General features: G+C 64.7%; 52 protein-coding genes (2 of these 52 cut by a window edge). 34 read left to right on the top strand and 18 right to left on the bottom strand.

All coding sequences use genetic code 11. The features are described from left to right. The 5 genes from J2T47_RS05835 to J2T47_RS05815 form a co-directional block, all read right to left on the bottom strand. Positions 1-313: the 5' portion of a hypothetical protein gene (locus tag J2T47_RS05835; protein ID WP_253443332.1), read on the bottom strand. 59 nt of this gene lie to the left of the window's left edge; 313 of the gene's 372 nt are visible here — the first part of the coding sequence; its start codon is at positions 311-313; its stop codon lies off the left edge, out of view. 10 nt (positions 314-323) lie between these two features. Further along, the gene (locus J2T47_RS05830) at positions 324-1,133 is read right to left on the bottom strand and encodes a putative RNA methyltransferase (RefSeq protein WP_253443330.1); all 810 of its coding nucleotides are present in this window, start codon (positions 1,131-1,133) and stop codon (positions 324-326) included. Next, positions 1,127-1,318 (bottom strand): hypothetical protein, encoded by a 192-nt coding sequence (locus tag J2T47_RS05825; protein ID WP_045209989.1) that lies wholly within the window; start codon positions 1,316-1,318, stop codon positions 1,127-1,129. Before J2T47_RS05825 ends, J2T47_RS05830 begins: the two co-directional genes overlap by 7 nt. Beyond that, on the bottom strand, positions 1,315-2,472 hold the full coding sequence (gene dapE, locus J2T47_RS05820) for a succinyl-diaminopimelate desuccinylase (RefSeq protein ID WP_253443328.1): 1,158 nt from the start codon (positions 2,470-2,472) through the stop codon (positions 1,315-1,317). Before dapE ends, J2T47_RS05825 begins: the two co-directional genes overlap by 4 nt. A gap of 84 nt (positions 2,473-2,556) precedes the next feature. Then, positions 2,557-5,157, bottom strand: coding sequence for a glycosyltransferase (locus J2T47_RS05815; RefSeq protein WP_253443326.1), 2,601 nt, complete (start codon positions 5,155-5,157; stop codon positions 2,557-2,559). Between the two features lie 299 nt (positions 5,158-5,456). Here J2T47_RS05815 and tcdA point away from each other — a divergent pair, with 299 nt between their 5' ends. Continuing rightward, positions 5,457-6,263: a tRNA cyclic N6-threonylcarbamoyladenosine(37) synthase TcdA gene (tcdA, locus tag J2T47_RS05810; RefSeq protein ID WP_253443324.1), complete on the top strand. Its 807-nt coding sequence runs from the start codon at positions 5,457-5,459 to the stop codon at positions 6,261-6,263. 51 nt (positions 6,264-6,314) lie between these two features. Here tcdA and J2T47_RS05805 read toward each other — a convergent pair whose 3' ends face one another. From J2T47_RS05805 to J2T47_RS05785, 5 genes are all read right to left on the bottom strand, one after another. Further along, positions 6,315-6,725, bottom strand: coding sequence for a SufE family protein (locus tag J2T47_RS05805; protein ID WP_253443322.1), 411 nt, complete (start codon positions 6,723-6,725; stop codon positions 6,315-6,317). Beyond that, positions 6,722-7,927, bottom strand: coding sequence for an aminotransferase class V-fold PLP-dependent enzyme (locus J2T47_RS05800; protein ID WP_253443320.1), 1,206 nt, complete (start codon positions 7,925-7,927; stop codon positions 6,722-6,724). Before J2T47_RS05800 ends, J2T47_RS05805 begins: the two co-directional genes overlap by 4 nt. 94 nt (positions 7,928-8,021) lie before the next feature. Continuing rightward, the gene (dapD, locus tag J2T47_RS05795) at positions 8,022-9,056 is read right to left on the bottom strand and encodes a 2,3,4,5-tetrahydropyridine-2,6-dicarboxylate N-succinyltransferase (protein WP_253443318.1); all 1,035 of its coding nucleotides are present in this window, start codon (positions 9,054-9,056) and stop codon (positions 8,022-8,024) included. 43 nt (positions 9,057-9,099) lie between these two features. Then, the gene (locus tag J2T47_RS05790) at positions 9,100-9,726 is read right to left on the bottom strand and encodes a LysE family translocator (protein WP_081517881.1); all 627 of its coding nucleotides are present in this window, start codon (positions 9,724-9,726) and stop codon (positions 9,100-9,102) included. A gap of 11 nt (positions 9,727-9,737) precedes the next feature. Continuing rightward, on the bottom strand, positions 9,738-10,088 hold the full coding sequence (locus tag J2T47_RS05785) for an ArsC family reductase (protein WP_367399497.1): 351 nt from the start codon (positions 10,086-10,088) through the stop codon (positions 9,738-9,740). 171 nt (positions 10,089-10,259) lie between these two features. Between J2T47_RS05785 and J2T47_RS05780 the strand changes: the two genes are divergently transcribed. After that, on the top strand, positions 10,260-11,921 hold the full coding sequence (locus J2T47_RS05780) for a Na+/H+ antiporter (RefSeq protein WP_253443314.1): 1,662 nt from the start codon (positions 10,260-10,262) through the stop codon (positions 11,919-11,921). A gap of 164 nt (positions 11,922-12,085) precedes the next feature. On the opposite strand, the gene dapC is transcribed toward J2T47_RS05780, so the two are convergent. The 3 genes from dapC to map all read right to left on the bottom strand — a co-directional run bounded on the left by dapC (position 12,086) and on the right by map (position 17,090). Continuing rightward, positions 12,086-13,282, bottom strand: a complete 1,197-nt coding sequence (gene dapC, locus J2T47_RS05775; RefSeq protein ID WP_253443312.1) for a succinyldiaminopimelate transaminase — start codon at positions 13,280-13,282, stop codon at positions 12,086-12,088. A gap of 38 nt (positions 13,283-13,320) precedes the next feature. After that, positions 13,321-16,020 (bottom strand): [protein-PII] uridylyltransferase, encoded by a 2,700-nt coding sequence (locus J2T47_RS05770; protein WP_253443309.1) that lies wholly within the window; start codon positions 16,018-16,020, stop codon positions 13,321-13,323. Between the two features lie 272 nt (positions 16,021-16,292). Then, on the bottom strand, positions 16,293-17,090 hold the full coding sequence (gene map / locus J2T47_RS05765; protein ID WP_225594795.1) for a type I methionyl aminopeptidase: 798 nt from the start codon (positions 17,088-17,090) through the stop codon (positions 16,293-16,295). Between the two features lie 303 nt (positions 17,091-17,393). On the opposite strand from map, the gene rpsB reads away from it, so the two are divergent. The 23 genes from rpsB to ispD all read left to right on the top strand — a co-directional run bounded on the left by rpsB (position 17,394) and on the right by ispD (position 43,086). Further along, positions 17,394-18,134 (top strand): 30S ribosomal protein S2, encoded by a 741-nt coding sequence (gene rpsB, locus J2T47_RS05760; protein ID WP_045210003.1) that lies wholly within the window; start codon positions 17,394-17,396, stop codon positions 18,132-18,134. Positions 18,135-18,259: 125 nt separating this feature from the next. Further along, positions 18,260-19,129: a translation elongation factor Ts gene (gene tsf, locus J2T47_RS05755; RefSeq protein WP_017521180.1), complete on the top strand. Its 870-nt coding sequence runs from the start codon at positions 18,260-18,262 to the stop codon at positions 19,127-19,129. 206 nt (positions 19,130-19,335) lie between these two features. Beyond that, positions 19,336-20,073, top strand: a complete 738-nt coding sequence (gene pyrH, locus J2T47_RS05750) for a UMP kinase (RefSeq protein ID WP_017521181.1) — start codon at positions 19,336-19,338, stop codon at positions 20,071-20,073. A 1-nt stretch (position 20,074) separates the two neighbouring features. Then, positions 20,075-20,632 carry a ribosome recycling factor gene (gene frr, locus J2T47_RS05745; RefSeq protein ID WP_045210004.1) on the top strand — a complete coding sequence of 186 codons (558 nt, stop codon included), beginning with the start codon at positions 20,075-20,077 and terminating at the stop codon, positions 20,630-20,632. Between the two features lie 16 nt (positions 20,633-20,648). Then, positions 20,649-21,404, top strand: a complete 756-nt coding sequence (gene uppS / locus J2T47_RS05740) for a polyprenyl diphosphate synthase (RefSeq protein WP_253443307.1) — start codon at positions 20,649-20,651, stop codon at positions 21,402-21,404. Then, positions 21,398-22,213, top strand: a complete 816-nt coding sequence (locus tag J2T47_RS05735; protein ID WP_253443305.1) for a phosphatidate cytidylyltransferase — start codon at positions 21,398-21,400, stop codon at positions 22,211-22,213. Before uppS ends, J2T47_RS05735 begins: the two co-directional genes overlap by 7 nt. Then, the gene (gene ispC, locus J2T47_RS05730; RefSeq protein WP_253443296.1) at positions 22,210-23,400 is read left to right on the top strand and encodes a 1-deoxy-D-xylulose-5-phosphate reductoisomerase; all 1,191 of its coding nucleotides are present in this window, start codon (positions 22,210-22,212) and stop codon (positions 23,398-23,400) included. The genes J2T47_RS05735 and ispC overlap by 4 nt, the downstream gene beginning before the upstream one ends. Before the next feature lie 16 nt (positions 23,401-23,416). After that, complete coding sequence (gene rseP / locus J2T47_RS05725; protein WP_253443294.1) at positions 23,417-24,769, top strand: sigma E protease regulator RseP; 1,353 nt, start codon at positions 23,417-23,419, stop codon at positions 24,767-24,769. Between the two features lie 73 nt (positions 24,770-24,842). Continuing rightward, positions 24,843-27,218 carry an outer membrane protein assembly factor BamA gene (gene bamA, locus J2T47_RS05720; protein WP_253443292.1) on the top strand — a complete coding sequence of 792 codons (2,376 nt, stop codon included), beginning with the start codon at positions 24,843-24,845 and terminating at the stop codon, positions 27,216-27,218. A gap of 48 nt (positions 27,219-27,266) precedes the next feature. Next, positions 27,267-27,770 carry an OmpH family outer membrane protein gene (locus J2T47_RS05715; RefSeq protein WP_138212674.1) on the top strand — a complete coding sequence of 168 codons (504 nt, stop codon included), beginning with the start codon at positions 27,267-27,269 and terminating at the stop codon, positions 27,768-27,770. Then, positions 27,770-28,831, top strand: a complete 1,062-nt coding sequence (gene lpxD / locus J2T47_RS05710) for a UDP-3-O-(3-hydroxymyristoyl)glucosamine N-acyltransferase (RefSeq protein ID WP_253443290.1) — start codon at positions 27,770-27,772, stop codon at positions 28,829-28,831. The genes J2T47_RS05715 and lpxD overlap by 1 nt, the downstream gene beginning before the upstream one ends. 48 nt (positions 28,832-28,879) lie before the next feature. Beyond that, on the top strand, positions 28,880-29,320 hold the full coding sequence (gene fabZ / locus J2T47_RS05705; RefSeq protein ID WP_253443288.1) for a 3-hydroxyacyl-ACP dehydratase FabZ: 441 nt from the start codon (positions 28,880-28,882) through the stop codon (positions 29,318-29,320). Next, complete coding sequence (gene lpxA, locus J2T47_RS05700) at positions 29,317-30,093, top strand: acyl-ACP--UDP-N-acetylglucosamine O-acyltransferase (protein WP_253443286.1); 777 nt, start codon at positions 29,317-29,319, stop codon at positions 30,091-30,093. The genes fabZ and lpxA overlap by 4 nt, the downstream gene beginning before the upstream one ends. Positions 30,094-30,095: 2 nt before the next feature. Then, positions 30,096-31,238, top strand: a complete 1,143-nt coding sequence (lpxB, locus tag J2T47_RS05695; RefSeq protein ID WP_253443284.1) for a lipid-A-disaccharide synthase — start codon at positions 30,096-30,098, stop codon at positions 31,236-31,238. Continuing rightward, positions 31,238-31,849: a ribonuclease HII gene (gene rnhB / locus J2T47_RS05690; protein WP_081517898.1), complete on the top strand. Its 612-nt coding sequence runs from the start codon at positions 31,238-31,240 to the stop codon at positions 31,847-31,849. Before lpxB ends, rnhB begins: the two co-directional genes overlap by 1 nt. A 154-nt stretch (positions 31,850-32,003) precedes the next feature. Then, positions 32,004-35,534: a DNA polymerase III subunit alpha gene (gene dnaE / locus J2T47_RS05685; RefSeq protein WP_253443282.1), complete on the top strand. Its 3,531-nt coding sequence runs from the start codon at positions 32,004-32,006 to the stop codon at positions 35,532-35,534. Between the two features lie 114 nt (positions 35,535-35,648). After that, on the top strand, positions 35,649-36,599 hold the full coding sequence (gene accA, locus J2T47_RS05680; RefSeq protein ID WP_045210016.1) for an acetyl-CoA carboxylase carboxyl transferase subunit alpha: 951 nt from the start codon (positions 35,649-35,651) through the stop codon (positions 36,597-36,599). A 69-nt stretch (positions 36,600-36,668) separates the two neighbouring features. Then, complete coding sequence (gene tilS / locus J2T47_RS05675) at positions 36,669-37,988, top strand: tRNA lysidine(34) synthetase TilS (protein ID WP_253443280.1); 1,320 nt, start codon at positions 36,669-36,671, stop codon at positions 37,986-37,988. Positions 37,989-38,159: 171 nt separating this feature from the next. Then, positions 38,160-39,788, top strand: coding sequence for a CTP synthase (locus J2T47_RS05670; RefSeq protein ID WP_024766069.1), 1,629 nt, complete (start codon positions 38,160-38,162; stop codon positions 39,786-39,788). Between the two features lie 2 nt (positions 39,789-39,790). Next, the gene (gene kdsA, locus J2T47_RS05665) at positions 39,791-40,636 is read left to right on the top strand and encodes a 3-deoxy-8-phosphooctulonate synthase (protein ID WP_253443278.1); all 846 of its coding nucleotides are present in this window, start codon (positions 39,791-39,793) and stop codon (positions 40,634-40,636) included. A gap of 105 nt (positions 40,637-40,741) precedes the next feature. Then, the gene (gene eno / locus J2T47_RS05660; protein WP_192381943.1) at positions 40,742-42,031 is read left to right on the top strand and encodes a phosphopyruvate hydratase; all 1,290 of its coding nucleotides are present in this window, start codon (positions 40,742-40,744) and stop codon (positions 42,029-42,031) included. A 75-nt stretch (positions 42,032-42,106) separates the two neighbouring features. Beyond that, a complete protein-coding gene (gene ftsB, locus J2T47_RS05655) occupies positions 42,107-42,391 on the top strand; it encodes a cell division protein FtsB (protein ID WP_017521200.1) in 285 nt (94 codons plus the stop codon). Further along, complete coding sequence (gene ispD / locus J2T47_RS05650; protein WP_253443263.1) at positions 42,388-43,086, top strand: 2-C-methyl-D-erythritol 4-phosphate cytidylyltransferase; 699 nt, start codon at positions 42,388-42,390, stop codon at positions 43,084-43,086. Before ftsB ends, ispD begins: the two co-directional genes overlap by 4 nt. A 91-nt stretch (positions 43,087-43,177) precedes the next feature. Here ispD and yedF read toward each other — a convergent pair whose 3' ends face one another. The 3 genes from yedF to J2T47_RS05635 all read right to left on the bottom strand — a co-directional run bounded on the left by yedF (position 43,178) and on the right by J2T47_RS05635 (position 45,580). Further along, on the bottom strand, positions 43,178-43,426 hold the full coding sequence (gene yedF / locus J2T47_RS05645) for a sulfurtransferase-like selenium metabolism protein YedF (protein WP_015476281.1): 249 nt from the start codon (positions 43,424-43,426) through the stop codon (positions 43,178-43,180). After that, complete coding sequence (yedE, locus tag J2T47_RS05640) at positions 43,392-44,618, bottom strand: selenium metabolism membrane protein YedE/FdhT (protein WP_253443251.1); 1,227 nt, start codon at positions 44,616-44,618, stop codon at positions 43,392-43,394. Before yedE ends, yedF begins: the two co-directional genes overlap by 35 nt. Positions 44,619-44,686: 68 nt before the next feature. Then, positions 44,687-45,580: a LysR substrate-binding domain-containing protein gene (locus J2T47_RS05635; protein ID WP_253443249.1), complete on the bottom strand. Its 894-nt coding sequence runs from the start codon at positions 45,578-45,580 to the stop codon at positions 44,687-44,689. A 216-nt stretch (positions 45,581-45,796) separates the two neighbouring features. Between J2T47_RS05635 and J2T47_RS05630 the strand changes: the two genes are divergently transcribed. The 8 genes from J2T47_RS05630 to rpoS all read left to right on the top strand — a co-directional run bounded on the left by J2T47_RS05630 (position 45,797) and on the right by rpoS (position 52,823). Further along, on the top strand, positions 45,797-46,909 hold the full coding sequence (locus J2T47_RS05630) for an S-(hydroxymethyl)glutathione dehydrogenase/class III alcohol dehydrogenase (protein ID WP_253443247.1): 1,113 nt from the start codon (positions 45,797-45,799) through the stop codon (positions 46,907-46,909). Between the two features lie 45 nt (positions 46,910-46,954). Further along, entirely contained in the window at positions 46,955-47,806 is an 852-nt protein-coding gene (gene fghA / locus J2T47_RS05625; protein ID WP_253443245.1) for an S-formylglutathione hydrolase, read from the top strand. A 59-nt stretch (positions 47,807-47,865) separates the two neighbouring features. Then, entirely contained in the window at positions 47,866-48,339 is a 474-nt protein-coding gene (gene ispF, locus J2T47_RS05620) for a 2-C-methyl-D-erythritol 2,4-cyclodiphosphate synthase (protein WP_253443243.1), read from the top strand. Then, positions 48,336-49,394, top strand: a complete 1,059-nt coding sequence (gene truD, locus J2T47_RS05615) for a tRNA pseudouridine(13) synthase TruD (RefSeq protein ID WP_253443241.1) — start codon at positions 48,336-48,338, stop codon at positions 49,392-49,394. The genes ispF and truD overlap by 4 nt, the downstream gene beginning before the upstream one ends. Next, positions 49,382-50,140, top strand: a complete 759-nt coding sequence (gene surE / locus J2T47_RS05610; RefSeq protein WP_253443239.1) for a 5'/3'-nucleotidase SurE — start codon at positions 49,382-49,384, stop codon at positions 50,138-50,140. Before truD ends, surE begins: the two co-directional genes overlap by 13 nt. A gap of 25 nt (positions 50,141-50,165) precedes the next feature. Then, the gene (locus tag J2T47_RS05605; RefSeq protein WP_253443798.1) at positions 50,166-50,801 is read left to right on the top strand and encodes a protein-L-isoaspartate(D-aspartate) O-methyltransferase; all 636 of its coding nucleotides are present in this window, start codon (positions 50,166-50,168) and stop codon (positions 50,799-50,801) included. A 73-nt stretch (positions 50,802-50,874) separates the two neighbouring features. Then, positions 50,875-51,723, top strand: a complete 849-nt coding sequence (locus J2T47_RS05600) for a peptidoglycan DD-metalloendopeptidase family protein (protein WP_437180953.1) — start codon at positions 50,875-50,877, stop codon at positions 51,721-51,723. A gap of 95 nt (positions 51,724-51,818) precedes the next feature. Then, a complete protein-coding gene (gene rpoS, locus J2T47_RS05595) occupies positions 51,819-52,823 on the top strand; it encodes an RNA polymerase sigma factor RpoS (protein WP_045210031.1) in 1,005 nt (334 codons plus the stop codon). Between the two features lie 435 nt (positions 52,824-53,258). Here the strand turns inward: rpoS and fdxA are convergent, their stop codons facing one another. After that, positions 53,259-53,582 carry a ferredoxin FdxA gene (gene fdxA, locus J2T47_RS05590; RefSeq protein ID WP_192431870.1) on the bottom strand — a complete coding sequence of 108 codons (324 nt, stop codon included), beginning with the start codon at positions 53,580-53,582 and terminating at the stop codon, positions 53,259-53,261. 65 nt (positions 53,583-53,647) lie between these two features. Further along, positions 53,648-56,221, bottom strand: coding sequence for a DNA mismatch repair protein MutS (mutS, locus tag J2T47_RS05585; protein ID WP_253443235.1), 2,574 nt, complete (start codon positions 56,219-56,221; stop codon positions 53,648-53,650). A gap of 82 nt (positions 56,222-56,303) precedes the next feature. Here mutS and J2T47_RS05580 point away from each other — a divergent pair, with 82 nt between their 5' ends. Beyond that, positions 56,304-56,356: the 5' portion of a CinA family protein gene (locus J2T47_RS05580; protein ID WP_253443233.1), read on the top strand. The gene runs 460 nt beyond the window's last position; 53 of the gene's 513 nt are visible here — the first part of the coding sequence; its start codon is at positions 56,304-56,306; its stop codon lies off the right edge, out of view.

Genomic DNA, 56,356 nt, shown 5'->3' with positions numbered 1-56,356 from the left:
CGGCGTCTTCCTCGCCCTGATCCTCGCTCCAGCTCCCCGGTGCGCAGCGCACCTCCACGTCCAGAGCGGCGCAGGCATCGCGAGCGCAGGCGACATCGTCGTCCCACGGGGTCTGGTCGCTGTCGAGGAACAGGCTGTTCCACTTGCCCACGGCCTTGGGCAGCCAGGTGGCGGGAATGCCGCCGGCGGTGCACTTGAAGGTCTCACCCTGGGCGCGCCATTCGGAGCAGGGGCCAAGGGCCTTTTCCAGCCAGGCGCCGACGGCGGCCTGGTCGGCATCCTTGATGTAGATCTCGATATCCGGTTGGCGCATGGCGTCCTCGTCAGGGTTCTTGGCGTTGCAGCCAATCGTAGCGTACCGCGACCGTCACCTCGAAGGGCTCGGCGAGGATGCGCTCGCGCCGCTCGGGGTTGACCCGCCAGCCATGGGGCGTCATCGCCAGCAGATGTTCACGGGCTTCGCGGGTGGCCAGCGCAAGCTTGAAGCTCAGTTGTTCGGTGTGCGCCAGTTTCAGCTCGTCGGGCAGGTCGGCGAGGTGCTTGTCTTCGACGTATTCACGGACTTCGTCGTACAGTCGCTGGCGCAGTTCCAGCAGGTGATCGCGCGCCGGGCCCAGGCGCAGCACGCCGCCGCCGGGAGTGAGCAGGCGCGCCGCTTCCTTCCAGTCGATCGGGCTGAACACGCTGGCCAGCAGCTGGCAGGAGGCATCGGCCAGCGGCACGCGGGCCATGCTGGCGACCATCCAGGTCAGCTGCGGAGCGCGCTTGCAGGCGCGTTTGACAGCCTCGCGGGAGATATCCAGCGCATAGCCGTCTGCCTGCGGCAGGGCCTCACCCAACTGCGCGGTGTAGTAACCCTCGCCGCAACCGATATCCAGCCAGCGCCCCGGAGCACGCTCGGCGGCCAGCTTTGCCAGGCGTGTGGCCAGCGGAGCATAGTGGCCGGCGCCGAGGAAGTGCCGGCGCGCCTCGACCATGGCGGCGTTGTCGCCCGGATCGAGGCTCTTCTTGTGCTGCACCGGCAGCAGGTTCAGGTAACCCTGGCGGGCGCGGTCGAAGCGGTGGCCGGCGGGGCAGGCGACACCGTTGTCGAGCTCGGTCAGCGCCTCGCGGCATAGCGGGCAGATCAGCATCCTTTCTTCCCTTGCGGCGGCACCAGCGGCTGCGGCAGGTCGTTGCGCAACACGGTGGGCAGGGAACGGCGGCGCTGGGCGATCTGGTACACGCGCAGGGAATAGCGACGCTCGGCGGCTGGCGCGGGCGGCGGGGTGTCGGGCTGTACGGCGCCCAGGCAGAAGCCTTTGTTCGGTCCACTCATGCCAGCAGTCGCACCAGGGTCTGGTAATAGATTTCGGTCAGCACATCGAGGTCGCTGGCCAGCACGCGTTCGTCCACCTGGTGGATGGTGGCGTTCACCGGGCCGAGCTCGACCACCTGGGTACCCATGGTGGCGATGAAGCGGCCATCGGAGGTGCCGCCGGAGGTCGATGGGGTGGTCTCGCGGCCGGTGACCGCGCGGATCGCCGCCGCCACGCCGTCGAGCAGCTCACCCGGCTGGGTGAGGAACGGCAGGCCGGACAGCGCCCAGTCGATGTGCCAGTCCAGGCCGTGCTTGTCGAGGATCGCCGCGACGCGTTGCTGCAGGCCCTCGACGGTGGATTCGGTGGAGAAGCGGAAGTTGAAGATCACCTTCAGCTCGCCGGGGATCACGTTAGTCGCGCCGGTGCCGCCATTGATGTTGGAGATCTGGAAGCTGGTCGGCGGGAAGTAGTCGTTGCCGTTGTCCCAGTGCTCGGCGGCCAGCTCGGCCAGAGCCGGGGCGGCGAGGTGAATCGGGTTCTTCGCCAGGTGCGGGTAGGCCACGTGGCCCTGCTTGCCGCGCACGCTGAGGGTGGCGCCGAGGGAGCCGCGGCGGCCGTTCTTGACGATGTCACCGACCAGGGTGGTGCTCGACGGTTCGCCGACGATGCACCAGTCCAGGCGCTCGTTGCGCGCCTTCAGGCGCTCGACCACGGCCTTGGTGCCGTGATGGGCGGGGCCTTCCTCGTCGCTGGTGATCAGGTAGGCGATGCTGCCGCGGTGGTCCGGGTGGTCGGCGACGAAGCGCTCGGTGGCGATGATCATCGACGCCAGGCTGCCTTTCATGTCCGCCGCGCCGCGGCCGCAGAGCATGCCGTCGGCGTCGATCAGGGCGTCGAACGGCTGGTGCTGCCAGGCCTGCTCGGGGCCGGTGGGGACCACGTCGGTGTGGCCGGCGAAGCACAGGACCGGGCCTTTGGCGCCGTCGCGGCCCTGGCGCAGGGCCCAGAAGTTATCCACATCCTCGATGCGCATGGGCTCGAGGGCGAAGCCGCAGGCGTCCAGGCGCTGCATCATCATCTGCTGGCAGTCGGCATCGACCGGTGTGACGGAGGGACGGCGAATCAGCTCGCAGGCGAGGGCCAGTGTCGGCGAGAGGGACATTGAGGGCATCCTGGGGGTGGAACGGAAAAAAGGCGCCCATCTTAAAGCAAAAACGCCGGCGCATGGCCGGCGTTCTTGGTTACGGATGGGCGGTCAGGCCGCCGGTGTCGCCGGGCTGGCTGCCGGCGCCTCCTGGGCCTTGGGCGCGGCGGACAGCAGCGCCATCACCAGGGCGGCGAGGTAGGGCAGCGACTGCACCAGCAGCATGGCCACCCAGAACATCATGTCGCGGCTCGGCACGCCCTGCACCAGCACGATGCCCAGCGCCGCGCCCCACAGCAGCAGCATGATGAAGACCTCTTCACGCGCTTCGGCCAATGCCACCAGCAGGCCGTGGTTGGAGGCCATCTTCGGCGTGCGGAAGAACGGGATGGTCTTGGTGAACGCCCCGTAGAGCACCGCCTTGGCAATGGTGTGCGACAGCGCGAGGCCTGCCACCGCCGCCTGGAACGAGCGCAACAGGTCCACGCCCACCGCGCGGCGGTAGAGGAACATGATCTTGCCGAACTTGAAGAAGAACAGTGCCAGCGGCGGAATCGCGAAGATCAGCAGCGGCGGGTCGACCCGCTTGGGCACGATGATCATCGCCGAGGACCAGAGCAGCGCACCGACGGTGAAGAAGATGTTCATGCCGTCGGCGATCCACGGCAGCCAGCCGGCGATGAAGTGATAGCGCTGGCCGAGGGTGAGCTTGCTGTCCTTGCCCTGGAACAGGGCGCGGGCGTGGCCCTTCATGATCTGAATGGCGCCATAGGCCCAGCGGAAACGCTGTTTCTTGTAGTCGATGAAGGTGTCGGGCATCACGCCCTTGCCGAAACTCTGGTGCGAGTAGGCGGCCGAGTAGCCCTTCTCGAACACCCGCAGGCCCAGTTCAGCGTCCTCGCAGATGGTCCAGTCGGCCCATTTCAGCTCGTCCATCACGGTGCGGCGGATCATGGTCATGGTGCCGTGCTGGATGATCGCGTCGCGGTCGTTGCGGGTCACCATGCCGATGTGGAAGAAACCCTTGTACTCGGCGTAGCAGAGCTTCTTGAAGACGTTCTCCTCGCCGTCGTGGTAGTCCTGCGGGGACTGCACCACGGCGATCTTCGGGTCGCTGAAGTGCGGCACCATCTGCTTGAGCCAGTTCGGCTCGACGCAGTAGTCGGCGTCGATCACCGCGACCACTTCGACGTCCGGCGCGGTGTGCGGCAGGATGTAGTTCAGTGCGCCGCCCTTGAAACCGGCCAGCGGCGCGACGTGGAAGAAGCGGAAGCGCGGGCCGAGGACTTCGCAGTAGTCGCGCACCGGCTCCCAGACTGCCGGGTCCTTGGTGTTGTTGTCGATGATCAGGACTTCGAAATCCGGGTAGTCGAGCCTGGACAGCGCATCCAGGGTCTTTTTCATCATCTCCGGCGGCTCGTTGTAGCAGGGCACATGCACCGAGACCTTGGGCCGGTAGCCGGTATCGGTGAGCACCGGGTCGAACGGCCGGCGGCGCTTGCGTACCCAGACGGTCTCGGCCAGTTCGTGGGCCTCGGTGAGCAGGACGATGAACACGCCCAGCGCGCCGATGCCCAGCAGGCCGCCGACGGTCAGGCTGAACCAGGTGCTGTACTGCTGGCTGTAGTCGTAGGCGATCCACACCAGCACCGAGCCGCCGGCGAAGGCGACCACGGTGAGGAAGGTCCGCCCGCGCTGGCGCAGGGCGCTGCCGTCGATCATCAGCAGGGTCAGGGCGAGCAGCGCCATCACCACCGAGGCGACTGCCAGGGCGCGCCATTGCGGGATGTTCACCACCGGCCCGGTGAAGTTGAACTTGGGCTGGCGCTGGGCGTTGTAGACGCCCCAGTAGGCGCCGACCGAGCCTTCGTCACCGACTTTCCACGGCTGGTCGAAGGCCTCGACGACGAAGTAGTTGTAGCCGCGCTTGTTCAGCGCGTTGGTCAGTGTGCGCAGGTAAATCGCCTGGTCCGCCTGGGTGGCGTCGGCGCCGCCGCGCATGCGGCCGTTGCTCGGCCAGCCGACCTCGGCCAGCAGCAGCGGTTTGCGCGGGAACTTGGCGCGCAGCTCCTTGGCGCGTTCGAGGACGAACGGGATGGCATCGTTCATCGCCGTGTATTCCCAGTAGGGCAGCACGTGGGCGGCGATCAGGTCGACGTGCTTGGCCATCTCCGGGTACTTCTCGTAGATGTGCCACTGCTCGGCGGTGGTCACCGGCACCTTGACGGCCTTGCGCACGCGGTCCAGATAGGCGGTCAGTTGCTCGACCGTGACCTCGCGGCGGAACAGGGCTTCGTTGCCGACTATCACCCGCACCACGCTGCGCGAGTTGTTGGCGATCTCGATGCCGCGCTCGATCTCGGCTTCGTTCTCGGCCTCGTCGGGGCCGATCCAGATGCCCAGGCTGACGCGCATGCCCAGCTCTTCGGCCAGGCGCGGGATGTCGGCCAGCGAACCCTTCACCGAGTAGGTGCGGATGTTGTCGGTATTCTTCGAGACCAGTTCCAGGTCCGAACGGATTTCGTCGTCGCTGGGGAACTGGTCCTTCTGCGGATTCTGGTTCAGGCGGAAGGGCGAGAAGGAGAATCCGGAAATGCTTTCCGGCCAGTCGGGAACGCTGACGGGGCGGTTATAGAGGGCCCAGAAGCCGGTGAAGAGTGCCGCGAGGGCAACGAACACCACCAGGTTGAGGCCGAACTTGCGTGAAGACATGGTGTATCGGGTTCCAAAGGGTGGAACGGGGAGGGGCCGGGGCAATCGCTGCACGGGAGAGCCCGGTCGGGGCGCATCCTACCCCGCACTCCGGGGGCTGTACAGGCTGCCGGGCCGTCCGCCGTGTAGGCGTTCGTGGGCATTTTCCGACAGTTTAGAATGTGTGGCAGGGGCGTGGCTGAGACTGCGGCAATCCGGCTTTGTTGCAGGCAGGCCAGGGCTGATTGTTACGAGGGGGCGGTCGTTACTGGTGCCCGCTCGTTATAGAATGCCGGCCGTTTCGAGATGAGGTGTGGGCGATGCAACTGGATGAACAGCGTTTCGGCGGAATCGCGCGGCTCTACGGCCGTGAGGGCCTGGAGCGGCTGGCGGCCAGCCATGTGGCGGTGGTCGGGATCGGCGGCGTGGGCTCCTGGGCGGCCGAGGCCCTGGCGCGCAGCGGCGTGGGCGAGATTTCGCTGTTCGACCTGGACGACGTTTGTGTCACCAACACCAACCGCCAGGTGCACGCCATCCAGGGCGCCGTGGGCAAGCCCAAGGTCGAGGTCATGGCCGAGCGCCTGAAGGCGATCAACCCGGGCATCGTCGTACATGCCGTAGCCGATTTCGTGACCCGCGAAACCATGGCGGACTGCATCACCCCCGAACTGGACTGCGTGATCGACTGCATCGACAGCGTCGCTGCCAAGGCTGCGCTGATCGCCTGGTGCAAGCGCCGCAAGCTGCAGATCATCACCACCGGTGGCGCGGGTGGGCAGGTCGACCCGACGCAGATCCAGGTCGCCGACCTGAACAAGACCTTCAACGACCCGCTGGCCGCCAAGGTCCGCTCGACGCTGCGCCGCGACTACAACTTCTCGCGTACGCCGGGCCGGCATTACAGCGTGCAGTGCGTGTTTTCTACCGAGCAGCTGCGTTACCCCAAGCCGGACGGCACCGTGTGCCAGTCCAAGAGCTTTGTCGGCGAGGGCGTGAAACTGGACTGCGCCGGCGGTTTCGGCGCGGTGATGATGGTGACTGCGACCTTCGGCATGGTCGCGGCGGCACGGGCTGTGGACAAGATCGTCGCCGGGGCGCGGCGGCCTTCGGAACGCGCCACGGGCTGAGCGTTACCTGTAGGAGTGGGCCATGCCCGCGATCGCGCGCATGGCGCGCTCCTACAGCTGGGCGATCAGTTCCTGCATCCGTTTCAGCACGGCATTCAGGCCATTGCTCCGCGACGGCGACAGTTGCCGGCCCAGCCCCAATTGCTCGAACCAGCCCGGCAGATCAATGGCGGACAACTCCTCCGCCGGCAAGCCCTCCACCCGCACCAGCAGCAACGCCAGCAGTCCACGCAGCAGGCGCGCATCGCTGTAAGCGCGGAACTGCCAGCGCTCGTTACGTCGATCCGCCACCAGCCAGACGTTGCTCTCGCAGCCCTGCACGCGCTGTTCGTCGCCCAGCTCTGTGTCGCTCAGCGGCTCCAGGCGCTCGCCCCACTGCATCAGCAGACGGGCGCGCTGCTCCCAGCCCTGCAAGGCGCTGAAGGCCTGCAGTGCCTCGGCGGCAGCAGTGGGAAGGCTCATCGCAGCAGTTCCAGGGCGCTGTCCAGCGCGCTGAAGAAGCGCTCCAGATCAGCGCTGTCGTTGTACAGACCGAGGGAGACGCGCAGGGCGCCAGCGACATCCAGGGTCTTCATCAGCGGCATGGCGCAGTGGTGCCCGGCACGCACGGCGATGCCCTGTTCGGTGAGCAGGTGGCCGAGGTCGGAGACGTGTACGCCGTCGATCACGAAGCTCGCCAGCGCCACTTCCGGCTCGCCCAGCACGCGCACGCCGTCACGGGCGCGCAGGCCGGCCAGCAGGCGGGCGTGGAGGAAATCCTCGTGGGCGCTGACTTCTGCGCTGTCCAGAGCGGCCAGCCAGGTCAGGGTGGCGCCCAGGGCGATCACCGGACCGATGGGCGGGGTACCGGCTTCGAAACCCATGGGCGCGCTGTGGAACTGCGCGTCGAAGTAGTCCGCCACACGCACCATCTCGCCGCCGAACTGCCAGTGCGCCAGGCGCTCCAGCGCTTCCGGCCGGCCCCAGAGCAGGCCGAGACCTTCCGGGCCGTAGAGCTTGTGGCTGGAGCAGACGTAGAAGTCGCAACCCAGCGCCGACAGGTTGTGCCGGCCGTGGACCACACCCTGTGCTCCGTCGACCACGCTCAGTGCGCCGTGCTGGCGGGCCATCTGCAGCAGCTCCGGCAGCGGCTGCCAGGTACCGAGCACGTTGGACAACTGGCTGACGGCGAGCAGGCGGGTGCGTGGGCCGATGAGGCCGGCGGCGCGGTTCAGGTCGATACGCCCGTCGGTGTCCAGCGGCAGCACCACCAGCTTCAGGCCGCGACGCTTTGCCAGTTGCTGCCAGGGCAACAGGTTGGCGTGGTGTTCCAGTGCGCTGACGACGATCTCGTCGCCCGCCTGGAGCTGGCCTTCCAGCCCGTACGCCAGCAGATTCAGCGCCTCGGTGGCGCCACGGGTGAAGATGATCTGTGCCGGGCTGCCGCCATTGAGCCAGTTGGCGGCCTGGGTACGGGTCGCCTCGAAGGCGCGGGTAGCGCGCTCGCCGGGCAGGTGCTGGGCACGGTGCACGTTGGCGGCGCCGCTGGCGTAGTAGCCGGCGAGGGCGTCGATCATGGCGCGCGGTTTCTGCGCGGTGGCGGCGCTGTCGAGGTAGGTCTGGCCTTCGGCCTCGAAGGCGGCGAGGGCCGGGAAGTCGGTGCGCCAGGGCGAGGGAATGGACATGGGCGTGCGGCCGGTTGTGGAGAATGGAAAACGGGGGCCGCAGCCCCCGCTTCTCAAAGCTTAGTGCGTACCCCGCGAGAGCGGGGCGCCCAGCTTAGTTGTGCGCGTGCAGCGCCTCGTTCAGCTCGATGGCAGTCTTGTTGGTCTTGCACTCGACTGCACCGGTCTGGGAGTTGCGACGGAACAGCAGGTCGGCCTGGCCGGCCAGGTCGCGGCCCTTGACCACTTTCACCAGGCTGTTCTGGTCGTCCAGCACGGCGATCTTGGTGCCGGCAGTGACGTACAGGCCCGCCTCGACGATGTTGCGGTCGCCCAGCGGGATGCCGATGCCGGCGTTGGCGCCGATCAGGCAGCCTTCGCCGACGCTGATGACGATGTTGCCGCCGCCGGACAGGGTGCCCATGGTGGAGCAGCCGCCGCCCAGGTCGGAACCCTTGCCGACGAACACGCCGGCAGAGACGCGGCCTTCGATCATGCCCGGGCCTTCAGTGCCGGCGTTGAAGTTGACGAAGCCTTCGTGCATCACGGTGGTGCCTTCGCCGATGTAGGCGCCCAGGCGCACGCGGGCAGCGTCGGCGATGCGCACGCCGGCCGGGACCACGTAGTCGGTCATCTTCGGGAATTTGTCGACGGAGAAGACTTCCAGCAGCTTGCCCTTCAGGCGCGCTTCCAGTTGCAGCTCGGCCAGCTCGGCCAGGTCGACGGCGCCCTGGTTGGTCCAGGCGACGTTGGGCAGCAGCGGGAAGATACCGGTCAGGTTCAGGCCGTGGGGCTTGACCAGACGGTGGGACAGCAGGTGCAGCTTCAGGTACGCCTCCGGGGTGGAGCTGGGGGCGGCGTCTTCGGCCAGCAGGGTGGCGACCAGCGGCTTCTGGCTTTCGGCCAGGCGGTTGAGCAGGGCGGCCTGGGCGGCGTCCACGGTCTCGACGGCGTCGGCCAGCTGGTAGGCCTGGTGAGCGGTGAAGGCGATCGCCTGGTTGCCGCCTTCATAGGCCAGCAGCGGGGCGATGGCAGCGACCAGTTCGGCGCTGGGGTTGAGCAGCGGCTGCGCGTAGAAGACTTCCAGCCAGTTGCCCTGGCGGTTCTGGGTGCCGACACCGAAAGCGATGCTGAACAGGGATTTCGACATGTGGGTATTTCCTTGCAAAGAGGTTCTTGGCGAATGAAGTCGGTCAGGCCGGACGGCGGCTGAGCAGCAGGCCCAGCCCGGCGCTGCCCAGCAGCGCGGCACAACCACGGTTGAACAGGCGCCGGGCGCGTGCGCCGGCGAGCAGCTTGCCGAGGCGGACCCCGGCGAGCCCGTAAAGGGCGATGGCCAGCCATTCCAGAAGCAGGAAGGCTGCGCCGAGTTGGGCGAACTGGGCGCCCACGGCCTGACGCGGATCGACGAACTGCGGCAGGAAAGCGGTGAAGATGAGGATTGCCTTGGGATTGCCGGCAGCCACCCAGAACTCCTGGCGGGCCAGGCGCCACAGGCTGGTGGCGGGAGCCGGGGTGCCGTCCACCGACAGGTTCGCCGTCGGGGCACGCCACAGCTGTACGGCGAGCCACAACAGGTAACCGGCGCCCACCAGCTTGATCGCCAGGAACAGCCAGGCCGATGCCTGCAGCACCAGCGCCAGGCCGGAGGCGGCCAGGGCCAGCATGCCGGCGAAGGCGACCAGCCGGCCGCCGCCCGCGACGGTGGCGCGCAGCAAGCCGAAGCGTGCGGCGTTGTTCAGCGATAGCAGGTTGTTCGGTCCCGGCGCCAGGTTCAGGGCGAAGCAGGCGGGAAGGAACAGGGCCCAGGCGATGCTCATCGTTCTGCAGCTCAGGCCAACGCGGCGGCGTAGGCGTCGGGCTTGAAGCCGACCAGGGTACGGTCACCCAGGTCCAGCACCGGACGCTTGATCATCGACGGCTGCGCGACCATCAGTTCGATGGCCTTGTCCTGGTCGAGATCGGCCTTCTGCGCGTCGTCCAGCTTGCGGAAGGTGGTGCCGGCGCGGTTCAGGACGGTTTCCCAGCCATGCTCGGTGCACCACTGGCGCAGGTGTTCGCGGTCGATGCCGCTACTCTTGTAGTCGTGGAAGGCGTAGTCGACGCCATGCTCGTCCAGCCACACGCGGGCTTTCTTCATGGTGTCGCAAGCTTTGATTCCATACAGCGTCCGCTCACTCACGGGGCGCTACTCCTTTTCGATGCTTTTTTCAGGCGCGGGATTATGCCATTTCCGCAGCGCTTGCGGGACGCCGCCGGGAGGTCGGTCGTTTGCAACAGTTTTTTGCCCATTGCGGGGCTGATCCGCTGCGCAACGGGTGCTTCAATGGAGAGCTGTGCTGGGAGTGAGTCGATGCAAACCGTTTACACCGTGCTGATCCTGCTGCTGGTCGTGGGGGGAACCCGGCTAGCGGCGCAGTTGCTCCCGCTGCCCCTGCCGCTGATCCAGATCGCCGCCGGGGCGATGCTGGCCTGGCCGAGCCTGGGGCTGCACGTGGGGCTGGACCCGGAACTGTTCATGTTCCTGTTCATCCCGCCACTGCTGTTCGCCGATGGCTGGCGCATGCCCAAGGGCGAATTCTGGAAGATGCGCTGGCCGATCCTCACCCTGGCCTTCGCCCTGGTGCTGTTCACCGTGGTCGGCGGCGGCGTGTTCATCCATCTGCTGATTCCCGAGATTCCCTGGGCCGCAGCCTTCGCCCTGGCGGCAGTACTGTCGCCCACCGATGCCCTGGCAGTTTCGGCAATTGCCCAGGACCGCCTGCCACGCCGGTTGATGCATGTGCTGCAAGGGGAGGCGTTGATGAATGATGCCTCGGGTCTGGTGGCCTTCAAGTTCGCCATCGGCGCTGCCCTGACCGGCACCTTCTCGCTGATGGACGCCAGCCTGAGCTTCCTGCTGGTGGCGATCGGCGGTCTGGCCTGCGGGATGTTCCTCAGTTGGCTGCTGGGGCGCATTCGTACCTGGATGATCCTGCGTGGCTGGGCCGATCCGGCCACTCACGTGGTGCTGATGCTGCTATTGCCCTTTGCCTGCTACATGGTCGCCGAGGAGCTGGGCGTTTCCGGCATTCTCGCGGCAGTGGCAGCGGGGATGATGCAGAGCTGGGCCGACCTGCTGCCGCGGCAGACCAACACCCGCCTGCTCAATCGCAGCGTGTGGTCGATGCTGGAGTTCGCCTTCAACGGCGTGGTGTTCCTGTTGCTGGGGCTGCAACTGCCGGACATCCTCAAGTCCGTCGCCCATCACGCCGACGATGTGATGTGGCGTTCCTCGCTGCTGCTGTTCTACGTGCTGGCGGTATACGCGGTCCTGCTGTTGCTGCGCTTCGGCTGGGTCTGGTGCTACTGGAAGGTGTCGGTGCGCTTCGAGCAGTGGTGGGGCATCGAGCTGGGCGGCCGGCCGGGAGAGCCGGTGCTGCGGCTGTCGGCAATCTCGGCGCTGGGCGGTGTGCGCGGGGCGGTGACCCTGGCGGGCGTGCTCTCGGTGCCTCTGCTGCTGCTCGATGGCACGGCTTTCCCGCAGCGTGACCTGATCATCTTCATCGCCACCGGGGTGATCCTCATTTCGCTGATCGCCGCCACCATCGGCTTGCCGATTCTCCTGCGTGGCTTGCCGGCGGCCAGCAATGATCAGCGCGAGCGTGAGGTGCAGTCGGTCTGGCGCAAGACCGCGGCAGCGGCGATCCACATGCTGGAAAGCGAGGAACTGCCCAGCCGTGACGGCGCCGATGCGGACGAAACGGCGCGCCTGGCAGAGATGAAGGCGAAGCTGATGGCCGAATATCGCCATGAGCTGGACCCGGCGCCGGACACCCAGGAGGCCCGCGAACGCGCCCGCAGCCTGGAGCTGGCCGATCAGGCACTACGGATCAAGGCACTGCGTGCGCAGCGCCTGGAGCTGTATCGCATGCGCCGTGAGCACGAGATCGACGACGAGATCATGCGCGGGGTGCTGGGCGAGCTGGACAGCCAGGAAGCCTGGGTGACCAGCAAGGCCGGACGCTGGGTGTGACTAGCTGTTCGTAGGAGCGAGCTTGCTCGCGAATCGCTTGGCACCGGCGCTGCCGGACAGTCCGCTTCGCGCGCAATCACGATGGCGTCCCCCACGCTCCTGCAGGGAGGCCTCAGGCTGCAGGGCGGATAACGCTGGCGCGTTATGCGCCCTACGAGTGCGATTTACAGGCTCTGCACGTACTGCTTGATGCGCTCGGCCGCTTCCACACATTCGGCCAGGGGAGCCACCAGCGCCATACGCACACGGTTGGCGCCGGGGTTGTCGCCGTTCACTTCGCGGGACAGGTAGGAGCCCGGCACCACGGTGACGTGCTGCTGGCCGAACAGGCCGCGGCAGAACTCGGTGTCGGCCACCGGGGTCCTCGCCCACAGGTAGAAGCTGCCGTCCGGGCGCTGCACGTCGAGCACGCCGCCGAGGATGTCCAGCACGGCGTCGAACTTCTCGCGGTACAGGTCACGGTTGGCGCGCACGTGGTCCTCGTCCTGCCAGGCCGCGACGCTGGCCAGCTGGGTCTGAACCGGCATGGCGCAGCCGTGGTAGGTGCGGTACAGGAGGAATTTCTTCAGTACCTCGGCGTCACCGGCGACGAAACCCGAACGCAGGCCCGGCAGGTTGGAGCGCTTGGACAGGCTGTGGAACACCACGCAGCGCGCAAAATCCGAGCGGCCCAGTTCGGCACAGGCGGTCAGCAGGCCGGCCGGCGGGTTCTGTTCGTCGAAGTACAGCTCGCTGTAGCACTCGTCGGCGGCGATCACGAAGTCGTGCTCGTCGGCCAGGGCGATCAGCTTCTTCAGTTCGGCGAGGGGAACGAGCGCGCCGGTGGGATTGCCCGGCGAGCAGAGGAAGAGGATCTCGCAGCGCGCCCAGACGTCCGCCGGGACGGCGTCGAAGTCGGGGTTGAAGCCGTTGTCTTCCAGGCAGGGCAGGTAGTGCGGCTCGGCACCGGCCAGCAGGGCCGCGCCTTCGTAGATCTGGTAGAACGGGTTCGGGCTGATCACCAGGCCCTTGGCGTTGCGGTCCACCACGGTCTGGGTGAAGGCGAACAGCGCTTCGCGGGTGCCGTTCACCGGCAGCACGTGGCGCGCGGCGTCCAGCCAGCCAGCCGGGACCTTGAAGCGGCGCTCGCACCAGGCGGCGATCGCTTCGCGCAGGGCGGGGATGCCCAGGGTGGTCGGGTAGACGGCCAACTGGTCGAGGCTGTCGGCCAGGGCCTTGGCGACGAAGTCCGGCGAGCGGTGCTTGGGTTCGCCGATGGACAGCGCGATGGGCTTCAGCTCCGCCGGCGGCTGGGCGCCGGCCAGCAGGGCGCGGAGCTTCTCGAAGGGGTAGGGCTGGAGCGAGTCGAGGGCAGGGTTCATGGCAAGGCTCTTTCGTTCTGATTCTTACAAGAGAGGGACTAGATGCTGATACGGACCGGCATGCTCGGCTGGCCACCATCGGAAAGGATATCTACCAGCGCGGTCTGGATGCGCTTGCACAGCTCCGGGTCGGAGAGCGGCTGGTTGTGCGCATCGGTCACGAAGAACACGTCCTCCACGCGCTCGCCCAGGGTGGCGATCTTCGCTGCCTGCACCGACAGATCGAAGTCCAGGAACAACCCACCGATGCGTGCCAGCAGGCCTGGGCGATCCGGCGCGATCACCTCCAGCACGCTGACCTGACGGGCCGCGTCGGTGGAGATGGTCACCAGCGGGGCGAAAGCGAAATGCTTGAGCTGGCGCGGCACGCGGCGCTGGATGATGTTCGGGTAATCGTCCGGGTCCTTCAGTGCATTGGCCAAACCCTCGCGAATTTCTGCGACACGCTCGGGATTGTTGCCGATCGAGCCGCCATCGGCGTCGAGCACTATGTAGGTGTCGAGGGTGAACCGACTGGTGGAGGTGATGATCCGTGCGTCCTGGATGTTCAAGTTGAGCTGGTCCATTGCCGCCACGGTCACGGCGAAGAAGTCGTGCTGGTCGCCGGCATAGATGAAGATCTGCGTGCCGCCCTCGAATTCACGCTGGGCGGTCTCCTTGATCAGCACCAGCGGGGTGCCATCGTCCGGATGCTGGAGGATTGCCTCGGTGTGCCACGCCACGTCGGCGGCGCTGTGGCGCAGGAAGTAGTCGTCGCCCAGCTGGCTCCAGAGCTGCTCGGCGTCGTCCTGATCGATGCCCCCGCGCACGAGGATGTCGATGGCCGCACTCTGCGTCTGGCGGATCTGCTCCTCGCGGTCCACCGGGTTCTCCAGGCCGCGGCGCAGCGCGCGCTTGGTCTCGGTGTAGAGCTGGCGCAGCAGGCTGGCGCGCCAGGAGTTCCACAGCGTCGGGTTGGTGGCGTTGATGTCGGCCACGGTGAGCACGTAGAGGTAGTCCAGGTAGGTCTGGTTGCCCATCAGCTGGGCGAAGTCGTAGATCACCTGGGGGTCGGACAGGTCCTTGCGCTGGGCCGTGGTCGACATGATCAGGTGGTTCTGCACCAGCCAGGACACCAGGTTGGTGTCCCACGGCGGCAACTGGTGGCGCTGGCAGAAGTGCTCGGCGTCCACCGCGCCCAGTTCCGAATGGTCGCCGCCGCGGCCCTTGGCGATGTCGTGGTAGAGGCCGGCGATGTAGATCAGCTCCGGCTTGGGCAGGCGTTCCATGATCTTGCTGGCCAGCGGGTACTTCTCCGCCATGTCCGGGCGACGCAGCTTGCGCAGGTGCTTGATCAGGTTGAGGGTGTGCGCGTCGACCGTATAGATGTGGAACAGGTCGTGCTGCATCTGCCCGACGATCAGGCCGAACTCCGGCAGGTAGCGGCCGAGGATGCCGTAGCGGTTCATCCGCCGCAGGTTGCGGTGGATGCCTTCCTGGCACTTGAACAGCTCGATGAACAGGCTGGTGTTGCGGATGTCGTGGCGGAAGTCGTCGTCGATCAGGTGCCGGCTGTCGCGCAGCAGACGGATGGTATCGGCGCGTACGCCCTTGATCTCCGGGTGCTGGGCCAGCAGCACGAAGATCTCCAGCAGGGCGAACGGGGTGCGCTTGAAGACGTTGGCGTGGGTCACCTCGAGGTAGCCGTCGCGCAGCTGGAAGCGGCTGTTGAGCGGCAGGATATGGCCGTTCTCGCCGGCCCGCAGGATCACTTCCTCGAAGTGCTGGGTGATCAGATCGTTCAGCTCGGAAACCGCCATCACCACGCGGTAGTACTTCTGCATGAAGCGCTCGACGGCCAGCTTGGCGTCGTTGCCTTCGTAGCCGAGCAGCCCGGCAATGCGCCGCTGATGGTCGAACAGCAGGCGGTCTTCAGCGCGGCCGGCAAGCATGTGCAGGGCGTAGCGGACCTTCCAGAGGAATTCCTGGCTGGAGGCCAGTACGGCACATTCGCTTTCCACCAGGAAGCCTTCGCGGACCAGGGCATGCAGGTTGAGGCTGCCGAAGTGGCGGCGGGCGACCCAGAGCAGAGTCTGGATGTCGCGCAGGCCGCCAGGCGAGCCCTTTACGTTGGGCTCGAGGTTGTATTCGGTGTCGTTGTATTTGGTGTGGCGGTGGATCTGTTCCTTGCGCTTGGCCAGGTAGAACTGCCCACTGGGCCACATCTGCTTCGTGCTTGTGGCTTCGAGCATGCGCAGGCGCAGGCTGTCGGGACCGGAGATGGTCCGGCATTCCATCAGGTTGGTGACCACGGTGAGGTCGGCGCGCGCCTCGTCGGCGCATTCGGCGACCGAGCGCACGCTCTGGCCGACTTCCAGGCCGATGTCCCAGAGCAGAGTGAGGAAGCCCTCGATGGGCTCGCGGAAGCTTTCCTGGTCCTCGCTGTCGAGCAGGATCAGCAGGTCGATGTCCGAGTGCGGGTGCAGTTCACCGCGCCCGTAGCCGCCCACGGCGACCAGCGCGATGTCGGCGTCGTCGCCCCAGTCGAAGCGATTCCAGGCCTGCTGCAGGATCTGGTCGACGAACCAGGCGCGGTCCTCGATCAGCCGGCGGATGTCGCGGCCGCCGTTGAAGCGGGCGTCGAGCACCTCGTTGGCCTGACGAATGGCCTTCTTGAAGGCAGCGATGGGGCTGGATTTGAGGGCCAGTTCCGCCTGGAACTGCCCACGGTCGAACAACTCGGGATCCACCTGCGGCATGGCGGCCTTCCTGATCAATGGCTTAGGGGAGGGCAGGGGCAAGAGGGCAACCGGGCCGGCGCGCATGGCGCCAGGCCCGATGGCTGTGCCGGGCCGGGATTTGTATGTTCTACCCAGCCGTCGGCGAGATTGCAAACCACACAAAATCTGCTGCGCGTCGGCACAACTGCGTTAAAAACAGGCGAGGACTGCTCATTTACAGCGCGTAAACTCCGCGTCCTCGTCTGTTTCTGCCTTGTTCTGCTCTAGCTCGCAAGACTTTGAACAACCATTCAGGCCGAGGTGCGCGGGAAGCTTTCGTCATTGCGCAGGGTGAGGATCTCGTAGCCGTCGGCGGTGACCAGCACGGTGTGCTCCCACTGTGCGGACAGCTTGCGGTCCTTGGTGATGGCGGTCCAGCCGTCACCCAGCAGGCGGGTTTCCGGGCGGCCCTGGTTGATCATCGGCTCGATGGTGAAGATCATGCCTTCCTTGAGCTCCAGGCCGGTGCCGGCGCGGCCGTAATGCAGCACCTGGGGCTCTTCGTGGAACACCTGGCCAATCCCGTGACCGCAGTACTCGCGTACCACGGAGAAGCCGTTCTTCTCGGCGTACTTCTGGATCACTTCGCCGATGTCACCCAGGCGCGCGCCCGGCTTGACCACGTCGATGCCCTTGTACATGCATTCCTGGGTGATCTGGCAGAGGCGGTCAGCCCATTCCGGGGTCTTGCCGACGGAGAACATCTTGCTGGTGTCGCCGTGGTAGCCGTCCTTGATCACGGTGACGTCGATGTTGACGATGTCACCTTCCTTGAGCGGCTTCTCGTTGGGAATGCCGTGGCACACCACGTGGTTGATCGAGGTGCAGATGGACTTGGGGAAGCCCTTGTAGTTCAGCGGCGCAGGAATGGCCTTCTGCACATTGACGATGTAGTCGTGGCAGATGCGATCCAGTTCGTCGGTGGTGACGCCGGGCTTGACGTGTTCGCCGATCATTTCCAGCACTTCGGCGGCCAGACGGCCGGCGACGCGCATTTTCTCGATGTCTTCGGGCGTCTTGATGGTGACGGTCATGCGACTTCTCTTCAGGCGCTGCGTACGCGCGGGTAAATGAGAGGAATACGCAAGTCTATCAGATTTGGCGCCCTTCTATTAAGGGAGAGTGGCCGGCGGGGGCGGTCGGCCGAGGCGGCGCGGGAGGTGCCGGGTGTCCTTTCGGGTTTTGTTCTGGCCAGGGTTGTGGTATAAAGCGCCCCGCTCTGAAGGCTACGGCCATTTCGGAGCATTAACCCACACATGCATCGACACGATGGCCTGGGTGCCTTTCGACACAGTCGGAGGGTTGGCCGTTGGGATGCATGGAGGCCTAACCCGACTTATCGAGGAACTATCATGTCCCAAGTCAATATGCGCGATATGCTGAAGGCCGGTGTGCACTTCGGCCACCAGACCCGTTACTGGAACCCGAAAATGGGCAAGTTCATTTTCGGCGCGCGTAACAAGATCCACATCATCAACCTCGAAAAAACCCTGCCGATGTTCAACGAGGCCCTGACCTTCGTTGAGCGCCTGGCCCAGGGCAAGAACAAGATCCTGTTCGTCGGCACCAAGCGTTCCGCCGGCAAGATCGTTCGCGAAGAAGCTGCCCGTTGCGGCATGCCGTACGTCGACCACCGTTGGCTGGGCGGCATGCTCACCAACTACAAGACCATCCGTCAGTCGATCAAGCGTCTGCGCGAGCTGGAAGTGCAGTCCCAGGACGGCACCTTCGCCAAACTGACCAAGAAAGAAGCTCTGATGCGCTCCCGCGATCTGGAAAAACTGGATCGCAGCCTGGGCGGCATCAAGGACATGGGCGGCCTGCCGGACGCTCTGTTCGTGATCGACGTTGACCACGAGCGCATTGCTATCACCGAAGCCAACAAGCTGGGCATCCCGGTCATCGGCATCGTCGATACCAACAGCAGCCCGGAAGGCGTTGACTATGTTATCCCGGGTAACGACGACGCCATCCGCGCCGTACAGCTGTACCTGGGCTCGATGGCTGAAGCCGTGCTGCGTGGCAAGAACGCCGGTGGCGTGACTGCTGACGAGTTCGTCGAAGAAGCACCGGCCGAATCCGCCGAAGGCTGATTCCAGGACGTCCAGACGTCCTACGGTGAGCAGGAAGGGGGCTAGGCCCCCTTTTTGCCACCCTGAAAATTCCGCCCGGGTATCCGGGCGATCTGGTTTTGAGAACAACTCAAGAGGATTTCGAAATGGCAGAAATTACTGCAGCACTGGTCAAGGAACTGCGTGAGCGTACCGGCCAGGGCATGATGGAGTGCAAAAAGGCACTGGTAGCCGCCGAAGGCGATATCGAGAAGGCCATCGACGACATGCGCGCTTCCGGCGCCATCAAGGCTGCCAAGAAGGCTGGCAACATTGCCGCCGAAGGCGCCATCGCCGCCAAAGTGGCTGACGACGGCAAATCCGCCACCATCATCGAAGTCAACTCGCAGACCGACTTCCTGGCCCTGCAGGACGACTTCAAGAACTTCGTCGCTGCCAGCCTGGACAAGGCTGTTGCCCAGAAGCTGACCGACGCCGCTCCGCTGATCGCGGAACAAGAGCCGGCCCGTGAAGCCCTGGTCGCCAAGTGCGGTGAAAACGTCAACATCCGTCGCCTGGCTCGTACCGAAGGCGAAGTGGTTGGCGCCTACCTGCACGGCCACCGTATCGGCGTTCTGGTCACCCTGAAGGGCGGCAACGCTGAACTGGCTCGCGACATCGCCATGCACGTCGCTGCCAGCAACCCGCAGTTCCTCGATCCGTCGCAGGTTTCCGAAGAAGCCGTTGCCAAAGAGAAGGAAATCTTCCTTGCTCTGAACGCCGACAAGATCGCTGGCAAGCCGGAAAACATCGTCGAGAACATGGTCAAGGGCCGTATCTCGAAGTTCCTGGCCGAAGCCAGCCTGGTCGAGCAAGCGTTCGTCAAGGATCCGGAAGTCAAGGTCGGTGACCTGGCCAAGAAAGCCGGCGCTGAAATCGTTTCCTTCGTTCGCTTCGAAGTAGGCGAAGGCATCGAGAAAGTCGAAGCCGACTTTGCTGCCGAGGTTGCTGCTCAAGTAGCCGCTTCCAAGCAGTAATAGACAGTCTCACGACTGTCGCCCCGCAAGAGGCTGCCCGCTAACGCGCGCGGCCTCTTTGCCAAACTGGGGAAACCAAAAGGGGCGGTTTCCACGGCGCGGGCCCGCAAGGCGGGTTTAAGAGCGCCGTAAGGCTGGCTGGTCCAAGCTTTCCGCCAAGCGCCCACAAGGCGCACAGCATTCAATCGCCGCAGGAGAAAAAGGTCATGGCTCAGCAGCTGAGCGCTCGTCAACCTCGCTATAAACGCATTCTTCTAAAACTGAGCGGCGAAGCCCTGATGGGCTCCGAGGAGTTCGGCATCGATCCCAAGGTGCTGGACCGCATGGCGCTGGAGATCGGCCAGCTCGTCGGTATCGGCGTGCAGGTCGGCCTGGTCATCGGCGGCGGCAACCTGTTCCGTGGCGCGGCGCTGTCCGCGGCCGGCATGGACCGCGTCACCGGCGACCACATGGGCATGCTGGCCACCGTGATGAACGGCCTGGCCATGCGTGACGCCCTGGAGCGCTCGAACATCACCGCCATCGTCATGTCCGCCATTTCCATGGTCGGCGTGACCGATCACTACGACCGCCGCAAGGCCATGCGCCACCTGAAGAGTGGCGAAGTGGTGATCTTCTCCGCCGGTACCGGCAACCCGTTCTTCACCACCGACTCCGCCGCCTGCCTGCGCGCCATCGAAATAGATGCTGACGTAGTACTCAAGGCGACCAAGGTGGACGGCGTGTACACTGCCGACCCGTTCAAGGACCCGAATGCCGAGAAGTTCGAGCGTCTGACGTACGACGAAGTGCTCGATCGCAAGCTGGGTGTGATGGACCTGACCGCCATCTGCCTGTGCCGGGACCAGAAAATGCCGCTGCGCGTGTTCAACATGAACAAGCCCGGCGCGCTGCTGAATATTGTTGTAGGTGGTGCTGAAGGCACCCTGATCGAGGAGGATTGAGATGATCAACGAGATCAAGAAGGAAGCACAGGATCGCATGGGTAAAACCCTGGAGGCCCTGGGCCATGCCTTCGCCAAGATTCGTACCGGCCGTGCGCACCCGAGCATCCTGGATAGCGTCATGGTGTCCTACTACGGTTCCGACACCCCGCTGCGCCAGGTGGCCAACGTCACCGTGGAAGACTCCCGCACCCTCGCCCTGAGCGTGTTCGACAAGAGCATGATCCAGGCGGTCGAGAAGGCCATCATGACTTCTGACCTGGGCCTGAACCCCGCGACTGCCGGTACCACCATTCGTGTACCGATGCCGGCCCTGACCGAGGAAACCCGCAAGGGCTTCACCAAGCAGGCTCGTGCCGAGGCCGAGCAGGCCCGCGTTTCCGTGCGCAACATCCGCCGTGACGCCCTGGCTCAGCTGAAGGACCTGCAGAAAGAGAAAGAAATCAGCGAAGACGAAGAGCGTCGCGCTGGTGATGACGTGCAGAAGATCACCGACAAGTTCGTCGCCGAGATCGAAAAGGCCCTCGAGGCGAAGGAAGCGGACCTGATGGCCGTCTGACGGCCGGGCTTTCGTCATGGAAAAGACCAAGCAGGTGACGGACGTGCCCCGGCACGTCGCGATCATCATGGACGGCAACAATCGCTGGGCGAAGAAGCGCTTCATGCCTGGCGTTGCCGGGCACAAAGCTGGCGTGGACGCCGTTCGTGCGGTAATCAAGACCTGTGCCGAGGCGGGCGTCGAAGTGCTGACGCTTTTCGCCTTCTCCAGTGAGAACTGGCAGCGCCCGGCCGATGAGGTTGGCGCCCTGATGGAGTTGTTCCTCATGGCCCTGCGCCGTGAGGTGCGCAAGCTCAGTGCCAACGGCATTCGCCTGCGCATCATTGGCGATCGCAGCCGCTTCGCCCCTGAGCTGCAGACGGCGATGCGCGAGGCCGAGGCGCTGACCGCCAAGGGCGGCAGCATGCTGCTGCAGGTGGCTGCGAACTATGGCGGCCAGTGGGATATCACCCAGGCCGCCCAGCGTCTCGCCCGTGAAGTTCAGGCCGGCCATCTGGCGGCAGAGGAAATTACCCCGGAGTTGATCCAGGGTTGCCTCTCCACCGGTGATCAGCCGCTGCCCGACCTGTGCATTCGCACCGGTGGCGAGCACCGCATCAGCAACTTCCTTCTCTGGCAGCTGGCCTATGCCGAGCTGTATTTCTCCGATCTCTACTGGCCCGACTTCAAGCACGAAGCCATGCAGGCTGCGTTGCAGGACTATGCCTCTCGTCAGCGCCGCTTCGGCAAGACCAGCGAGCAGGTCGAGGCCGAGGCACCCCCGTCATGTTGAAACAACGAATCATCACGGCGCTGATCCTGTTGCCGATCGCGCTGGGTGGTTTCTTCCTGCTCGATGGCGCGGCGTTCTCGCTGTTCATCGGTCTGGTGGTCAGCCTCGGCGCCTGGGAGTGGTCGCGTCTTGCTGGTTACAGCGAGCAGTCTGCCCGTGTCGGATATGCCGCTGTTGTCGCCGTGCTGATGCTGGTGCTGGCCTGGTTGCCGCAACTGGCCGGTGCAGTGCTGGTGCTGGCGCTGCTCTGGTGGGCTCTGGCGACCGTCATGGTGCTGACCTATCCGGACAGTGCTTCGAGCTGGGGTGGGCGCTGGCGCCGCCTGCTGATCGGCCTGCTGATCCTGCTGCCGGCCTGGCAGGGGCTGGTGCTGCTCAAGCAGTGGCCGCTGTCCAATTGGCTGATCGTCGCCGTGATGGTGCTGGTCTGGGCCGCCGATATCGGTGCCTACTTCTCCGGCAAGGCCTTCGGCAAGCGCAAGCTGGCGCCGCGGGTCAGTCCGGGCAAGAGCTGGGAAGGCTTCTTCGGCGGCATGGCACTGTGCCTGGCGATCACCGTCGCTGTCTCCATCTACCGCGACTGGACGGTGCGCGAGCTGTTGCTGGCCCTGCCGTGCGCGGCCATCGTGGTGGCCCTGTCGGTCATCGGTGACCTGACTGAAAGCATGTTCAAGCGCCAGTCCGGCCTCAAGGACAGCAGCAACCTGCTGCCGGGTCATGGCGGCGTGCTGGACCGCATCGACAGCCTGACTGCGGCCATCCCGGTGTTCACTGCGCTGCTCTGGGCCGTGGGCTGGGGTACGCCGTGAGTCATCCGCAGTGGATCACCGTGCTGGGGGCGACCGGTTCGATCGGCCTCAGCACCCTCGACGTCATCGGGCGTCACCCTGATCGTTACCGCGTCTTCGCGCTCAGCGGGTATTCCCGTCTGGCTGAGCTCGAAGCGCTGTGCCTGCGCCACCAGCCGCGCTTCGTGGTCGTGCCGGAGGCGGAGCAGGCGCGCTCCCTGCAGGATCGCCTGAGCTCCGCGGGCCTCGCGGCCAGGGTGCTGGTCGGCGAGGCGGGTCTTTGCGAGATTTCCGCTCATCCCGAAGTGGATGCAGTGATGGCAGCCATTGTCGGCGCGGCCGGTCTGAAACCTACTCTGGCGGCCGTCGAGGCTGGCAAGCGGGTGTTGCTGGCCAATAAAGAGGCGCTGGTCATGTCCGGCGCGCTGTTCATGGACGCCGTTCGGGCCAGTGGCGCGGTATTGCTGCCCATCGACAGCGAGCACAACGCCATCTTCCAGTGCATGCCGGCGGATTATTCGCGCGGACTGGGAGAGGTCGGTGTGCGCCGTATCCTGCTGACTGCCTCGGGCGGCCCGTTCCGCGAAACGCCGCTGGAGCAGTTGGCGGAAGTTTCTCCTGAGCAGGCCTGTGCGCACCCCAACTGGTCGATGGGGCGGAAGATCTCCGTCGATTCGGCCAGCATGATGAACAAGGGCCTGGAGCTGATCGAGGCCTGCTGGCTGTTCGACGCGGCGCCGTCGAAGGTCGAGGTGGTGATCCACCCGCAGAGCGTGATCCACTCCCTGGTGGACTACGTCGACGGCTCGGTGCTGGCCCAGCTGGGCAACCCGGACATGCGTACGCCCATCGCCCATGCCCTGGCGTGGCCGCAGCGGATCGATTCCGGCGTTTCGCCGCTGGACCTGTTCGCCATCGCTCGCCTGGACTTCAGTGCGCCCGACGAGCAGCGTTTCCCCTGTCTGCGACTGGCGCGCCAGGCCGCCGAGGCCGGTGGCAGCGTTCCAGCGATGCTTAACGCGGCGAACGAGGTCGCCGTCGCGGCGTTCCTCGAGCGGCGCATCCGCTTCACGGATATCCCGGTTATCATCGACGAAGTGCTGAACCGCGAGGCGCACACGCCGGTCGAATCGCTCGATGCGGTGCTGGCAGCCGATCAGCGTGCACGCGGCGCCGCACAGGCGTGGTTGCAGGAGCGCGGGCATTGAGCCCGAGGAGGTAGCGATGAGCGCCCTTTATATGGTGGTGGGACTGATTGTCGCCCTGGGCGTACTGGTCACTTTCCACGAGTTCGGACACTTCTGGGTCGCCCGCCGCTGCGGGGTCAAGGTCCTGCGCTTCTCCGTGGGCTTCGGCACGCCGCTGGTGCGCTGGCATGATCGCCAGGGTACCGAGTTCGTCGTTGCTGCCATCCCGCTGGGCGGCTACGTGAAGATGCTCGACGAGCGGGAAGGCGATGTTCCCGCCGAGCTGCTCGACCGCGCCTTCAATCGCAAGACCGTATTCCAGCGCATCGCCATCGTTGCCGCGGGTCCGATCGCCAACTTCCTGCTGGCCATCCTGTTCTTCTGGGTCCTGGCCATGCTGGGCAGCCAGCAGATCAAGCCGATCATCGGCTCCGTGGCGGCGAACAGTCCCGCGGCCGTCGCCGGTCTGGCGTCCGGCCAGGAGGTCGTTGCGGTGGACGGCGAGGCCGTCGATGGCTGGAGCGGCGTCAACCTGCAGTTGGTGCGTCGCCTCGGTGAAACCGGCGAGCTGAGTGTTGCAGTGCTGGAGCAGGGGTCGAGCGTTCCGGCTGTGCACCAGGTGCGCATCAGTTCCTGGCTGAAGAACGAAGATAATCCCGATCCCATCGGTGGTCTGGGGATTCAGCCCTGGCGACCTGCTGTCGCGCCGGTGATCGCTGAGCTGGACGAGAAGGGGCCTGCCAAGGCTGCCGGCCTGCAGATTGGTGATCGGCTCGTCAGTCTGGATGGCCAATCGGTCACGGATTGGCAGGATGTGGTCTCGCGTGTCCGTGCCATGCCTGAAGGCAAGGTGACGCTGGGTATCGAGCGTGCCGGTCAGCGCGAGGAGCTTGCTCTGACCCTGGCGGCCAAGGGCGAGGGCAAGGCCCGCACCGGCTACCTGGGTGCGGGTGTTGCGGGTGGTCAATGGCCACCGGAAATGCTTCGCGAAGTGAGCTACGGGCCGGTGGCGGCGGTGGGGCAGGCGCTCTCCCGAACCTGGTCCATGAGCCTGCTAACTCTGGATTCTCTAAAGAAAATGGTCCTCGGGCAGCTCTCGGTAAAAAACTTGAGCGGGCCGATAACCATTGCTAAAGTGGCGGGCGCTTCAGCCCAGTCCGGCGTAGGGGATTTTCTGCATTTCCTCGCCTATCTGAGCATCAGCTTGGGGGTTCTCAACCTGTTGCCGATTCCTGTCCTCGATGGCGGGCATCTGCTGTTCTACATGGTCGAGTGGGTGCGAGGTCGCCCACTGTCGGAGCGGGTCCAGGCTTGGGGGATGCAGATTGGCATCAGCCTGGTAGTCGGGGTCATGTTGTTGGCCCTGGTCAACGATCTGAGTCGACTGTAACTGCCCGTTGGTTTTCGGATCTGCCGCCCTTTGCGGCAGATTCTCTATTTGTCAGTTGGAATAAAAGGACTCCATGAAACGCTTTCTGCTTCCCGCGGCCCTTTCCGCGCTGATGATCGCCCAGGTTCACGCCGAGTCCTTCACTGTTTCCGATATCCGGGTCAACGGCCTGCAGCGCGTGTCTGCCGGCAGCGTGTTCGCGGCACTGCCGCTGAACGTCGGCGAGCAGATCGACGATCGCCGCCTGGTCGAGGCGACCCGCTCGCTGTTCAAGACCGGCTTCTTCCAGGACATCCAGCTCAGCCGTGACGGCAATGTCCTGATCGTCAACGTGGTCGAGCGTCCGTCCATCTCCAGCATCGAGATCGAGGGCAACAAGGCCATCACCACCGAAGACCTGATGAAGGGTCTGAAGCAGTCCGGCCTCTCCGAAGGCGAAATCTTCCAGCGTGCGACCCTCGAGGGCGTGCGCAACGAGCTGCAGCGCCAGTACGTGGCCCAGGGTCGCTACTCTGCCGAGATCGAGACCGAAGTCGTGCCGCAGCCGCGCAACCGTGTCGCGCTGAAAATCAACATCAATGAAGGCACCGTGGCGGCCATCGCCCATGTCAACGTGGTGGGCAATACCGTCTTCTCCGAAGAAGACCTGACTGACCTGTTCGAGCTGAAGACCACCAACTGGCTGTCCTTCTTCAAGAACGACGACAAGTACTCCCGCGAGAAGCTCTCCGGCGACCTGGAACGTCTGCGTTCGTACTACCTGGACCGTGGCTACATCCACATGGATATCGCCTCCACCCAGGTGTCCATCACCCCGGACAAGAAACACGTCTACATCACTGTCAACGTCAATGAAGGCGAGAAGTACACCGTCAGCGACGTGAAACTCTCCGGCGACCTGAAGGTGCCGGAAGACGAAGTGAAGAAGCTTCTGCTGGTGAAGAAGGGCCAGGTGTTCTCCCGCAAGGTGATGACCACCACCTCCGACCTGATTACCCGTCGCCTGGGTAACGAGGGTTATACCTTCGCCAACGTCAACGGTGTTCCCGAGCCGAACGACGAGAACAAGACCGTATCGATCACCTACGTGGTCGATCCGGGCAAGCGCGCCTACGTCAACCGCATCAACTTCCGTGGCAACACCAAGACCGAGGACGAAGTACTCCGTCGCGAAATGCGCCAGATGGAAGGCGGCTGGGCCTCGACCTACCTGATCGACCAGTCCAAGCAGCGTCTTGAACGCCTGGGCTACTTCAAGGAAGTCAACGTCGAGACCCCGGCCGTTCCGGGCACCGACGACCAGGTCGACGTCAACTACAGCGTGGAAGAGCAGCCATCCGGCTCGATCACCGCGAGCGTGGGCTTCGCCCAGAGCGCCGGTCTGATCCTCGGTGGCTCGATCAGCCAGAACAACTTCCTGGGTACTGGTAACAAGGTCAGCATCGGCCTGACCAAGTCCGACTACCAGACTCGCTACAACTTCGGCTTCGTCGACCCCTACTGGACCGTCGACGGCGTGAGCCTGGGTTACAACGCCTTCTACCGCAAGACCGACTACGACCAGCTCGATGTCGACGTTTCCAGCTACTCGGTCAACAGCCTGGGCGCCGGCGTCAGCATCGGCTACCCGATCAGCGAGACCTCGCGCCTGACCTACGGCCTGACCGTGCAGCGCGATGATATCGACACCGGTGCCTATACCGTCGACGAGATCTTCGACTTCATCGAGAAGGAAGGCGACAGCTTCACCAACTTCAAGGCGTCCATCGGCTGGTCCGAGTCGACCCTGAACAAGGGCGTGCTGGCGAACCGCGGTCACTCGCAGAGCCTGGTGCTGGAAACCACCATTCCGGGTAGCGACCTGTCGTTCTACAAGCTCGACTACCGTGGCCAGATCTTCGCGCCGCTCACCGAAAACTACACCATGCGCTTCCACACCGAGCTCGGTTACGGCGGCGCCTACGGCGATACCGATCGTCTGCCGTTCTACGAGAACTACTACGCGGGCGGCTTCAACTCGGTGCGTGGCTTCAAGGACAGCACCCTGGGCCCGCGCAGTACCCCGAGCGTGGCGCGCAGCAACGGCGACGGTCCTGATGCCGATGGCCGCTACACCGACCCGGACCAGGATCCGCAAGCCTTCGGTGGTAACATCCTGATCACCGGCGGCGCCGAACTGCTGTTCCCGCTGCCCTTCGTGAAGGATCAGCGCCAACTGCGTACCGTGTTGTTCTACGACATCGGTAACGTGTTCGATACCGATTGCCCGATCTCCACCACCCAGGGCTGTGACGGCGTCAAGTTCCAGGACATGGCCATGTCCGCGGGTGTCGGCCTGACCTGGATCACCGCGCTGGGCCCGCTGAGTTTCAGCCTGGCGACTCCGATCAAGAAACCGGACAACGCCGAAACCCAGATCTTCCAGTTCTCCCTGGGACAGACCTTCTAATTGGCCGTATCGTTGTAATGACAACCATGCTTTGTGCAGGAGTGCATTGTGCGTAAGTTGACCCAGTTCGTCCTGATCACCGCCGCCCTGGCAGCGAGCCCCGCGTTCGCCGACATGAAGATCGCGGTGCTCAACTATCAGATGGCACTCCTCGAGTCCGATTCGGCCAAGCAGTACGCCGTCGATGCCGAGAAGAAGTTCGGTCCCCAGTTGACCAAGCTCAAGGCCCTGGAAACCGATGCCAAGGCCCTGCAGGACAAGCTGGTCAACGGCGGCAGCAAGATGTCCGCTTCCGAGCGTGACAAGGCCGAAGGCGACTTCAAGCAGAAGGCCCGTGATTTCCAGTTCCAGTCCAAGGAACTGAACGAAGCCAAGGCCGTTGCCGACCGCGACATGCTGAAGAAGCTCAAGCCGAAGCTGGACCAGGCCGTCGAGGAAACCATCAAGAAAGGTGGTTATGACCTCGTGGTCGAGCGTGGTGCCGTGGTCGACGTCAAGCCGCAGTACGACATCACCCGCCAAGTCATCGAGCGCATGAACCAACTGCGCTGATGATGACCGAGCTGTCCTTTACCCTCGCCGAACTGGCTGCGCAACTCGATGCCGAGTTGCGCGGCGATCCCGCTCAGGTGATCAGCGGGCTGGCTACCCTGCAGGACGCAGGCGCCGGCCAGTTGAGCTTCCTGGCCAATCCGCAGTACCGCAAGTTCCTCGAAGGCAGCCAGGCCAGCGCCGTCCTGCTGACCGCTGCTGACGCCGAGGGCTTTACCGGCAACGCGCTGATCGTCCCCAATCCCTACCTGGCCTATGCCGGCCTGTCCCACCAGTTCGACCGCAAGCCCAAGGCGCCGGTCGGCATTCATCCCACTGCGGTGGTCGATGAAGGTGCGCAGGTCGATGCGAGTGCCAGTGTTGGCCCTTACGCCGTGATCGAGGCCGGTGCGCAGATCGGTGCCAACGTCACCATCGGTGCCCACTGCTTCGTCGGCGCGCGCAGCGTGGTTGGCGAGGGTGGTTGGCTGGCGCCGCGGGTGACGCTGTACCACGACGTGATCATCGGCAAGCGCGTGGTGATCCAGTCCGGCGCCGTGCTGGGTGGTGAGGGCTTCGGCTTCGCCAACCACAAGGGCATCTGGCAGAAGATCGCCCAGATAGGCGGCGTGACCCTGGGTGACGACGTCGAGATTGGTGCCAATACCACCATCGACCGTGGCGCGCTGTCCGACACTCTGGTGGGCAATGGCGTGAAGCTGGACAACCAGATCATGATCGCCCACAACGTGCAGATCGGCGATCACACTGCCATGGCCGGCTGCTGCGGGATTTCCGGCAGCGCCAAGATCGGCAAGCACTGCATGCTGGCCGGTGGCGTCGGCCTGGTCGGCCACATCGAGATTTGTGACAACGTCTTCGTCACCGGGATGACGATGGTGACCCGGTCGATCACCGAGCCGGGCTCCTACTCGTCCGGTACCGCCATGCAGCCTGCGGCTGAATGGAAGAAGAGTGCCGCGCGCATTCGTCAGCTGGACGACATGGCCCGTCGTCTGCAGCAGCTGGAAAAGCGCGTGGCCGCCGTGACCCCAAGCGGAGACGCTCCATCAGATGCGTGATCCACGCATTTTTTGGCGTTTCCCTTTTCTGAACAGGCTCCCCTGAACATGATGGACATCAACGAGATTCGCGAATACCTGCCTCATCGCTACCCCTTCCTGCTGGTGGATCGGGTGGTCGAGCTGGACATCGAAGGCAAGCGCATTCGCGCCTACAAGAATGTCAGCATCAACGAGCCGTTCTTCAATGGCCATTTCCCGCAGCATCCGATCATGCCGGGCGTACTGATCATCGAGGCCATGGCCCAGGCGGCCGGCATCCTCGGTTTCAAGATGCTCGACGTGAAGCCGGCCGACGGCACCCTGTATTACTTCGTCGGCTCCGACAAGCTGCGCTTCCGCCAGCCGGTACTGCCGGGCGATCAGCTGCAGCTCCACGCCCAGTTCCTGAGCGTCAAGCGCGGCATCTGGAAGTTTGATTGCCATGCCACCGTCGATGACAAGCCGGTATGCTCGGCCGAAATCATCTGTGCGGAACGCAAACTATGAGTTTGATCGATCCTCGCGCCATCATCGACCCGCGCGCAAAGCTGGCTGACGACGTAGAAGTGGGCCCCTGGTCCATGGTCGGGCCGGATGTGGAGATCGGCGAAGGTACGGTGATCGGTCCGCACGTGGTGGTCAAAGGCCCCACGAAGATCGGTAAGCACAATCGGATTTTCCAGTTCTCCAGCGTGGGTGAAGATACCCCCGACCTGAAGTACAAGGGCGAGCCGACTCGCCTGGTGATCGGCGACCACAATGTGATCCGCGAGGGTGTGACCATCCATCGCGGTACCATTCAGGATCGTTCGGAAACCACCCTCGGCGATCACAACCTGCTCATGGCCTATGTGCACATCGGTCATGACAGTGTGATCGGCAACCATTGCATCCTCGTGAACAACACCGCGCTGGCCGGGCATGTTCATGTGGATGACTGGGCGATCCTTTCCGGCTACACCCTGGTGCATCAGTTCTGCCGTATCGGCGCCCACGCCTTCTCCGGCATGGGCACCACCATCGGCAAGGACGTCCCGGCCTATGTCACGGTCTTCGGCAACCCCGCCGAGGCTCGCAGCATGAACTTCGAGGGCCTGCGCCGTCGTGGTTTCAGCGCCGAATCGATCCAGGCGCTGCGCCGGGCCTACAAGGTGGTCTACCGCCAGGGCCTGACGGTGGACGAGGCGCTGGCCGAACTGGCCGAAGTCTCCGCGCAGTTCCCGGAAGTCGCGGTGTTCCGCGACTCCATCCAGAGCTCTACCCGCGGCATCACCCGCTGACCATGCAACCGACCGCACGCAAGCTGCGCGTCGCCCTGGTCGCGGGCGAGGCGTCCGGCGATATCCTCGGCTCCGGCCTCATGCAGGCGCTCAAGCAGCGTCACCCCGACATCGAGTTCATCGGTGTCGGCGGTCCACGCATGCAGGCCGAAGGGCTGCAGTCGCATTTTCCGATGGAACGCCTGGCCGTGATGGGCCTGGTCGAGGTGCTTGGCCGTCTGCGCGAACTGTTGCGCCGGCGCAAGGACCTGGTGCAGATGCTGACCGCCGCCAGGCCGGACGTCTTCATCGGCATCGATGCGCCGGATTTCACCCTGAACATCGAATTGAAGCTGCGCCGCGCGGGTATCCGCACGGTGCACTACGTCAGCCCCTCGGTCTGGGCCTGGCGACAGAAGCGCGTGCTGAAGATCAAGGAAGCCTGCGACCTGATGCTCGCGCTCTTCCCCTTCGAAGCGCGCTTCTACGAAGAACATGCGGTGCCGGTGCGTTTCGTCGGTCACCCGCTGGCCAACACTATTCCGCTGGAAGCCGACCGCGCCGGTCCACGCGAGCGTCTGGGGCTGCCGCAGGATGCCAGCGTCGTCGCGTTACTGCCCGGCAGCCGGGGAGGGGAGGTCGGCAAGCTCGGCGCGCTGTTCCTCGATACCGCCCAGCGCCTGCTCCAGGATCGCCCTGGCCTGCGCTTCGTGCTGCCTTGCGCGAGCCCTGAGCGCCGGGTACAGATCGAAGCAATGCTCGCGGGGCGCGACCTGCCGGTGCAATTGCTGGATGGCGCCTCCCACGAGGCCCTGGCCGCCTGCGACGCGGTGCTGATCGCCTCCGGCACCGCCACGCTGGAAGCCCTGCTGTACAAGCGGCCGATGGTCGTCGCTTACAAGGTGGCGCCCATGACCTACCGCATTCTCAAGCGGCTGGTGAAGAGTCCGTACATCTCCTTGCCGAACCTGCTGGCCGGCCGCCTGCTGGTGCCGGAACTGATCCAGGACGCGGCGACTCCCGAAGCGCTGGCCACTACCTTGATGCCGCTGCTCGATGACGGCAGCGTGCAGACCGAACCCTTCGACGCCATCCACCGCGCCCTGCGCCAGGATGCGTCCGCGCAGGCCGCCGAAGCGGTGCTCGCCCTGGTGGAGAAACGCTGATGCAGATGGGCCTGGACTTCACCCTGGTGGAAGAGCTGGTTGCCGGTGTCGATGAGGTCGGCCGCGGCCCGCTTTGCGGTCCCGTGGTCACCGCGGCGGTCATCCTCGATCCGGCTCGTCCGATCAAGGGCCTCAACGACTCGAAGAAACTCAGCGAAGCGCGCCGCGAAGCGCTGTTCGACGAGATCCGTGAGAAGGCCCTGGCCTGGTGTATCGCCCGTGCCGACGTGCATGAGATCGACCAGTTGAACATCCTCCATGCCACCATGCTCGCCATGCAGCGCGCAGTGGAGGGCCTGAGCGTCACACCGAAACTGGCGCTGATCGACGGTAACCGCTGCCCGAAACTGAAGGTGCCCTCCGCGCCGGTCGTGCAGGGCGACGCCAAGGTCCCGGCCATCGCTGCCGCGTCGATCCTGGCCAAGGTCAGCCGCGACCGCGAGATGCAGGAAATGGAAGCGCAGTACCCCGGCTACGGCATCGGCGGCCACAAGGGCTACCCGACACCTGTGCACCTGGAGGCGCTCAAGCGCCTGGGCCCGACGCCCATCCACCGCCGCTCCTTCGGGCCGGTGCGCGCGCTGCTGGAAAACCCTGCCGGCATCCTGTAACACCCTGTTATTACTCTGGAATTCCTCGCGGCCAGCGGCCCGCCGGTGACTTCAATCACCCGGCGCGACGGCTGGCCCATTGATCCCTGTAGCTTTGCGGACGGCCCCGGTACAATCCGGGGCTTGCCGTTTTTCGCGTTTGCCAAGGACCACCATGACCGCCACCTTCGTTCACCTGCGTCTGCACACCGAATTCTCCCTGGTCGACGGCCTGGTACGGGTCAAGCCGCTGATCAAGGCGGTCGGCGGAGCGGGCATGCCGGCGGTGGCGGTGACCGACCTGAGCAACATGTGCTCGCTGGTGAAGTTCTACAAGACGGCCATGGGCGGCGGCATCAAGCCGATCTGCGGCGCCGACATCTGGTTGGCCAACCGCGACGAGGACGGCCCGCTGACTCGCCTGACCCTGCTGGCGATGAACGCCAAGGGCTACCGCAACCTGACCGAGCTGATTTCCCGTGGCTGGCAGGAAGGCCAGCGCAACGGCGAGATCATCATCGAGCGGCAGTGGGTCAAGGACGCCGCCGAAGGCCTGATCGCGCTGTCCGGCTCCAAGGAAGGCGAGATCGGCATGGCGCTGCTGGAGGGTGACGACGCCCTGGCGGACTCGCTGTTGGCCGAGTGGCTGGAGACTTTCCCGGACCGTTTCTACCTGGATATCCAGCGCACCAGTCGGGTCAACGACGAGGAGCACGTGCACGCCGCCGTGGCTCTTTCCGCGCGCAGTGGCGCGCCGCTGGTGGCAACCAACGACGTGCGCTTCATCAAGGAAGCGGACTTCGAGGCCCATGAGACCCGCGTCTGCATCGGCGAAGGCCGTGCCCTGGATGACCCGCGCCGTTCGCGCAGCTATTCCGACCAGCAGTACCTGAAGAGCCCGGAAGAAATGGCCGAGCTGTTCAGCGACATTCCCGAGGCTCTGCAGAACTCCGTCGAGATCGCCAAGCGCTGCAACATCGATGTGCAGCTGGGCAAGTACTTCCTGCCCAACTTCCCGATTCCGTACGACGACATGGACATCAACGATTACCTGCGCCATGTCTCCTACGAGGGCCTGGAGGAGCGCCTGGCGGTGCTCTGGCCGAAGGACACCACGCCGAACTACGAAGAGAAGCGGCAGCTCTACGTCGATCGCCTGGAGTTCGAACTGGGCACCATTATCCAGATGGGCTTCCCCGGCTACTTCCTGATCGTGATGGACTTCATCAAGTGGGCCAAGAACAACGGCGTGCCGGTGGGCCCGGGCCGGGGCTCGGGTGCCGGTTCGCTGGTCGCCTACGTGCTGAAGATCACCGACCTCGACCCGCTGGCCTATGACCTGCTGTTCGAACGTTTCCTCAACCCCGAACGTATTTCCATGCCCGACTTCGACGTCGACTTCTGCATGGAAGGCCGTGACCGGGTGATCGACTACGTGGCCGGCGCCTACGGCCGCAACGCGGTGAGCCAGATCATCACCTTCGGCTCCATGGCGGCGAAGGCGGTGGTGCGCGACGTGGCGCGGGTGCAGGGCAAGTCCTATGGTCTGGCCGACAAGCTGTCGAAGATGATCCCCTTCGAAGTGGGCATGACCCTGGAGAAGGCCTTCGAGCAGGAAGAGATGCTCCGCGAATTCCTCAAGACCGACGAGGAAGCCCAGGAAATCTGGGACATGGCGCTGAAGCTGGAGGGCGTCACCCGCGGTACCGGCAAGCACGCCGGTGGCGTGGTGATCGCGCCGACCAAGCTGACCGACTTTGCCCCCATCGCCTGTGACGAAGAGGGCGCCGGCCTGGTGACCCAGTTCGACAAGGACGACGTGGAGGCCGCCGGTCTGGTGAAGTTCGACTTCCTCGGCCTGCGTACCCTGACCATCATCAAATGGGCGATGGAGATCATCCATCGCATCCAGAAGAAGGCCGGCGAGACCGAGCTGGTCGACATCGACCGCATCCCGCTGGACGACAAGAAGACCTACGACCTGCTGCAGAAGGCGGAAACCACTGCAGTCTTCCAGCTTGAATCGCGCGGCATGAAGGAGCTGATCAAGAAGCTCAAGCCGGACTGCCTGGAAGACCTCATCGCACTGGTGGCGCTGTTCCGTCCCGGTCCGCTGCAGTCGGGCATGGTGGACGACTTCATCAACCGCAAGCACGGTCGCGAAGAGATCTCCTACCCGCACCCGGATTACCAGTACGCCGGCCTCGAGCCCGTGCTCAAGCCCACCTACGGCATCATCCTGTACCAGGAGCAGGTGATGCAGATCGCCCAGGTGATGGCGGGGTACAGCCTCGGTGGCGCGGACATGCTGCGTCGTGCCATGGGCAAGAAGAAGCCCGAGGAAATGGCCAAGCAGCGCGGCGGTTTCATCGAGGGTTGCTCCAGCAACGGCATCGACGAAAACCTTTCGGGCAACATCTTCGACCTGGTGGAAAAGTTCGCCGGATACGGCTTCAACAAGTCGCACTCGGCCGCCTACGGCCTGGTGTCGTACCAGACCGCCTGGCTGAAGACCCACTGGAAAGCCCCGTTCATGGCCGCGGTACTCACCGCGGATATGCAGAACACCGACAAGGTGGTGACGCTCATCGAAGAGTGCCGCCACATGAAGCTGCGTATCCTGGCGCCGGACGTGAACAACTCCGAGTTCCGCTTCACCGTCGACGAGGACAACCAGATCGTCTACGGCCTGGGCGCGATCAAGGGCGTCGGCGAAGGCCCGGTGGAAGCCATCACCGAGTGCCGCAACGAAGGCGGCCCGTTCAAGACCCTGTTCGACTTCTGCGACCGTATTGACCTCAAACGCGTCAACAAGCGCACCCTGGAAGCGCTGATCCGCGCCGGCGCGCTGGACCGCCTTGGCCCGCACTTCCATGAAGAGCAGAAGGCCTACCACGCCCACGTCGATATCAACCGTGCCGTGCTGCTGGCGTCCATGGAAGAAGCCGTCAAGGCCGCCGAGCAGACTTCGCGCAGCCACGACAGCGGCCACATGGACCTGTTCGGCGGCGTGTTCGCCGAGCCCGAGGCGGATGTCTACGCCAACCACCGCAAGGTCAAGGAGCTCAATCTCAAGGAGCGCCTGAAGGGCGAGAAGGACACTCTCGGCCTGTATCTGACCGGTCACCCCATCGACGAGTACGAAGGCGAGGTGCGGCGCTTTGCCCGCCAGCGCATCGTCGAGCTGAAGCCCGCGCGTGATACCCAGACCGTCGCCGGCCTGATCGTCAACCTGCGGGTGATGAAGAACAAGCGCGGCGACAAGATGGGCTTCGTGACCCTCGACGACCGCTCCGGCCGTATCGAGGCCTCGCTGTTCGCCGAAGCCTTCGCCGCCAACCAGGCGCTGCTGCAGACCGATGCGCTGGTAGTGATTGAGGGCGAGGTCAGCCAGGACGATTTCTCCGGCGGCCTGCGCCTGCGCGCCAAGCGCGTGATGGGCCTGGAAGAAGCGCGCACCTCGCTGGCGGAAAGCCTGCGCGTGCGCGTGCATGCCGATGCGCTCAAGGGCGACCGTCTGCGCTGGCTGGCCGACCTGTGCACCCGTCATCGCGGCAGCTGCCCGGTCACCGTCGACTACAGTGGCGAGCAGGCGCGCGCCCTGTTGCAGTTCGGCGAGCAGTGGCGGATCGACCCGGCAGACAACCTGATTCAAGCGTTGCGTGACCAGTTCGGCCGCGACAACGTCTTCCTCAACTACCGCTAGTGAAGCCGGTGGCCAAAGGCCGCCCGCCCGCCAGTCTCGACCCTCGGCGCCCGATACCGTAAGGTAGGGCGCCTACGGACCAGGCCCAGCCGCCAACAGAACGACGGATAGCCCATGAACCCGAATTTTCTCGATTTCGAACAGCCCATTGCCGACCTGCACGCCAAGATCGAAGAGCTGCGCCTGGTCGGTAACGACAACGCGCTGAACATCACCGACGAAATCTCCCGTCTGCAGGAGAAGAGCAAGGCGCTGACCGAGAACATCTTCGGCAACCTGTCCAGCTGGCAGATCGCCCAGCTCGCGCGCCATCCGCGTCGCCCCTACACCCTGGATTACATCGAACACATCTTCACCGAGTTCGAAGAGCTGCACGGTGACCGTCACTTCTCCGATGACGCCGCCATCGTCGGTGGCGTTGCCCGTCTGGAAGACCAGCCGGTGATGATCATCGGCCACCAGAAGGGTCGTGAAGTACGCGAGAAGGTGCGCCGCAACTTCGGCATGCCGCGTCCGGAAGGCTACCGCAAGGCCTGCCGCCTGATGGAAATGGCCGAACGCTTCAAGATGCCGATCCTGACCTTCATCGACACCCCCGGCGCCTACCCGGGCATCGACGCCGAAGAGCGCGGCCAGAGCGAGGCGATCGCCTGGAATCTGCGCGTCATGGCGCGTCTGAAGACCCCGATCATCGCCACCGTGATCGGCGAAGGCGGCTCCGGCGGCGCACTGGCCATCGGCGTGTGCGACCAGTTGAACATGCTGCAGTACTCCACCTACGCGGTGATCTCGCCCGAAGGTTGCGCCTCGATCCTCTGGCGCACCGCCGAGAAGGCGCCGGAAGCGGCCGAAGCCATGGGCATTACCGCCAACCGCCTGAAGGATCTGGGTATCGTCGACAACGTTATCCCCGAACCGCTGGGCAGCGCCCACCGCGACCCGGCCGCGATGGCCGAGACCATCCGCAAGTCCCTGCTCGGCCAGCTCGACACGCTGAACCAGCTGAGCAGCGAAGAGCTCCTGGCGCGCCGTTACGAGCGCCTGATGAGCTACGGCGTCGCCTGATCGACGCCTTCGGCGCAGCGCGGGTGACGAGGTATCCTTGCCTCGTCCCCGACCCTGCCGACCTGCGCCATGTCTGCTGATTTCCAATCCCGACTGCTGACTTTTCTCGCACCCTGGCGCAACGCGCCGGCGTGGCGAGTCGCCTTGTCCGGCGGGCTGGATTCCACCGTTCTCCTGCATCTCCTGGCGCAACTCGCCTCGCGGGAGGCGTTGCCGCCGATTTCCGCCATTCACGTGCACCACGGGCTCCAGGCTGTCGCTGATGCCTGGCCGGAACGTTGCCAGCGATTCTGCGACTCCCTTGGTGTGCCTCTGCTGGTGGCGCGCGTGCAGGTCGATGGCGGCGCCAGCCTGGAACGTGCGGCGCGCGAGGCGCGGTATGCCGCTTTCGTCGCGGCGCTGGAGCAGGGTGATTGCCTGCTGACCGGCCAGCACCGTGACGATCAGGCGGAAACCGTGCTGTTCCGGCTGTTTCGCGGTGCCGGGGTGCGAGGCCTGTCCGCCATGGCTGCCAGCCGTCCGCTGGGCGCTGGAGTGCTGTTGCGTCCGCTGCTGGGGATTCATCGCAAGGAACTCGAACGGTACGCCCGCGGCCATGGCCTGAGCTGGGTGGAGGATCCATCCAACGCCAGCGAGGATTACGATCGCAACTACCTGCGCAACCGGGTCCTGCCGGGCATCGTCCAGCGCTGGCCCTCGGCCATCGAAACCATCGCCCGCAGCGCCGAGCATCTGGCGGAAGCCGACGGACTGCTGGGCGAGCTGGCGCAGAACGACCTGATTTCCGCCGGTGCCCGCAACGAATACATCGGTATGCGATTGCCCTCGCTGGCCATCGCCGCGCTGGTGGAGCTGAGCGAGCCTCGCCAGCGTAATGCGCTGCGGCACTGGCTTGCTCCTCTGGCAAGATTGCCCGACAGCGCCCATTGGGCCGGTTGGCGAGACCTGCGCGATGCCCGCGAGGATGCCGAGCCGATCTGGCGCCTCGCCGATGGCGAACTGCGCCGTGCTCATGGACGGCTCTGGTGGCTGGCCAATCCCTGGCTCGGTTTCGCACCGGCGAATCAGGCCTGGCGTGATCCGTCGCAACCGCTTTTGCTGCCGGACAACGGCTCGCTGCGTTTCGAGGGCGAGCCCCCGAAAGGGGACCTGGAAGTGCGCTATCGGCAGGGCGGAGAGGTGATGGCCCTGCCAGGGCGCGGCTCCCGCGACCTCAAGCGACTGCTCAACGAGGCGGCCATTCCGGCCTTCCTGCGTGGCCGCCTGCCACTGCTCTGGCGAGCCGACGAACTGCTCGGCGTGGCCCTGCTGCCGGACCTGCGGGTGGAGGAGGGGCAGGGCTGGACCCTGCGCTGGGCACCTCCGACGAATGACTCGGGTTTGAGCTGATAGCGGCTTTCCGGTAGACTACGCTCCCGTCTTGTACAGCTCCTGTTGATTCGCCTGCGAATCAGTGGGAGTTCGCTATTTTCACGACGAAGTCGTGAGCCGGGTCTTGTACCCGACACCTTCGCTTCCCCGGCGGCCGAGCCGCCTAAACGCTGACATTCAGGGCTTTTCATGACGCGCTACATCTTCGTCACGGGTGGTGTTGTTTCTTCATTGGGGAAAGGCATCGCCTCGGCTTCCTTGGCTGCCATTCTGGAAGCGCGTGGCCTGAAGATCACGATGCTCAAGCTGGACCCCTACATCAACGTCGATCCGGGCACCATGAGCCCGTTTCAGCACGGTGAGGTGTTCGTCACCCACGACGGCGCTGAGACCGACCTCGATCTGGGCCACTACGAGCGTTTCGTTCGTACCACGATGACCCAGAACAACAACTTCACCACCGGCCGCGTCTACATGGACGTGCTCCGCAAGGAGCGCCGTGGTGACTATCTGGGCGCCACCGTGCAGGTCATCCCGCACATCACCGACGAGATCAAGCGTCGCATCATCAAGGGCGCCGGCGATGCCGACGTGGCCCTGGTTGAGGTCGGCGGCACCGTCGGTGACATCGAGTCGCAACCTTTCCTTGAGGCTATCCGCCAGCTGCGCGTGGAGATCGGTTCGCGCCGCGCCATGCTGATGCACCTGACGCTGGTCCCGTACATCGCCACCGCCGGCGAGACCAAGACCAAGCCGACCCAGCACTCGGTCAAGGAACTGCGCTCCATCGGCCTGCAGCCGGACATCCTGATCTGCCGCTCCGACCATCCGGTGGACGTGTCCTCCCGCCGCAAGATCGCCCTCTTCACCAACGTGGAAGAGCGCGCGGTCATCTCGCTGGAAGACGTCGACACCATCTACCGCATTCCGTCCGTACTGCACGCCCAGGGCGTCGACGACCTGGTCGTCGAGCGCTTCGGCCTGGAGTGCGGCCCGGCCGACCTGTCCGAGTGGGACCGCGTGGTCGACGCCAAGCTCAACCCCGAGCGTGAAGTCACCATCGCCATGGTCGGCAAGTACATGGAACTGCTGGACGCCTACAAGTCGCTGATCGAAGCCATGACCCACGCCGGCATCCAGAGTCGCACCAAGGTCAACCTGCGCTACATCGACTCGGAAGACATCGAGCAGCAGGGCACCAGCCTGCTCGAAGGCGCCGACGCCATCCTGGTTCCGGGCGGCTTTGGCCTGCGTGGCGTGGAAGGCAAGATCACCGCCGTCCAGTACGCTCGCGAAAACAAGGTTCCGTACCTGGGCATCTGCCTGGGCATGCAGGTGGCTGTCATCGAATACGCCCGCAACGTGCTGGGCTGGACCGATGCCAACTCCACCGAGTTCGACAAGTCCAGCGGCCACCCGGTCGTCGGCCTGATCACCGAATGGCAGGACGCTACCGGCGCCACCGAAGTGCGCACCGAAGCTTCCGACCTGGGCGGCACCATGCGCCTGGGTGCCCAGGAATGCCTGCTGTCCGCCGGCACCCTGGTGCACGACTGCTACGGCAAGGAAGTGATCGTCGAGCGTCACCGTCACCGCTACGAAGTGAACAACAACCTGCGTCCGCAACTGGAAGCCGCCGGCCTGAAGATTTCCGGTCGCTCCGGCGACGGCGCGCTGGTGGAAGTGGTGGAAGCACCGGACCATCCGTGGTTCGTGGCCTGCCAGTTCCACCCGGAATTCACTTCCACCCCGCGTGATGGCCACCCGCTGTTCAGCGGCTTCGTCAACGCTGCCCTGAAGCAAGCCGGGAAAGCCTGAACATGACCCAGAAGATCATCCGCGTCGGTGATATCCAGATCGGCAACGACCTGCCGTTCGTGCTGTTCGGTGGCATGAACGTGCTGGAGTCGCGCGATCTGGCGATGCAGGTCTGCGAAGAGTACGTGAAGGTGACCGAGAAGCTCGGTATCCCCTACGTGTTCAAGGCCAGCTTCGACAAGGCCAACCGTTCCTCGATCACCTCATTCCGTGGTCCGGGCATGGAAGAAGGGCTGAAGATCTTCGAAGAGATCAAGAAGACCTTCAACGTGCCGGTCATCACTGACGTGCACGAGCCCCATCAGGCTGCCCCGGTGGCCGAGGTCTGCGACATCATCCAGCTGCCGGCCTTCCTGTCCCGGCAGACCGACCTGGTCGTGGCCATGGCCGAAACCCGCGCGGTGATCAACATCAAGAAAGCCCAGTTCCTCGCGCCGCAGGAGATGAAACACATCCTGCGCAAGTGCGAGGAGGCGGGTAACGACCAGCTGATCCTCTGCGAGCGTGGCTCCTCCTTCGGGTATAACAACCTGGTGGTGGACATGCTCGGCTTCGGGATCATGAAGCAGTTCGGGTATCCGGTGTTCTTCGACGTGACCCACGCCCTGCAGATGCCGGGCGGTCGCGCCGATTCCGCCGGCGGCCGCCGCGCCCAGGTCACCGACCTGGCCAAGGCCGGCATGAGCCAGGGCCTCGCCGGCCTGTTCCTGGAGGCCCATCCGGACCCCGAGAACGCCAAATGCGACGGTCCGTGCGCCCTGCGCCTGAACAAGCTCGAGCCTTTCCTGTCCCAGCTCAAGCAGCTGGACGACCTGGTCAAGAGTTTCCCCATTATCGAGACTGCCTGAGAATCCGCTCGAAGCTCCCCGGCATTACGTCCGGCGGGGCATCGGGCAGGTTCTGATGTCTCACCAGCCGCCCCGTTTATCTCTATCTTCGGAGTGTTATCAAGAATGGCAAAGATCGTCGACATCAAGGGCCGTGAGGTCCTGGACTCCCGCGGCAACCCGACCGTTGAAGCGGACGTGATCCTGGACAACGGCATCGTCGGCAGCGCTTGCGCCCCGTCCGGTGCATCCACCGGTTCCCGCGAGGCTCTCGAACTGCGCGATGGCGACAAGAGCCGTTACCTGGGCAAGGGCGTGCTGAAAGCCGTGGCCAACATCAATGGCCCGATCCGCGACCTGCTGCTGGGCAAGGACGCGACTGACCAGAAAGGTCTGGATCACGCGATGATCGACCTCGACGGCACCGAGAACAAAGGCAAGCTGGGCGCCAACGCCATCCTCGCCGTGTCCCTGGCTGCCGCCAAGGCCGCTGCTCAGGCCAAGGGCGTGCCGCTGTACGCGCACATCGCCGACCTGAACGGCACCCCGGGCCAGTACTCCATGCCGGTGCCGATGATGAACATCATCAACGGTGGCGAGCACGCCGATAACAATGTCGACATCCAGGAGTTCATGGTTCAGCCGGTTGGCGCCAAGAACTTCGCCGACGCCCTGCGCATGGGTGCCGAGATCTTCCACCACCTCAAAGCCGTGCTGAAGGCCCGTGGCCTGAACACTGCCGTGGGTGACGAGGGTGGCTTCGCGCCGAACCTGGCTTCCAACGAAGACGCCTTGGCCGCCATCGCCGAAGCCGTCGCCAACGCCGGCTACAAGCTGGGCGACGACGTCACCCTGGCCCTGGACTGCGCCTCTTCCGAGTTCTTCAAGGACGGCCAGTACGACCTGGAAGGTGAAGGCAAGGTGTTCAGCGCCGAAGGTTTTGCCGACTACCTGGCGGGCCTGACCCAGCGCTACCCGATCATCTCCATCGAAGACGGCATGGACGAGTCCGACTGGGCTGGCTGGAAAGTCCTGACCGACAAGATCGGCGAGAAGGTGCAGCTGGTCGGTGACGACCTGTTCGTGACCAACACCAAGATCCTCAAGCGCGGCATCGACGAGCAGATCGGCAACTCGATCCTGATCAAGTTCAACCAGATCGGCTCGCTGACCGAGACCCTGGAAGCCATCCAGATGGCCAAGGCTGCCGGCTTCACTGCCGTCATCTCGCACCGTTCGGGCGAAACCGAGGACAGCACCATCGCTGACCTGGCCGTCGGCACTGCCGCTGGTCAGATCAAGACCGGTTCCCTCTGCCGCTCCGACCGCGTTTCCAAGTACAACCAGCTGCTGCGCATCGAAGAGCAGCTGGGCGCCAAGGCGCCGTACCGTGGTCGCGCGGAATTCCGCGGCTGATCCTGATCCTGATACTAGTCTGGTACGGTGAAGGGGTGGCACGAGCCACCCCTTTGCGTACATGGAGCTGATGGTTTGAGGTTACGTAGCCCTTACTGGCTGTTCGTCGTGCTGATCCTGGCGCTGGCCGGCCTGCAGTATCGCCTGTGGGTTGGCGATGGCAGCCTGGCGCAGGTACGCGACCTGCAGAAGCAGATCGCCGACCAGCAGGGCGAAAACGAGCGCCTGCTCGAGCGTAACCGCATCCTCGAGGCGGAAGTCGCCGAGCTCAAGAAAGGCACCGAGACCGTCGAGGAGCGTGCGCGCCACGAACTCGGCATGGTCAAGGACAAGGAAACCCTCTACCAGCTCGCGCAATGACCACACCCGCCTTCTGGGCCGTGATCCCGGCCGCCGGCATCGGTTCGCGGATGCGCGCCGACCGCCCCAAGCAATACCTCGACCTTGCCGGTCGCAGCATTCTCGAACGCACCCTCGACTGCTTCCTCGGCCATCCCCGCCTGAAGGGGCTGGTGGTGTGCCTGGCCGCCGACGATCCCTGGTGGCCGACCCTGCCGAGCGCTTCCAACGAGCTGATCCAGCGTGCCGACGGTGGCCGCGATCGCGCCGATTCGGTGCTCAATGGCCTGCTGCGCCTGACCGAGCTGGGCGCCGGCAGCGATGACTGGGTGCTGGTGCACGACGCCGCCCGGCCAAACCTCGCGCGTGCCGATCTGGACCGTCTGCTGGGCGAGTTGGAGTTCGATACCGTGGGTGGACTGCTGGGCGTACCCGCGCGCGATACGCTGAAGCGCGTCGACGCTGACGGCCGCGTAGTCGAAACCATCGACCGCAGTGTGGTCTGGCAGGCCTACACTCCGCAGATGTTCCGCCTCGGCGCGCTGCATCGCGCACTCGCCGATGCGCTGGTGGCCGACGCGGCCATCACCGACGAGGCTTCTGCCATGGAGTGGGCGGGTTACAAACCGCGCATGGTGGAAGGGCGGGTGGACAACATCAAGGTCACCACCCCGGAAGACCTGCAGCGCCTGCAGCGCAACTTCGCCAAGCACTGAATCCTTCGCAGCCAGATCGGAGCACCCCGTAGGAGTGCGCCATGCGCACGATCGCGGGCATGGCCCGTTCCTACAGGTTGACCGCTGGGTATCAACCCAGCAGAGGCACTTCGATCAGGAAGCGGAACAGCGCCCCGTGCTGCTCCACCGCCAGGCAATGGTAGCCATGGCGTTGGGTGTCCTCCGGAATGCCATGTACCGACTGCGAACAGTCGGTGATCACCTCCAGCAGATCGCCCGGCTTCAGCGTCTCCAGGGTTTCCAGGGTGGCGATGGCGTTGTACGGGCAGTGTTCGCCACGCAGATCAAGCGAGAGCGTCGGCGTCTTGGTGTCGGGCATCGGACGGTTTCCGTTTACGGGTGAAGCGTTGTGCGTTGAGTTGTACCAGCAGCATGCACAGGGCGAGGCCGGCGAAGGTGATCAGCAGGCCGCCACCAGGGCCGAATTCCTGCAGCAGGTTGAGCTTGGGGTAGGGCAGGGCAAGGCTGGTGCCGAGCTGGTCCCAGTACACCGCGACCAGCGTGCCGCCGATCACGTTGCCGACGCCGACCACCCAGAAATGCACCTGGCCTTCCATCGAGCGATACATCCAGCCGGTCTCGCAGCCGCCGGCCAGCACGATGCCGATGCCGAACAGTACGCCGCCGATCACGGCGTTCGGGCCCATCCAGAAGATCTTCGGCGGCAGGCCGTTGTGGATCGCCGCGAAGGTGCCGACGCAGGCGGCCGCCATGCCGAGCAGGATGCCCAGTGCGGCCTGGGTCCTCCCGGTGGTCCAGAGGTCGCGGGCGGCGCTGGTGAAACAGATCTGCGCACGTTCGATCAGGCCGCCGAACAACAGGCCGAACAGGCAGGCCATGCCCAGCACCAGCGAGACTTCGAAGCGCCAGGCGGCGAACAGCGCAGCGATTGCCAGCACGCCCATGCCCAGGCGCCATTGCAGCCTGGCGCGGCGGGCGAGGGCTTCGGCGCTGGGCAGGGCCGCGGCCTTGCCGCCGACCTTCAGCGGAATGCGCAGGAAGGGCAGCAGGCTGATCTTCACGCCGAACCAGGCGCCGATCACGGTGGAGAACATGAAGGCCCAGGCGTGCACGGAGAACATCGGGATGCCGGTGAAGAAGGCAGCCAGGTTGCAGCCCATTGCCAGGCGCGCGCCAAAGCCGGCGATCACGCCGCCGATCAGGCCCTGCAGCAGGCGGCGCTTGCTGGTCGGCCAGCGCAGACTGACGTTGCCGGCCCACAGCGCGCAGACCAGTGCACCGAGGAACATGCCGATGATCATCACGCCATCCACACGATCCAGCGGCGTGCCCTGCAGGCCGATGATCTTGAAGTAGCTCCATTCCTGCGGTTGCAGGCCGAACCAGGACAGCACGTGGCCACCCCAGCGGGTGAATTCGCCGGTGACCGCCCAGAAAGTGCCGGTCATGGCGAAGTAGTAGGCCGAAATGACGCCCAGGGCGACCAGGGTCGGCAGGGGCGACCAGAAGCGCAGCAGATAGCGCTCGCGGAAAGAAGAAAGGGCTGACATCTCGTCGTCCTTGATCCGAAGGGTGGGAAACCGCCCATTCTAGCCGCGCAGGGCCGGGCCTGCCTGCTCTAAGACAAGGGAGAGGGCTGCAGATGCTGCAGACCTTCCTTCAGATGATCCACCAGTTGCCGCACCTTGGGCGACAGGTGCCGCTGCTGTGGATAAAGTGCCCAGACCCCGGTATTGGGCGGCTGGTGCGCGTCCAGCAGGGACACCAGGCGGCCGCTGCGCAGATGCTCGAGCACGTAGTAGTCCGGCAGCTGGCACAGGCCGAAGCCACGCAGCGCCGCATCGAGCACCGCCTGGCCGCTGTTGCAGCGCCAGTTGCCCTGCACCCGGTGCTGGGTCTCGCGACTGTCCTCGAGGAAGCTCCACTGGTCGCTGCTGCCTACCAGACAGTTGTGCTGCCCCAGTTCCGCGACGCTCCGTGGCGTGCCATGACGGGCCAGATAGTCCGGCGTAGCGCAGAGGTACATCACCCGTGGTGCCAGGCGCGTCGCCACCAGCCGCGAGTCGCTCAGGCGGCCAAGGCGAATCGCCAGGTCAAAGCCCTCGTGGAGCAGGTCGAGCTGGCGGTTCGACAGCTCGATCTCCACCCGCAGTTGCGGAAACTGCGCCATGAACTCGTTCACCAGCGGCACCACGAAGCGCTCGCCGTAAGCCACTGCGCAGGTCATGCGCAGCAGGCCCTTGGGTTCGGCAGACAGGTCGCTGACCGCGCGCAGTGCTTCCTCGCGGGCATCCTGCAGGCGCCGGCAATGCTGCAGGAAGGTCTGCCCGGCCTCGCTCAGTGTCACCTTGCGCGTGCTGCGGTAGAGCAGGCGCGTCTGCAGGCGCTCCTCCAGCCGCGCAACCTGGCGGCTGACGTGCGACGAAGAAACCCCGAGACGTTCGGCGGCGGCGGTGAATTGGCCGGTTTCGGCGACGGCGACGAATTCGTCCAGTCCTTCCCAGCGGTGCATCTGGATTGTCCCTGTATGGCAATAATGTTTTGATTATTGCCTGATTATTCCCTGAAACGGGGTTTTCTACACTTCCAAGGCTTTGGGGCGTGCTTTTGCCGCGCAGCCCCGAACGTTCCCCGACGTGGCCCAGGCCCGTCCCGGTTTCTCGGCCGCCGCGCCGAACCCGTCCGCCCCAGGCGGGCGTTGTTGTTTCCTTCGTTCAGGAGTTTCCCGATGATCAAGTCCCGTGCCGCCGTCGCCTTCGCCCCCAATCAGCCGTTGGAAATCGTCGAAGTGGATGTGGCGCCGCCGCAGAAGGGCGAAGTGCTGGTGCGCATCGTCGCCACCGGCGTCTGCCACACCGATGCGTACACCCTGTCCGGCCAGGATTCCGAGGGCGTGTTCCCGTGCATCCTCGGTCACGAAGGGGGCGGTATTGTCGAGGCCGTGGGCGAAGGCGTGACCTCGCTGAAAGTGGGCGACCACGTGATCCCGCTGTACACCGCCGAATGCCGCGAGTGCAAATTCTGCAAGTCCGGCAAGACCAACCTCTGCCAGGCCGTGCGCGCCACCCAGGGCAAGGGCCTGATGCCCGACGGCACCAGCCGCTTCTCCTACAAGGGCGAGCCGATCTTCCACTACATGGGCTGCTCGACCTTCTCCGAGTACACCGTGCTGCCGGAAATCTCCCTGGCGAAGATCCCCGAGGAAGCACCGCTGGAGAAGGTCTGCCTGCTCGGTTGCGGCGTGACCACCGGCATCGGCGCCGTGCTGAACACCGCCAAGGTGGAAGAGGGCGCTACCGTCGCGATCTTCGGCCTGGGCGGCATTGGCCTGGCGGCGATCATCGGCGCGAAGATGGCCAAGGCCTCGCGCATCATCGCGGTGGACATCAACCCGGCGAAGTTCGACATCGCCAAGGAACTGGGCGCCACTGACTTCGTCAATCCGAAGGACCACCAGAAGCCGATTCAGGAAGTCATCGTCGAAATGACGGATGGCGGCGTTGACTATTCCTTCGAGTGTGTGGGCAACGTCCAGCTGATGCGTGCGGCGCTGGAGTGCTGCCACAAGGGTTGGGGCGAATCCACCATCATCGGCGTTGCCGGCGCCGGCCAGGAAATCAGCACCCGCCCGTTCCAGCTGGTCACCGGCCGCGTCTGGCGTGGCTCCGCCTTCGGCGGCGTGAAGGGCCGCACCGAGCTGCCGACCTACGTGGAAAAGGCGCAGAAGGGCGAAATCCCGCTGGATACCTTCATCACCCACACCATGGGCCTGGAGAAGATCAACGAGGCGTTCGACCTGATGCATGAAGGCAAGAGCATCCGCTCCGTCATCCATTACTGATCGAACCGCCGGGCGCCTCGCGCGCCCGGCCTCACAGGAGGTTCCATGACGGATTCCATCGAACTCATCAGCAGCCAGAAGAGCTTTGGCGGCTGGCACCAGCGCTACCGCCACCGTTCCGCAACCCTGGACTGTGAGATGGTCTTCGCGGTCTACCTGCCGCCCCAGGCCGAGCCCGAGGCGGGCCTGCCGGTGCTGTACTGGCTGTCCGGCCTGACCTGCACCGACGAAAACTTCATGCAGAAGGCCGGCGCCCAGCGCATGGCCGCCGAGCTGGGAATTGTCATCGTTGCGCCGGACACCAGTCCGCGCGGGCCGGAAGTACCGGGTGATCCGGATGGCGCGTGGGACTTCGGTCTTGGCGCGGGCTTCTACGTCAACGCCACCCAGGAACCCTGGGCGCGCCACTACCGCATGCACGACTATGTGGTGCAGGAGCTGCCGGCGCTGATCGAGGCGAATTTCCCGGTCTCCCAGAAGCGCGGCATCAGCGGGCACTCCATGGGGGGGCATGGCGCGCTGATCTGCGCCCTGCGCAACCCGGGCCGTTACCTGTCGCTGTCGGCGTTCGCGCCCATCACTCATCCCGGCGATTGCCCCTGGGGCCAGAAGGCGCTGGGCCGCTTCCTGGGTGAAGACCCGGTGGCGTGGCGTGACTGGGATGCCGTGGAACTGCTGGCGAACGCCGTGGAGCGCCTGCCGATCCTGGTGGACCAGGGTGACCGCGACGACTTCCTTGCCGTGCAGCTCAAGCCCGAAGCCCTGCGTGAAGCGGCCGCCGCGGTCGGTCATCCGCTGGAGCTGCGCCTGCAGCCCGGCTACGACCACAGCTACTACTTCATTGCGAGCTTCATCGAAGATCACCTGCGCCACCACGCTGCGGCGCTCTGTGGCTGACACCCTCGGGGCAGTGATCCGGTAGAATCGACGCCCTGACATCTACAGGGCGTTTTTTCATGCGTATCGGACATGGCTACGACGTGCACCGCTTCGGCGAGGGCGACTTCATCACCCTCGGCGGCGTGCGTATTCCTCACCAGTTCGGGCTCATCGCCCACTCCGACGGCGACGTGCTGCTGCACGCGCTTTCCGATGCCCTGCTGGGCGCCTGCGCGCTGGGCGACATCGGCAAGCACTTCCCCGACACCGACCCGCAGTTCAAGGGCGCCGACAGCCGCGCGCTGCTGCGTCACGTGCTGAGCCTGGTGCAAGCCAAGGGCTGGAAGGTGGAGAACGTCGACACCACTATCGTCGCCCAGGCGCCGAAGATGGCGCCGCACATCCAGAGCATGCGCGAGAGCATTGCCGCCGACCTGAAGGTCGAACTGGACCAGGTCAACGTCAAGGCCACCACCACCGAGAAGCTCGGCTTCACCGGCCGTGAAGAGGGCATCGCGGTGCACGCCGTCGCCCTGCTGGTTCGCGCATGACCGAGCTGGAACTGCTGGGCCCGCGCGCCCATGGCGACGCCTGCGGAAGTGCCGTGCTCAAGGCCGTGGCGGAAGACTTCCAGGTCGACGAAGTGCTGGACATCCCGCTCTCCGGCGACGGCGAGCACCTCTGGCTGTGGGTCGAGAAGCGCGGCCTGAACACCGAGGAAGCTGCCCGCCGCCTGGCCCGTGCCGCCGGCGTGCCGGTAAAGATGATCAGCTACGCCGGCCTCAAGGATCGCCAGGCACTGACCCGCCAGTGGTTCAGCCTGCACCTGCCGGGCAAGTCCGATCCGGACCTGTCTGCCGCCGAGGGCGAAAGCCTGCGCATCCTCGAGCGCAATCGCCATCGCCGCAAACTGCAACGCGGCGCGCACTCGGCCAATGGCTTCACCTTGCGCCTGACCGAACTGCAGGCGGATCGCGAGCAACTCGAAGCGCGATTGAAGACCATCGTTGCCCAGGGCGTGCCGAACTACTTCGGCACCCAGCGCTTCGGCCACGACGGCGGCAACGTCTTCGATGCCCGCGGCTGCGCCGAGCGCGGCAAGCTGCCGGAGCATCGCAACATCCGTTCGCGCCTGCTTTCGGCCGCGCGCAGCTACGTCTTCAACCAGGTGCTGGCCCGCCGCGTCGCGGAAGGCAGCTGGAGCCAGGCGCTGGTCGGCGACTTGCTGGCGTTCACCGACAGCCGCAGCTTCTTCCCCGCTGGCGAAGCGGAATGCTCCGACCCGCGTCTCGGCGCACTCGACCTGCACCCCACTGGGCCGATGTGGGGCGAGGGCGATTCACCGGCGACGAACCGGCCCGGAGAGATCGAAAGCAGCGTACAACAGGCGGAGATGGCGCTTTGCCAGTGGCTTGCCAGTGCGGACATGGCGCACGAACGGCGCATTCTGCGCCTCCCCATCCCCGGCCTTACATGGCATTATCCCGCCCCTGACATTCTGCAACTGGAATTCGTCCTGCCGGCAGGCTGCTTCGCCACCGTGGTAGTGCGCGAGCTGATCGACCTCGTGCCGGCAGGGCAGACGGAAAGCCCATGCGCATATTGATTGCCAACGACGACGGGGTCACTGCACCCGGTATCGCCGCGCTTCACGACGCGCTGTCCGACTATGCGGACTGCATCGTGATCGCCCCGGAAGCCGATCGTAGCGGAGCGAGCAGTTCGCTGACGCTGGATCGGCCGCTGCATCCCCATCGCCTGGGCAATGGATTCATCAGCCTCAACGGCACCCCGACCGACTGCGTGCACCTGGGGCTCAACGGCCTGCTCGAAGAAGTGCCGGAGATGGTCGTCTCGGGCATCAACCTCGGCGCCAATCTGGGCGACGACGTGCTTTATTCGGGCACCGTGGCAGCGGCCCTGGAGGGGCGTTTCCTGTCCCGCCCGGCCTTCGCCTTCTCGCTGTGCTCGCGCCTGACGGACAACCTGCCGGCGGCCATGCACTTCGCCCGCCTGCTGGTGGAATCCCACGAGAAGCTCGAGCTGCCGCCGCGTACGGTGCTCAACGTGAACATTCCCAACCTGCCGCTGGAGCGCATCAAGGGCATCCAGATGACCCGTCTGGGCCATCGCGCCCGCGCCAAGCCGCCGGTCAAGGTGGTCAACCCGCGCGGCAAGGAAGGCTACTGGATTGCCGCTGCCGGCGATGCCGAGGATGGCGGCGAGGGCACCGATTTCCATGCGGTCATGCAGGGCTACGTGTCGATCACGCCGCTGCAGATGGACCGGACCTTCCGGGAGGCGTTCAATGTCCTTGGCGACTGGCTCGGAGGGCTCGACCATGGCCAATGAATTGTCGCGTCGCGGCGGGATCGGCATGACGTCCCAGCGCACCCGCGAGCGCCTGATCCAGCGTCTGTACGAAGAGGGCCTGTCCAACGCCCGCGTGCTGGAAGTGATCCGTCGTACACCACGGCACCTGTTCGTCGACGAGGCGCTGTCGCACCGCGCCTACGAAGACACCGCGCTGCCCATCGGGCACAACCAGACCATCTCGCAGCCCTTCATGGTGGCGCGGATGACCGAGTTGCTGCTGGCCGCCGGCCCGCTGGACAAGGTGCTGGAGATCGGCACGGGCTCCGGTTACCAGACGGCCGTGCTGTCGCAACTGGTGGAGCGGGTATTCTCCGTCGAGCGCATCCAGGCGCTGCAGGACCGCGCCAAGGAGCGACTTGCGGAGCTAAACCTGAGAAATGTTGTCTTTCGTTGGGGGGATGGCTGGGAAGGCTGGTCGGCCCTGGCGCCTTACAACGGCATCATCGTTACCGCCGCAGCGGCCGAAGTCCCGCAAGCATTGCTGGACCAGTTGGCGCCCGGAGGGCGGCTGGTGATTCCGGTCGGTGGCGGCGAGGTGCAGCAACTGATGCTGATCGTCCGTACCGAGGATGGCTTCCAGCGCCAGGTGCTGGATTCCGTACGCTTCGTCCCGCTGCTCAACGGTCCGCTAGGCTGAGAGCAAGCCGGTCAAGGCTGCGGTAACTGCCGGCCAGTGAGGCTGGACGTCAATTCATGGATAAGGGGGATGGGTGAGCTTGACAGCGACCCTGTGTCAACGGAACTGGATCAAGGGCCTGGGCCACGCTTTGCTGGCCATCGTCGTCTGCTCGCTGCTGGCGGCCTGTTCTTCGACTTCGCGCAGCACCACGACCGTGGTGGACCGCAACGCCCCGCAGAAGCCGACTGTCACCAGCGGCCAGTACGTGGTGCGTCCCGGTGACACGCTGTATTCCATCGCCTTCCGCTACGGCTGGGACTGGAAAGCCCTGGCCGCACGCAACAACATTTCCGCGCCGTACACCATTCGCCCGGGTCAGGCCATCCGCTTCGATGGTGGCTCGTCGGCAGCGCCGTCTGTCGCAAAAAATACGACGCCTGTCGCGCCGGTGGTTGTCAACAAACCGACATCTACCCCGGCAGCCGCCAGCAAACCGACCACTCCTGCCGTCACGACTCCTGCGCAGCCTCCCGCCAGCGGCGGAACTCCGGCGGTCGCAGGGGGCGCTCCGGGGGGGTGGATTTGGCCGACCAATGGCACGCTTATTGGGCGTTTTGCATCAAACGGCAGTTTGAATAAAGGGATTGATATAGGCGGGCAATTGGGCCAGCCTGTCCTGGCTGCGTCTAATGGCACGGTGGTGTATGCCGGTAGTGGTTTGCGGGGCTACGGCGAACTCGTGATCATCAAGCACAGCGATACCTACGTAAGCGCCTACGGTCACAACCGCAGGTTGCTGGTGCGGGAAGGGCAACAGGTCAAAGTCGGGCAGAACATTGCCGAGATGGGCTCCACAGGGACCGACCGGGTGAAGCTGCACTTCGAGATTCGCCGCCAGGGTAAACCTGTAGATCCGCTGCAATACCTGCCAAGTCGTTGATGCTTGCTGTTCCCCTGCGTGGGTGAGCGGGCCCAGGTGTCCTAAGGATATGGACGCACCCGGGCTTGTTGTCGAACTCAGCAAGGGATAACGACATGGCACTTAAAAAAGAAGGGCCGGAGTTTGACGTCGATGATGAAGTGCTCCTCCTGGAGCCTGGCATCATCCTCGAAGAGTCATTTGCCGAAGAGCAGGTATCGCTTCGAGTCACTCCTAAAGCCACCTCTCTCTCGTCTCTCAAGCAACACAAGCACATCGACTACAGCCGCGCGCTCGACGCGACCCAGCTGTATCTGAATGAAATCGGTTTCTCGCCGCTCCTGACTCCGGAAGAGGAAGTCCATTTTGCGCGCCTCGCGCAGAAGGGTGACCCGGCCGGCCGGCGGCGAATGATCGAAAGCAACCTGCGTCTGGTGGTGAAGATCGCGCGACGTTACGTCAATCGCGGCCTTTCCCTGCTCGACCTGATCGAAGAGGGCAACCTCGGGCTGATCCGCGCGGTGGAGAAATTCGATCCCGAGCGTGGCTTCCGCTTCTCCACCTATGCGACCTGGTGGATTCGTCAGACCATCGAACGGGCCATCATGAACCAGACCCGCACCATTCGCTTGCCGATCCATGTGGTGAAGGAACTCAACGTCTACCTGCGGGCCGCTCGCGAGCTGACCCACAAGCTGGACCACGAGCCGTCGCCCGAGGAAATCGCCAACCTGCTCGAGAAGCCGGTGGAAGAGGTCAAGCGGATGCTCGGTCTGAACGAGCGGGTCACTTCGGTGGATGTTTCCCTCGGCCCGGATTCGGACAAGACCCTGCTCGATACCCTGACCGACGACCGTCCCACCGATCCCTGCGAACTGCTGCAGGACGACGACCTCAGCGAGAGCATCGACCTGTGGCTGTCGGAACTCACCGACAAGCAGCGTGAGGTGGTGATTCGCCGCTTCGGCCTGCGCGGCCATGAAAGCAGCACCCTGGAGGAAGTCGGCCAGGAAATCGGCCTGACCCGCGAGCGGGTTCGGCAGATTCAGGTCGAGGCCCTCAAGCGACTGCGCGAGATCCTCGAGAAGAACGGCCTGTCGAGTGACGCGCTGTTCCAGTAGCGTTCAGGCCGACAACGAAAAAGCCCGGATGATTCCGGGCTTTTTTATGCGTCGCGATGTAAGCATTCGCTTACACAGTGTGTGAGTGTTCAGCTTGAAGTGTCGCCAGTCCTGACGTCTATTTTTCTTATCTTATTGTTTTTTAAGTACTTTATTTTGATTATTGGGCGCTGGCGGTGGTGGATGTGCGGAAGTGTCCCAGTTGCCGCGTTTCGGTGGGTGGGTAATATCACCCCTGCGTACACGGAAAGACGCAGGCCGGTAAGGATGTCGGTCAGGACCCACCGCAGGATGCGGTTCATCAGGATGATGAAAAAGGGAAGAAAGAGTGGGCGGGTTATCCCGCCCCTTTTTTTTGCCCGCAGAAAAGTGATGCCCCAGATGCAGAAAGGCCCGCACTCGGCGGGCCTTTTCTGTTTTTGCTGGAGGCGCGGATCAGCGCTCCAGGTACTGCAGCTTGTTCGGCTTGCCGTCCCACTCTTCAGCGTCCGGCAGGGAGTCCTTCTTCTCGGTGATGTTCGGCCAGACATCGGCCAGATCCTTGTTCAGCTCGATGAACTCCTGCATGCCATCCGGGACTTCGTCCTCGGAGAAGATCGCCTGTGCCGGGCACTCCGGTTCGCACAGGGCGCAGTCGATGCACTCATCCGGGTGGATGACCAGGAAGTTCGGGCCTTCGTAGAAGCAGTCCACCGGGCATACTTCCACGCAGTCGGTGTATTTGCACTTGATGCAGTTGTCGATGACGACGAAGGTCATTTCTAATTCTCTCCTCAGGCGGGCGGCTAAGCGCGCGCGATTCTAGCAGCTTGTCCAGCGGTCCGTCAGACCCGCATCTTCCATGCATATAACAATTCGAGAGCTTGACGCGGTGTCAGGTCATCGGGGCTGACGCGCATCAGCTCTTCGACGATGGGGTGCGGCAGGCTGGCGAACAGGTCGCTTTGCAGTGGCGCCGGGCTTTTCGGGTCGATCGAGCGTGGTGCTTCGTGGGGCAGGCTGGTGGTTTCCAGGCGCGACAGATGCTCACGGGCGCGCTGAATGACCGCACCCGGTACGCCGGCCAATTGTGCAACCGCCAGGCCGTAACTCTGGCTGGCCGGGCCGGGCAGCACGTGGTGCAGGAACACGATGCGCTCGTTGTGCTCGGTGGCGTTCAGGTGGACGTTGGCCACCGCCGGTTCGCTTTCGGGCAGCACGGTCAGCTCGAAATAGTGAGTCGCGAACAGGGTGAAAGCGCGCAGCTTGGCCAGGTGTTCGGCAGCGGACCAGGCCAGCGACAGGCCGTCGAAGGTGCTGGTGCCTCGGCCCACTTCGTCCATCAGCACCAGGCTGCGGTCGCTGGCGTTGTGCAGGATGTTCGCGGTTTCGCTCATCTCCACCATGAAGGTGGAGCGACCGCCAGCGAGGTCGTCGGAGGAGCCGATGCGGGTGAAGATGCGGTCCACGAGTGACAGTTCACAGCGTGCGGCCGGGACGAAACTGCCGATGTGTGCTAGTAGCACGATCAACGCCGTTTGCCGCATATAGGTCGATTTACCGCCCATGTTCGGGCCGGTAATCACCAGCATGCGGGTATCTTCGTCGAGGTTGAGGTCGTTGGCGACGAAGGGCGTATCCAGCACCTGCTCGACCACCGGATGGCGGCCCTGCTCGATGAGGATGCCGGACTCTTCGACGAAGCGCGGACGGTTCAGATCGAGGTTCAGCGCACGCTCGGCGAGGTTGGACAGGACGTCCAGTTCGGCCAGGGCGGCAGCGGTGTCCTGCAGCGGCGCCAGTTGGCCGATCAGCAGCTCCAGCAGTTCTTCGTAAAGCTGCTTCTCGCGGGCGAGGGCTCGGCTCTGGGCCGACAGCGCCTTGTCCTCGAAGGCCTTCAGTTCCGGCGTGATGAAGCGCTCGGCGCCCTTCAGGGTCTGGCGGCGGATGTAGTCCGCCGGTGCCTGTTCGGCCTGCACGCGGGGGAGTTCGATGTAGTAGCCGTGGATGCGGTTGTAGCCGACCTTCAGGTTCGGCAGGCCGGTGCGGGCCTTTTCGCGAGTCTCCAGGTCCATCAGGTACTGGCCGGCGTTCTCGCTGAGCATCTGCAGCTCGTCCAGCTCGGCGTCGTAGCCACGGGCGATGACGCCGCCATCGCGGATCACGGCGGGTGGGTTCTCGATCACCGCACGGGCCAACAGGTCGGCCAGTTCCGGGTAGGTGCGGATGCTGACGGCCAGTTCGCCCAGGTGCGGGGCTTCCAGCTCGGTCATGCCGCTCTGCAGTTGCGGCAGGGCGGCGAGGGCGTCGCGCAGGCGGGCGAGGTCGCGCGGACGGGCGTTGCGCAGGCCGATTCGGGCGAGGATACGCTCGACGTCGCCGATTTCCTTCAGCTGCGGCTGCAGGATTTCGAAGCGGTAGCGCTCCAGCAGGCAGGCAATGGACTCCTGGCGCGCTTCCAGCACGGCGCGGTCACGCAGCGGGCGGTTCAGCCAGCGGGTCAGCAGGCGGCTGCCCATGGCGGTCTGGCAACGGTCGACCACCGACTGCAGGGTGTTGTCGCGGCCGCCGGCGAGGTTGGTGTCCAGCTCCAGGTTGCGGCGGCTGGCGCCATCGAGGATCACAGTGTCGTCGATGCGCTCATGACGCAGGCTGCGCAGGTGCGGCAGGGCGGTGCGCTGGGTTTCCTTGGCGTAAGTCAGCAGGCAGCCCGCGGCGCCGATGGCCAGGGTCAGTTCTTGGCAGCCAAAGCCCTTGAGGTCCTGCACGCCGAACTGCTGGCACAGGCCCTTCTTTGCCGAGTCGCGATCGAAGTCCCAGGGGGCGCGGCGGTGCGCGCCGCGGCGCTTCTCCGCTGGCAGGCCCTGGGGCCAGTCGTCGGGGATCAGCAGCTCTGCGGGGTTCAGACGCTCCAGTTCGGCCAGCAGGGTTTCCCAGCCCTTGATTTCCTGGACGTTGAAGCGGCCGCTGGTGATGTCCAGCACGGCCAGGCCGAACAGGCGCTCGTCGCCCAGCACGGCGGCGATCAGGTTGTCGCGGCGCTCGTCGAGCAGTGCTTCGTCACTCACGGTGCCGGGGGTGAGGATGCGCACGACCTGGCGTTCCACCGGGCCCTTGCTGGTGGCCGGGTCGCCGATCTGTTCGCAGATCACCACCGACTCGCCGAGCTTCACCAGCTTGGCCAGGTAGCCTTCGGCGGAATGGAAGGGAATGCCGGCCATGGGGATGGAGTTGCCGGCGGACTGGCCGCGCGCTGTCAGGGTGATGTCCAGCAGCTTGGCGGCCTTCTTGGCGTCCTCGTAGAACAGCTCGTAGAAGTCGCCCATGCGGTAGAACATCAGTTGGTCCGGGTGCTGGTTCTTCAGCCTCCAGTACTGCTGCATCATCGGTGTGTGGGCGGAGAGGTCGCTCTGACTCATGGCTTCTGGCTGTCCGGCTTCAACATGCAAAAGCGCCTAGTGTACGGTATCCGCCTGTCCTTCTTTAACCCCGGAGCGCACTGTGCACGTTACCGATTCCTTTATTACAGAACTCTCTTCTCGACTTGGAGGGAG

Source organism: Pseudomonas nitroreducens, from assembly GCF_024170165.1.
GTDB classification, from domain to species: domain Bacteria; phylum Pseudomonadota; class Gammaproteobacteria; order Pseudomonadales; family Pseudomonadaceae; genus Pseudomonas; species Pseudomonas nitroreducens_C.
This window is presented reverse-complemented; position numbering and strand designations above follow the sequence as displayed.

Excerpts from the sequence above, each read along its gene's own strand:
- J2T47_RS05830 (WP_253443330.1), bottom strand. The coding sequence starts at position 1,133 with ATGCTGATCTGCCCGCTATGCCGCGAGGCGCTGACCGAGCTCGACAAC.
- J2T47_RS05825 (WP_045209989.1), bottom strand. The coding sequence starts at position 1,318 with ATGAGTGGACCGAACAAAGGCTTCTGCCTGGGCGCCGTACAGCCCGAC.
- dapE (WP_253443328.1), bottom strand. The coding sequence starts at position 2,472 with ATGCCCTCAATGTCCCTCTCGCCGACACTGGCCCTCGCCTGCGAGCTG.
- J2T47_RS05815 (WP_253443326.1), bottom strand. The coding sequence starts at position 5,157 with ATGTCTTCACGCAAGTTCGGCCTCAACCTGGTGGTGTTCGTTGCCCTC.
- tcdA (WP_253443324.1), top strand. The coding sequence starts at position 5,457 with ATGCAACTGGATGAACAGCGTTTCGGCGGAATCGCGCGGCTCTACGGC.
- J2T47_RS05805 (WP_253443322.1), bottom strand. The coding sequence starts at position 6,725 with ATGAGCCTTCCCACTGCTGCCGCCGAGGCACTGCAGGCCTTCAGCGCC.
- J2T47_RS05800 (WP_253443320.1), bottom strand. The coding sequence starts at position 7,927 with ATGTCCATTCCCTCGCCCTGGCGCACCGACTTCCCGGCCCTCGCCGCC.
- dapD (WP_253443318.1), bottom strand. The coding sequence starts at position 9,056 with ATGTCGAAATCCCTGTTCAGCATCGCTTTCGGTGTCGGCACCCAGAAC.
- J2T47_RS05790 (WP_081517881.1), bottom strand. The coding sequence starts at position 9,726 with ATGAGCATCGCCTGGGCCCTGTTCCTTCCCGCCTGCTTCGCCCTGAAC.
- J2T47_RS05780 (WP_253443314.1), top strand. The coding sequence starts at position 10,260 with ATGCAAACCGTTTACACCGTGCTGATCCTGCTGCTGGTCGTGGGGGGA.
- dapC (WP_253443312.1), bottom strand. The coding sequence starts at position 13,282 with ATGAACCCTGCCCTCGACTCGCTCCAGCCCTACCCCTTCGAGAAGCTC.
- J2T47_RS05770 (WP_253443309.1), bottom strand. The coding sequence starts at position 16,020 with ATGCCGCAGGTGGATCCCGAGTTGTTCGACCGTGGGCAGTTCCAGGCG.
- rpsB (WP_045210003.1), top strand. The coding sequence starts at position 17,394 with ATGTCCCAAGTCAATATGCGCGATATGCTGAAGGCCGGTGTGCACTTC.
- tsf (WP_017521180.1), top strand. The coding sequence starts at position 18,260 with ATGGCAGAAATTACTGCAGCACTGGTCAAGGAACTGCGTGAGCGTACC.
- pyrH (WP_017521181.1), top strand. The coding sequence starts at position 19,336 with ATGGCTCAGCAGCTGAGCGCTCGTCAACCTCGCTATAAACGCATTCTT.
- frr (WP_045210004.1), top strand. The coding sequence starts at position 20,075 with ATGATCAACGAGATCAAGAAGGAAGCACAGGATCGCATGGGTAAAACC.
- uppS (WP_253443307.1), top strand. The coding sequence starts at position 20,649 with ATGGAAAAGACCAAGCAGGTGACGGACGTGCCCCGGCACGTCGCGATC.
- J2T47_RS05735 (WP_253443305.1), top strand. The coding sequence starts at position 21,398 with ATGTTGAAACAACGAATCATCACGGCGCTGATCCTGTTGCCGATCGCG.
- rseP (WP_253443294.1), top strand. The coding sequence starts at position 23,417 with ATGAGCGCCCTTTATATGGTGGTGGGACTGATTGTCGCCCTGGGCGTA.
- bamA (WP_253443292.1), top strand. The coding sequence starts at position 24,843 with ATGAAACGCTTTCTGCTTCCCGCGGCCCTTTCCGCGCTGATGATCGCC.
- lpxD (WP_253443290.1), top strand. The coding sequence starts at position 27,770 with ATGATGACCGAGCTGTCCTTTACCCTCGCCGAACTGGCTGCGCAACTC.
- fabZ (WP_253443288.1), top strand. The coding sequence starts at position 28,880 with ATGATGGACATCAACGAGATTCGCGAATACCTGCCTCATCGCTACCCC.
- lpxA (WP_253443286.1), top strand. The coding sequence starts at position 29,317 with ATGAGTTTGATCGATCCTCGCGCCATCATCGACCCGCGCGCAAAGCTG.
- lpxB (WP_253443284.1), top strand. The coding sequence starts at position 30,096 with ATGCAACCGACCGCACGCAAGCTGCGCGTCGCCCTGGTCGCGGGCGAG.
- rnhB (WP_081517898.1), top strand. The coding sequence starts at position 31,238 with ATGCAGATGGGCCTGGACTTCACCCTGGTGGAAGAGCTGGTTGCCGGT.
- dnaE (WP_253443282.1), top strand. The coding sequence starts at position 32,004 with ATGACCGCCACCTTCGTTCACCTGCGTCTGCACACCGAATTCTCCCTG.
- accA (WP_045210016.1), top strand. The coding sequence starts at position 35,649 with ATGAACCCGAATTTTCTCGATTTCGAACAGCCCATTGCCGACCTGCAC.
- tilS (WP_253443280.1), top strand. The coding sequence starts at position 36,669 with ATGTCTGCTGATTTCCAATCCCGACTGCTGACTTTTCTCGCACCCTGG.
- J2T47_RS05670 (WP_024766069.1), top strand. The coding sequence starts at position 38,160 with ATGACGCGCTACATCTTCGTCACGGGTGGTGTTGTTTCTTCATTGGGG.
- kdsA (WP_253443278.1), top strand. The coding sequence starts at position 39,791 with ATGACCCAGAAGATCATCCGCGTCGGTGATATCCAGATCGGCAACGAC.
- eno (WP_192381943.1), top strand. The coding sequence starts at position 40,742 with ATGGCAAAGATCGTCGACATCAAGGGCCGTGAGGTCCTGGACTCCCGC.
- ispD (WP_253443263.1), top strand. The coding sequence starts at position 42,388 with ATGACCACACCCGCCTTCTGGGCCGTGATCCCGGCCGCCGGCATCGGT.
- yedF (WP_015476281.1), bottom strand. The coding sequence starts at position 43,426 with ATGCCCGACACCAAGACGCCGACGCTCTCGCTTGATCTGCGTGGCGAA.
- yedE (WP_253443251.1), bottom strand. The coding sequence starts at position 44,618 with ATGTCAGCCCTTTCTTCTTTCCGCGAGCGCTATCTGCTGCGCTTCTGG.
- J2T47_RS05635 (WP_253443249.1), bottom strand. The coding sequence starts at position 45,580 with ATGCACCGCTGGGAAGGACTGGACGAATTCGTCGCCGTCGCCGAAACC.
- J2T47_RS05630 (WP_253443247.1), top strand. The coding sequence starts at position 45,797 with ATGATCAAGTCCCGTGCCGCCGTCGCCTTCGCCCCCAATCAGCCGTTG.
- fghA (WP_253443245.1), top strand. The coding sequence starts at position 46,955 with ATGACGGATTCCATCGAACTCATCAGCAGCCAGAAGAGCTTTGGCGGC.
- ispF (WP_253443243.1), top strand. The coding sequence starts at position 47,866 with ATGCGTATCGGACATGGCTACGACGTGCACCGCTTCGGCGAGGGCGAC.
- truD (WP_253443241.1), top strand. The coding sequence starts at position 48,336 with ATGACCGAGCTGGAACTGCTGGGCCCGCGCGCCCATGGCGACGCCTGC.
- surE (WP_253443239.1), top strand. The coding sequence starts at position 49,382 with ATGCGCATATTGATTGCCAACGACGACGGGGTCACTGCACCCGGTATC.
- J2T47_RS05605 (WP_253443798.1), top strand. The coding sequence starts at position 50,166 with ATGACGTCCCAGCGCACCCGCGAGCGCCTGATCCAGCGTCTGTACGAA.
- rpoS (WP_045210031.1), top strand. The coding sequence starts at position 51,819 with ATGGCACTTAAAAAAGAAGGGCCGGAGTTTGACGTCGATGATGAAGTG.
- fdxA (WP_192431870.1), bottom strand. The coding sequence starts at position 53,582 with ATGACCTTCGTCGTCATCGACAACTGCATCAAGTGCAAATACACCGAC.
- mutS (WP_253443235.1), bottom strand. The coding sequence starts at position 56,221 with ATGAGTCAGAGCGACCTCTCCGCCCACACACCGATGATGCAGCAGTAC.